We start from the raw sequence: 55,609 nt of genomic DNA, 5'->3' as shown, positions 1-55,609 counted from the left end.
GGGCTGGGGAGTATTGTACCATTGAGACCCTCCGCCAGACCCCCCAGCGACCATATCTGTGAACCCTGCGGCCTCTCCGGGCCAGGGTTCCCCGATGTGGTCGTTCCATTTTCTCCGCCGCTTGTCGGCAGGAAAGGGGAGGCGCTCATGGTCTCGTCTCACGCATCTATCCCCTGGTACAACCTTCCGCCGCGCGCGTTCCCGGCCAAAGCCTGGCTGGAAAACCGCTATCCGTTTCGGGTCTCGCCCGCGTTCTTCATCCAGCCCAGGGGGCGCGCCACGCCTGCTGCCGCGTCAGGGCGGCGCGCGTTTCCCGCCAAAGTCTGGTCAGCGGGCCGTCAGCCGCAGCCCCACTGGTAGCGCCGCCTGGGGGCAGAGAGTCCGCGCAGGCGGACTGGCGACGTAGCTTCCAGGCGCGGGCGCGCGAGCGAGCGCAGCGAGCGAGAGTGCCGAGGCCCAGCCGAGGCAAGCGCCCGCCGCCGCAGGCGCGGCCTTCAGCCGCCAGAGCGGGGCGCAGGCGCGGCTGTAACAGCCCGCGCCCCGCTGGCCCGCAATATGCAAAGAGAAATATAGACGAGGCTGTGAGGAACAGAAGGGAGGTTGTTATGGCTCATGTATCAACCCATCACCCCAAACTGGCGCTGGTTGTTGATGATGAAGTAGAGTTGCTTGAAGTCCTCAAAGCAATCCTCGTAGAAGAAGCCGACTTTCGCGTCATCACCGCAGCACAGCCCGAACTGGTTGAGCCGCTCATAGAAACAGCGCCCCCGGAAGTCTTGCTGCTTGATCTGCGCCTGCCGGGGCAAAGCGGATGGGACATCCTGGCCTCGCTGCGCGCTAACCCACGCTTTCGCACGCTGCCGGTCCTCATCGTCAGCGCCGCTCACGATCTCGCCGCTCGCGCGGCAAAACTGAACGACCCCTGGGTTGATTTCCTTTCCAAGCCTGTTGATCTCGATGTGCTGCTGGATCGCGTCAACGCGCTCGTCAAGCGCCATGCCCAGCAGGCCAGCAGCCCATAGAGTATCATCCGGCGCAGCCTCGTTTAGCGAATCCCGGTATCCAACTCGATCTTCACCGATAGAGTCTGCCCGGCGGCAATTGTCACCTCTACAGGTTCTCGCTGCGCAGGGTACCCGCCGGGAACAGGCGCAACTTTCACCAGATACCTCCCTGGCGAAAGCAGAACCCTGAAATGCCCATTCTTATCAGTCGTCGTCGTGGCCGCCACCTTCCCACCAGGAGTCACAATCATTACCTGGCGGTCAGGCACTGGCCTGGGTGGGCATGGCTGTTCCGCTGTGGCTACCGGACACGTAGGGCCAGCCACCACATCACCATTCAGTGTCCCCTGATCCGCATCCTCGTGCCCAGGCGTAGGCGTTGCCGTGGCGCTCGCCGTAGTCTGAGGCTCATTCCCACCTGCCGTACTCTGGCCCGCGCTCCTGCCACCAGGCGCGCAGGCCACCAGACCCAACAAAACCCCAGCGGCCAGAAGCAAACCCGGCGTTAGCCACAAAGAACGACGAAAGAAGAATCTGTGCTGCATAACACCCTCCTGTATTATGTCAAGGGCTTGCCCCTGAGCAAAACCCTCACACAAGAGACGCCAGAGCGCAGCCAGAAGTTCCCCTTATCGTGCGCTTGCTCCCTGCCCCTCGAACTGCTCTCGACGCGCTTGCCGCGCCTCACGAATCGTCGCTATTGACAAGTCTGCTGGCGGCTCGCCACGCGCAGGCATCACACGCGCATATTTGCCCTGGCGCACATGCACCGTCGTAAGCGATTCCCCCATCCGAGACTTCATCGCGCTGAGCAAGGTCGGCTTATCGTCAATCATCACATAATGCTCAGCAGGAAAAAGCGCCCGTATCTCATCAACATGCTCTTCCTTGTGCAGATAGAGCGCCACCCGCCCCTGAACCGCTGCCGATATACCGCTTCGCACAATCTTCAAGCCTTGAAACGACGCATCGCCATCCGAGGTAATGGCCGTCGTCCCCAGCGTTCGCAGATACGCCAGCGTCTCCAGAGCCTCTGGATAGAGATACGCGCGAAACGGAAACGACAGATAATAGTTGGAAAGCTGGAACAGCCTCTCACCAGAAAACTGCCCCGCAAACTCACGCGCAAAGCGCGCCAGCGTCAGCGGATAATCAACCACATCCGCTTCCCGGCGCACCTCCTCGTATAATTCCCAAAAACGGGAGGCCGCTGCCTCACCCAGCAGATCGCGCAAATACGCCGCCTGATCGTCCTTCGCCTTATCGTTATCGAGCAACGTATTATCCACATCAATCAAAAACGCCAGAGAAGGGATCGGCATACAGCCTCCTGTTCCAGGGTCAGAGACGCCCCAGGCGTCCTATCTTGTTTGCGGCTAAGGCGTATTACCAACCGTTTGCACCGCTTGAATCAACGCGGGCAACAGTTGATCTGCAATCGGCGTACCCCAACCCGTCACCAGATCGTAGCCAGTCACCGCCGCATAGCCCGCGACGCGCTGAAAATTGTTATTGCCCTTTGTAATATCATGGAAAGCCTGGCCCTTCAAGCTGTACAGCCCTGGCTGGATATACCCAAGAGGCCCGCCGCCCGCCTGAGCACTCATCTGATCCGCAATCGCAATCAACCCCGCCCAGCATGGTGAACTCGCGCTCGTACCACCAATCAGGTTCCAGTGCGGCCACTTGGATACATCAATGGTTCCAAAATCAGACGTTTCATAGAGCAGGTAATTCACATCTGCCGGGAAGGCCAGATCAGGAAGACCCCGTTTCCCCTGGAACATCCCTTGATCTGGCACATTCTTCTGATACGCTGGCTCGCCATACAGCGCGCTCAATCCACCACCTGTCGAGCCGCCATTATTATTCCAGGTGGTCTCGCTCCCATACACCCCGTTCTCATCTTGAATAGTCAGCGATGTGCCACCAATCGCCAGCACATAGGGATCAGAAGCCGGCCAGGAGACGTTCGGCTTGTCCCAAAACAGATTATGATTCACGTAATCATTTGGGTTCGTCGCCCCATTGTCTCCAGACGACGCCATCACCGTAACCCCCATGCTCGCCGCTCGCTTGAAAATCTCGTGCGCCGCGTCGTACTCCTTCTGCTCGTTCGTCTTGTCAACCGCCGTATCGGTACGAGTACCCAACTCGCTGCCGCCATAACTGATGGAAATAATATTCCCCAGCTTCTTATCCAGCGCATAAGCAACAGGGTCTTCCAGATCATACAGGCCGCATGACGGCGCATTCTTGGGTACCGGGAAATACTTCAGTTCTTTGTTTGGCCCAACCACCACCACAATACTCGCGCCAGGAGCCATAGCATGGCTCCATTCCACATCCAGCGCAGTTTCAATCTGCAAGCCATCCAAGTCATTAAAATCAGAGCACTTGTATGGGGTAGGCGGCCCAAACGGTTGAACAATCTTAAAGCTAGGCGGATCAGGCAAGCCCCAGGCTTTGTCAAACGCCTGCAAGTCCTTTTCGACATGATCCGTATTCCCCGCCGCAATAATCACAATCGTCTGGCCCTTGCCATCATAGCCTTGCGCATAAAGCGCATTCAAGCTAAAGGCTTGCTGCATCTCTTGTGGGCTATAGCAGGGAATCACCACGACGGTATTACACTGCCTGGTCGTTGGAGCGGTACCGTCTGGCTTGAATGCCGACCCTGATGAGGATGGTGTCCCCGTCGGCGCAGGTGTGGTCCCTCCTGGTGTCGCCGTAGCCTGGGGAGTTCTGGTCGTTGGGGCAGGCGCGCGTGACAGCGCATACAGCACCAGCGGAACCAGAATGACCAGCAAAGCCAGCCCACCAAGCGCCATAATCAAAAAGGGTGAAGTCTTGCTGGGTGGCGGCGGGTTGGGAACAAAGCCTGGCGTCTGCCCTGGCGCGCCTGGATAGCTGCCCTGCCCAGGGGGCGGCATAGTTCCTGGCTGCCAATATCCTGGCCCGCCGCCTGGCCCCACTGGAGGCTGCGTTGGGTAGCCAGCCGGTGGCGGCTGTGGTGAAGGCCACCCCCCTGCGCCGCCAAACTCACGAAACGTATCGGGTGAGGGGGGAGGATACTCGTTATCTGCCATATGGAAGTTCTTCCTTCTTTGTCATACTCTACGCCAGAATGCTCGTGGTTTCTATCATACAGCACATGGGCCTTCCGCGCTAGAGGCAGACCATTTTCCCGCGCCGCAGCCTTGACAGGTCGCCCTCCAGAGCGTACTCTGGCAGGGAAACGTCTCACCTTTTGAGGAAAGTCATATGGGTTTGAGCCATTATCATACCTCTTTCGGCGTTCGCAGCTATGAAACTGGGCGTCTCGGCATCATCTCAACTGGAACCTTGCTCCGCTATCTTGAACATGTCGCCACCGAAGCCTCCGCCGCCGCAGGCTTTCCACGCTCCTGGTATGACGAACAGGACTCCGCCTGGGTAGTCCGCCAGATGACACTCGAAGTGGACCAGCCTATCGTGCTGACCGACGAACTCAACTTCGATACCTGGCCTTCTCAATACGCCCGTATCCAGGCATACCGTGAATATCTCGTCACCAGCCAGAACAGCGATCATCTTCTCGCCCGCGCTCGCGCCCATTGGGTCTATGTCGGGCGGCAGCGCGGCTTGCCCATCCGGCTCCCGGCAGAGATACCCGAACAGGCTATCCCCGACCCACAAACGGTTACGTTTTCCGCCTTACCCATCATTACGCCGCCAGGAGACACCCTGCCCACCTTTCATCAGAGCCTGATAGCTCGCAGCTACGAAGCTGACATCGTTGGACACATCAATAACACCATCTATATTGATTGGCTGGAAGAAGCCATACACAGCGCCTTTGCTCAGCTTCCAGTTGACCTCATCGGCCAGCACGCAGAACAGCGTCACAACCTGCGCGCCTTCTTGCAGCGCGGCGTCATAGACTATATGAAGCCCGCCCTCCCAGGCGACACCCTTGAGATCATCACCACCTGCACCGGCAGCTACCCTCATGGCCTGGCCTGGTCCCAGGTCATCCAGAGAAAGGACTCTGAAGAACCCATCATTCACGCAGATACCTGCTGGTCCTGGCTCCCCTAGCCCTTCTAGCGCAAAACTGGTAAAAACCCACCCATTGCTGCTACAATGGCTGTGTCCTTGACACACATGTACTGCTTGATACGTCTAGCATGGTGAAGAAGTATAGAACAAGTGCATCTCTTGCTTATCCTCATGCTTTCATGAGAGAATAACCTGCGCAAAGGAGGTTGGCGCTCGCTTCCGGCTGGCCGTCGGGGTATCAGCGCCGTCCATTCTGATGAATCTATCATCCTGGCGCCGACTATCCCAACTGGCCGCCTTTGGCCTGGCGCTTCTCTTAGGTCTGAGCGCCTGTCTGGACCTGGGTACGACACCAGGCGCCCAGGCGACTATTAGCATCAACAACAGCTCTAACAGCCTTACACCAACACCCACTGCGCCACCCTATAAGGTCGGCGCCTATGTGAGCAACAGCACCCTCACCAACTCAAGCGGAAATATTATCGTCTACGTCATCTTCCATCATGGGCAACTCCCGCAGAAAGGTGGAAAGGTGAGCCTTTACTTCCACTTTGAGAATGGTGGGGGCATTACATCACTCAACAATCAGGCTGGAACGAGAACCACCGGCTCGGACGGATTTGCCAGCTTCCCCATCAGCTTCAGGGGTCTTCCAGCCAACATGCCGATCAGCATTGATGTTACCGTCCGCTTCTCCGGCATCTCAACCATTGTGGCAAAGGATGCCGCCTCTTTTAGCATTGTCAACATTGGTCCCAGCGCCACCCCCTCTCCAGGCGCTGGTGGATAAACGAAACGTCACTGCCAGCGTAAGATCGCGCAACTACCAGACTGGAGCACTCACGCGATCTTGCGCTGGCAGCAGCGAATGTGAGCAGCACGCGATTTCTTTCCTTAACACGCGGGAATGCTTCTATGAGAATACTTCTATGAGCAGGAACACGATCCACTATCAGGTCCAATGGGGTGATACGGATGCTGCTGGCATTGTCTTCTACCCCAACTTCTTCCGCTGGTTCGATCACGCGGCGCTGGAGTTTCTGCGCTCGTTAGGGGCGCCGCTGGAGATGCTGAAAACGCACTACCATGTCCTGGCGCCTGTTATCGAAGTCGGCTGCCGTTTTCAGAAGCCGCTGCGCTATCATGATCTGCTGACCATTGAAACGACCGCTACCGAGGTACGCACGCGCTCATTCCGTCTGGAGCATCGTGTACTGCGAGACAATGAAGTTGCTGGCATCGGCTATGAAGTGCGCGGGCTGGCGCGCATCCCAACCGACGACCAGAGCAAACTTGAACTTATCCCTATTCCCGATCATATCCGCGCGCTCCTGCGTTAGAAGCGCGTCTTGTTCCAGCGATCCACAGACGAGACCTCCTCTTTTCTGCTGACAAATTCAGAAAAATATGGTATGCTTCGTTTGTGAGGCATTCGGGCAAAAAGCAAGCCGCGTCGGCGCTTCTTTGTCCTGGCGGCATGAATCTGCTCAACGATTTATAACGGTCTTCAGTGCCAGCCGCTCTGCCAAGCACCTGCAACAGAATCAGGGAGACAAGGGAGTCTCATCCTTCTGAGGCTATGCCCGACCGAATGGCGCCGAAGCTAACACGGTCCGGTTGACGAGAGAAAGGAAGACCCCATGCAGGAAATCGGACACCTTAGCATCAGCCTGACTGATCTCCCCGACCTGGACGATCATCCCTTTGTAAAGCGTCTGCCCGATACCCGGCATAATGTCTTGCTGCATCATCGAGTCGTGTCAGGCGCGGATGCCTGGCATGTCATTACGCGACGGCTTCTGGATATTGCTTTGCCCGAAGCGGACAATGCCTGGAGCTACGAGACGGCCATCTTTCCAGAGCATTTGCCCAATCAGCCTGATCTGGCACGTGGACGTTACACACGCTACGCTATGCAGCGGGCTGCAATATCAGGACACGGCCACAGTATCCAGCGGCTTCTCCAACGGCAAGCGACAGCGTAGCAGGTATTCCACAATAGCTCGGTAGCAGAAGCAGGAGAGACTCGCCAGTCTTTGCGCGAGTCTCTCCTGCTTTTCTTTGTGGCAGAGGGGCCGTTTTAGGTATATACTTGGAATTGTCATATACGACAATTCCAAAAGGTGATCCTTGAAGCCTGACGGAAAGGCGCTGGAGAAAGCAAGGTAGAGCATGAAACCAGAGCAGAAACAAAGCGACCCCGGAGAAGCGCTCCACTCTCAAGGAGAGCTTTCCGGTGAGCAGCGGCCAGGCAGCGCAGGTGATGCGCCTTCCAGCAAGCAAGAAATCATTAGCCCAAAGGAAATGCGGCGATGGGGGGAGGCGATTCGCCAGCGTCGGCGCGATCTGGACTTGACATTGAAGCAGTTGGCCGAGGTCACAGGCGTTTCTTTTGGCTATCTGGCAAAGCTGGAACGTGGCGATCCTGATGCGAAGAATCCAACACGCCTGGTGATTGATGCCCTGCGCGCAGCTCTTAATGTTTCCGCGCCTGGGGGCGTGCAATTATCGAGAACGGCGCTGGCATCCTGGCGTAGCGGGCTGACCCAGCAGGCGATCACAGCGACTCATGACCACCGAGAAGGAGAGGCTGCATCAATACCTGAAACGCATACAGCCCAGCAGCGTTGGCAGGTTGCAGAAGCGCTCCTGCTGATCTGTGGACGATTAAGTGCTGCACAGCTTGCTGCCGGTTTAGATTGCGCATTATTTGAGGTTGAAGAAACCATCCAGGCGCTACGTGGGCATCTTATGGGGCATGGGGTAGTCATTCAGGAGATGAACGGGGAGTATCAACTTGCTTCGGACGCAGCTTTCGCTCCTGCGCTGCGACTTGCGCTGACAGCCATTGGCCTGGCGCCTCGCAGGCAAACACAGCTTACCCAGGCCCAACGGGAGGTGCTGGCATTAGTGATCATGCACCAACCGATCACCCGCGCAGCGATTGAACGCTATCGCGGCGTGGACAGCGAAAAGCCGCTGCATGCGCTCATCGAAGCGGAGTTGGTAACGTTCCTTTCGACGACCACGCCTCATGGCGCTCGCCAATATATCTCTACGCTCAGGGTACTGGAGGAATCGGGGTACAGTTCTTTAGATGCTCTCCACCAGGCCATAGGCAAAGATATGTCCCTGCCGATGATTCAATCAGGAGGGCAGGAGAGCGAAACCACTCAATCTGGCTGATCTTTTGTTCCAGTGAAACAAAGAGCGATTGATCTCTGGCAAAAACGCTCCATTTTCTCTTGTGCTTTCAATCAGCGTGTGCTACCATAACTTCAGGTTGAGGCGGTCTTACATAAGACCACCTGAGTATGTTGAGAGCAAAGTGGTCTTACGTAAGACCACTTGAGCGTCAAACGGGTGCTCTATCCGCCGTCGCCAGGAGACGCTCTTGCTTCGTTGAGGCGTGCTACCTGGCTTTCAGAGGCTTGACGAACATCTCGCCGCCTGATAGATGCGCGACATGCTGGCGGAGCCATTCCGTCATAGAGAGGGTTCATGCCCTATGTCCACCACAGAAGCGAACGGTGTAGTTTATGCCATCGCCAATCAGAAGGGTGGGGTTGGCAAAACCACCACCACCTTAAATCTAGGAGCAGCCTTACATGAACGCGGGCGGCGTGTCTTGCTCGTTGATTGGGATCCCCAAGCCAGCCTTACGATAGCGATGGGCGTCAACCCTGAAGATCTAGAGCAGACTATCTACGACGCGCTTATGGCTTCCACACGCGATGAGCAAGTGCCACGTCTGGAGGATGTGATTCTTCACACCGCGATTGGCCCCAATCTTGCGCCAGCAAACATTGGGCTTTGCCAGGCCGAGCTTGACCTGTATCACGCCCAGCTTGGTGAATTGATCCTAACGGATCTGCTGGAACCAGCGCGGCACAGCTATGATTATATCTTGATTGATTGCCTCCCATCGCTGGGCATTTTAACTGTGAACGCGCTGGCCGCCGCCAATACCGTCATTATCCCCATGCAGACGGAATATCTGGCGATGAAGGGCGTGGGGCTGCTTCTCAAAACAATCCAGACCGTCAAGCGTATTAACAAGGGCTTGAAGGTCGGCGGCGTCTTGCTGACGATGGCCGATACACGGACCGTCCACAGCCGCGATGTAATCTCCTCTACCCGCGAATCATTGCTCGGCCAGGTGCCAATTTATAACTCGGTCATCAAAAGCAATGTGCGCTTGAAAGAAGCGCCTATTGTCGCTCAAAGTGTGCTCGCTTACGATACCACCGCCAATGTTTCTGTCGCCTATCGACAGCTTGCAGAAGAAGTTGAGCGTGAATGCGGGAGGCTTCCTGCTATCTCAGCCGTTAAAGCAGTCGGCCATCAGAAGGGATAACGACACATGCCGCAACAGAGAGCGCGTCTCAGTACCGATATAGCAAAGCATCAGTTGGGCTTGAATGTTGGTTCTCCTATTTTGGCAGAAATTGCCAAGGGGTCTGGACCCGCAACTGAAGAAAGAACGCTTGAGAAGGTAGCCATCGATCTGATTAAGTCGAACCCTTTTCAGCCCCGGCGTGATTTTGATGAGATAGGGCTGGGGGAGTTGGCCGAAGTGATGAAATCCATGGGCTTCTTTGGCGCGCTGCTTGGACGTCGGCAACATCGCCATATTGAACTTGCTTACGGCGAACGTCGGGTGCGCGCAGCCAGGATGGCTGGGCTTGAAGAGATTCCGATGGAAATTCGGGATCTCTCCGACGAGGATATGTTCAATATCGCTCTGGTGGAGAACGAGCAACGCCGCGACCTGACCCAACTGGAAGTGGGCGAGGCAATTCTGCGCGCCAAAGAACAGTTCAACCTCAGCGAGCGTGACATTGCCGCGCGGCTGGGCAAAAGCAAAGGCTATGTGCGCAACCGCATCGAGACGGCCATGCTCCCTGATGACTTGAAAGAGAAATTGCGTACCACCTCTGAGGACACCTTCTCAGCCAGCCACGCCCGCGAACTGGATCGGATCAAAGACCCTTTCATGCGAGCGGTGACGACGAGCAAAGTTATTCATGAAGGCCTGAATTACCAGGAAACGAAAGCTGCTGTTGATCGCACGCTGGGCTTGACTGGGGAAAGTGCTCATGTGGATGATTCGACGTTGGATGAATCGGGTTTTGATGATGAGGACGAGGTGATTGGGACAAACGATGCCCCACTCCGCCAGCAGCGGGAGCCAGTTCGAGGAATAGACCGCCTCCGCCAGCAGACCGAGCGCATCCTCCGCACCATCGAGTTGCTTGCCAACGATACACGAATTGATCGACAAGAACTGCGGGGAGCTTTAGAGCAGTTGTATTCAAGTGTTTTCGACTGGGCAAGCGATCTCAGTTAACTGCTCTCCGGCATCTGGCTTTCCAGGGGGTTTCGCGGGTAGCACTAAAGGGAAAAGCGCCTGCGAAACCCCCTTTCGCGGGTAGCACTAAAGATTTTCGCGGGTAGCACTAAAGATTTTCCTCATTATATGCTCATTTGCGCTGATTTTCCTGCGCTTTCGCGGGTAGCACTAAATAGCCGATTGGTTTTTCTTTTGCTTTCGCGGGTAGGACTAAAGATTTTCGCGGGTAGGGCTAAAGAAGACGCCGTTCCTTTCGCGGGTAGGACTAAAGATTTTCGCGGGTAGCACTAAAGGGAAAAGCCTTCTTTTCGCGGGTAGCACTAAAGAAAGTGGCTCTTTTTTCGTGGGTAGGACTAAATTTCTTTCGCGGGTAGGACTAAATTTGATAGAACGCGCGGTGTCAGGCTACAATTGGTTTCACGCCCACCCTCGCGCCCTCTGTATAGTAATATATTTTGTATAGTAATTACTTGTATAATAAATCTCTTGTATACAAAAGGCTGGAGGAAAAGAGAGAAAGAAGAAAAAATATAGAAGCCTCATGACCTTCTCCGGGCAGCATGAGCCAAAGTACAAAAGTAATAGCTCATTGCTTTCTCTTTTTCTACATGGTATACTTGTAATCGCATCTTCCAATGCGCAGCGTTGTTTCTCTTAGCTCTTGCAATGTGGGAACTTTGGCTGAGAGTGAGTTCTTCGATGCCCGCAGGTACATACCTGACGTAACTAAATCGTTCTGAACCATTCCCTGCCTTTATCGCTACCCACGAAAAACTTTACGCCATGCAAAAACGAAGTAGTGATTTCAGACGCCCCGGATGATCAAAGTGATCTCCGGGGCGTCTTCTTTAGCCCTACCCGCGAAAATCTTTAGCCCTACCCGCGAAAGGGGGATCGTATGGAGCAGCGTGCAAGGTCCGACACAAAAGGAACGCAAAGCGATCACGAGCAGTTGGCAGCAAGCAAAGCCTGGCGAGTGAAGTCGGCGCCGACTTCACGGCGACGCAAACGCCAGGGTGCTCGTGAGGCTGCGCCGCTTTCCCTCTTTTCTGAAACTGCGCCGAGAGAGGGCGCAGCAGCGCCTGTTGATCGAGGGGGGGCCGTTGGAGGAAAGCCTGTTCCTATAGTCGAAAGAGGGCAGAATCTCGAACAAACAGTAGCTGATGTTGAGCAACTGGTCGAAGATACCGACCCATTGCTGGATGCACCCTCACTCTGGGATCTCCCGTTTCCCCCCTGGCCCCCTAGCCCGGAGCTATCAGAGTTGCCCAATCAACTACCACCTTCCATGCCCGTTCTTGCCTTGCCTGTCTCTACGATGGAGGCGCATGCTGATGGCGCAGGACGAGACCTGCTTGAGTTTTATGGTGTGGTGCCTCGTACTCGTGCCGATGACCCTGAGGAGGAGCGTCGTTTTCGCGCGCGCATTCTGATGGAAGCTCGCAGGGGAGTGATTGCCGTTGATGGCCTGTATACGCGCAAAGCCGATTTGCATCTTGGCCCTATGCCTAAAGGAGAAATCATTGGTCGTCAGCGATGGGTAGCGCGTAAGGGCGATATGCGCCTGGAGATCGCTCTAGATCGCATTCAAGATGAGATCGAATCGGCTGCTCAGCGTGAGGGCGTGGCCGTTGCCGATCTTTCTACGCAGGCCCTGCTGGTGACTGCGGTTGATGTGGCTTTGATGATGGTTGGGGAATGGGCAGCCAAGATTATGCTGGGGTTATATGAAGCCGCAAATGATTGTTGGCGGTCCCCACTCTTCAATCTCGATGTCAATGCCTTTCTGACCAAATTGGGGCGCAAACCAGAGGTCAAAGTGGATGCGGATGGCGCAGCCCGCGAGTATCATCGGAGCGAGGCGCGCGCGGATTTCTGGAATACGATGCGGGCGCTTTCAGCGGTCTCGCTGGAAATTGTGCGTACTATTCGCCACCCCGACGGAACGATTGCCGATGATACGATTGAGCGCCCCCTGGTCTTCCTCTTCGGCGGCACGTATCCCCACAGGGATAACCCGGAGGGCCGCAGGCGCGCGCCTTCGCATGTGAAGGTAGCGCTTGGCTGGTATACGGGAGTGCGGCAGCTTGATGGCCGCCCTGGTACAGATTATGTGCCAGCCGAGCGGCTTCAGCCTGGCCGCGGACATGCTCAGCATCATGCGACCCGCGAGCGGTTGCGCCGACGGCTCCTGTTGTATGCGCACTATCGCTTGCAAGAGATGCGCGCGAGTAACCAGACTGTGCCACCGCCAGAAGGGTATGTGCTGGTGCGCCTGCGCCGCAAAACGGCGCTGGAGCGGGCTGGCATCACGACGGCTAATGTGACCTTACAGCGTAATTCGCTCATGAAAGCTCTGGAGAAATTACGCGTGGCAGGTGTCATCTATGGTCATGGGGAGATTCCTCGTAAGCCTGATGATAGCTTTGAAATTCAGGTGAACTGCAAACTGCTGATGGATGAGCGCGGCCATTTGCGCGATCTTATTGATCTTCAAGATGATCTGGGGGTTGAATTGGGTACAGTCGTTCTCAGCGGCGCTGTTGGCCGCGAGAGCGAGGTAACTTCGGCGCTGGAGCGGGATGGAGAGGTTGACATCGAGGCAGAGTCTGGTGGTGATTTGTTTACCGAGCTGGTTGATGATCCTGAATGGACGGGACAGCTCAGCCGTTTTGTGCCTGATGCGGAAGGCACGCGTGATGGCCGCCAGAACCGCGATGTGCAAATGCTCTGGGGATTTGTGCGCGATGCGCTGCGGCCTGGCCTGAATACAGCCCGCCGCCAGCATCTCGATTCTCTGGTGCCAGCCTGGAACCCGACGAACCCCCGTGAACTGGCGCTGCTTGGGAGTTCTAGCTACACCGTTCGCTTCACCAGTATGGCGCTGGCGCGTGACATCAATGAATTGATCAGCAAACTCTTGAGTCGCTTCTTTGATCACGCCCGATTTGTTTTCGTACCTCAAGAGGTGATTGAACAGGTTCAGGCTGCGGCCAATGAGGCGCACTGAGTCAGGAACTAATGACCGGCTGGTCTTACATAAGACCACCAGGAAGTATCGGAGCTGCATCGCCTCTTTGCTTGACAAAGCGCCAGGTCGTGTCCGATGCTGTGCTGTGGTAATAGCGCAGAGAAATCTTATGATGTGAAAATATGTATGTTTTGGTAGAGAGCGTTCTATATGTCGGTTCGCCGTAATCCCACTGGATATTGGCTCCCAATATTAGTTGGTGTGATAGGGTTGTTGGCGCTTGTCTTTGGCAGCGCGCCTGCTCGCGCTGCTGGATACGATGCAGGCCCCGTCGTTACCCTCCAATTTCAGACGCACTTGCGTTCTCGCCCTTTCTGGCTGGACTATCATGCTCCGAAGTCGCGGTACTTCGCCACGTTGGATGCCTGCGTAGACCCTCTGTTTGTGACGATCTCTTCAAGGGCGCGCGATTTTGGGAACTGCTTTGTGCTGCAAGCTGCCATGCCGGACTATACGCCGATCAGCGTGCCTGAAGACGACGAGTATCTTCGCTTCAATGAGATTACTTATTGGACCAGGCCGGTGCAGGTCATTATGCCTGATCAGTTTGCGCATACTATGGAGTTCACTACCCAGTATGTGTTTCATGACCGCGAGCAATCTGCTCCAGGGGGCGGGCCACTGGTCCTGAGCCATAGTGTGGTGCTGTCGAGCCTGTTGACTATCAGTGCTTCGGATGGCGAGGTGGATGTACTCATGGACGGCAATATTCCCCATGCGCAAAGTGTTCATTTCGTTTTCCATCCGATCGGGACATATGATCAGAACATGACCTTTTGGGGTTGTCTGCGCCGCCCAGCGCAAGGGGTGCTATCTGCCTATTGCGCGCAATTGGGGGAGCTTCCTGATGGGACATTTCAGATTGATGCAAAACTTCCAGCAGTCTACCAACCGGCAAGCCTCTTTGGCCCGGATGTGGACCCGCTGCTGGAAGGCACAAATATCCAGATGACGATTGTTGCGGCCCCTGCCGGGTCAGTATTTCCAGATGCCCAGCCGGCGCCACCCCTGTTTAGCGGGCATCCAGAAGATCAGATTGTGACTCCTGCTGGCGCCGCTCGTGATTGCGCAATGGCGTCGGCGCTGGTGTATGCCCACCAGACGCTTGAGTGCAGCGCGTCAATTAAACGTGATGCGCTGGGCCAACCCTATCTCTTTTCTACTAAAGTGAATGCCTATATTGGCTCTCCCCCTTCTTTTGCTCAGAAGTTGTGCTTGTTCTGTACCAGTACACAGCCCTGGCCGTATGCCGGGCCAGTCTTGCTGGCGTTGCTGCTGCTGCTGCTGGGCGCGGGCGGCATTACAACCCTGATGTATCTAGGACGTGTGCCTCTGCCCATAGGTTCCAGGCGACCATTGGCCCACCAGCCCATGTTTGTTTCTAGCTCGCTGCTGGCTGTCGTCTCCCTGGTGTTTCTGGTGAGCCTGGCTGTTCAGTTTCGCACCGGTTCTCAACCGGCTGTGCCTGGCGAGATTATTCTTGAGATGACCCCCGGCGCGTCTCCGGTAGCCAATGATGTGCCGCCAACGCCTACCCCAACGCCGAGTCCGACACCAACCCCTAGCCCAACTCCCAGCCCGACTGTTCCATCTGGCCCAACTCCCACTCCTACGCCATAGGAAGAGGGAGAAAGGCCAAATTGGATGGTTAAATACCCACCTATTGGATGTTGACTTTTCCTATTGGATGGATACAATAAGGGAAGAGTCGCTGCTTTATGCTAAAAGGGGATAGGAGTTGATGAATCACTCCCTGCCGATTGAACTTGATCGCGGGCCGCATGCCGCGCCGCTCTATATCCAGATTCGTGAGCGTTTAGCCCTGTTGATCCGGCGCGGCGATTTGAGCGCTGGCACGCGGCTTCCGCCTGAGCGCGAACTGGCAGATCGGTTGCATGTCAACCGAACGACGGTGGTTCGTGCGTATGGTGATCTCGCTGCGGCTGGTCTGGTACACGCGCATGTAGGGCGCGGAACGATTGTGCAGGCTGCCAGCGAACCAGTCAGAAGCCCTACGAAAGCCAGTTTTGCTGGCGGGAACAGCGCCAGCTTCCCCGGTGCTTTTTCCTGGGCCGCGTATCTGCGGGAGACGAGCATCAGCGCATCAACAGAAATGGGCCTGGGGAGCGCGCTGCAATCTTCGCCTCTGGTCAATCGGCCTGAAATCAGTCAGGGCGATACATTGCTGGCCGACGTAGTTGCGCTGGCTTCGCGCGCTGATGTGATCTCGCTAGCGGCTGGCACGCCCGATCCCGCGTTCTATCCAGTAGATGAGTTTTGTACGGCGCTGACTTCGGAGCTTCGCGCCAGCGGCGGCCAGTTGCTTCAGCATTGCCCGATTGAGGGGTTGGAAGCGTTGCGCGCCTCGCTGGCCTCCTGGCTCAACCGGCGCTGGCGGGAATTACGCCAGGCGAGCGGATTGGCTGCCGGACAGGGGATGCCGCTTGAGCCGGAGCATTTGATGGTGCTTTCGGGTTCGCAACAGGGTCTCTGGCTGGTAGCGCGAGGGCTGCTGGCGCCAGGGGATACGGTGCTGGTGGAGACGCCAACCTACCTAGGCGCGCTGCGTGTCTTTGCGGCGGCAGGGCTGCGTACTGTGGGGGTTGCCTGCGATCAGGAAGGTATGGAGCCAGAAGCCCTGCGTGGGGCGCTGGAACGCTACCGCCCGCGCTTGATTTACTGCCTGCCGACGTTCCAGAATCCGAGCGGTACGACGATGGGTTTGAGACGCCGCCTCGCGCTGCTGGAGTTGGCGCAGCACTATCAAACGCCGATTTTGGAAGATGATCCCTATGGGGAGCTGTTTTACTCGGAAGCGCCCCCGCCCTCATTGTCGGCGCTGGATCAGAGCGGCTCGACGTTGTATCTAGGTACCTGCTCGAAGATATTATTTCCTGGGGCGCGTCTGGGCTGGATTGCCGCGCCGCGCCCGGTGATTGCACAGTTGAGTCTCTTGCGTCAATATATCGATCTGCATGCCAATACTCCGGCGCAGGTAGCATTGGATGGCTTTCTGCGCGAGGGGGTGCTGGATACGCATCTGGCGCGTGTGCGCGGGCGCTATCGTGAGAAGCGCGATCTGCTGGCGGGGGCGTTGGAAACGGCGGGGCGCGGGCTGCTGCGCTGGCAGACGCCAGAGGGCGGCTATTATCTCTGGTGTGCCCTAGAGGGCGGGCTACTGGCGCGCGATGCACAGGACGAAGCCGCGCGCCTGGGCGTGGCGTTTGTGCCTGGGGATGCATTTTATGCCAGCGGGGGCGGAGAGCGTCATTTGCGCTTGAACTTTACCGGCCCTGATGCGGCTTCGCTGGAGGAAGGGGCCAGGCGCATAGGCATCGCGCTGGAGCGACTGACTCGTCGGGCGCGTCGAGAGGAGCGCCCTCCGGCGCTGGTGGCGCGGCGACCACTGGTATAACGGATATTTTTGCTCATCAGTAGTTTTGAGGAGGGAATACGTAAATGGCACAGAATCATGCTCAGCAGAATGGAAAACAGGTTGGCACAGAGAAAGTCAAGCGGGCTTTCCCTGAAATGCTCAAGGGCGGCGTCATTATGGATGTGGTGACGCCCGACCAGGCGAAGATTGCTGAGGAGGCGGGCGCGTCGGCAGTGATGGCGCTGGAGCGTGTGCCTGCCGACATTCGCGCGCAGGGCGGCGTGGCGCGCATGAGCGATCCTGAGTTAGTATCGGGAATCAAGCAAGCGGTGACTATTCCGGTGATGGCGAAGTGCCGCATCGGACATTTTGTCGAGGCGGAGATTCTTCAGGCGCTTGGCATTGATTGTATTGATGAGTCCGAGGTGCTGACGCCAGCCGATGAAGCATTTCATGTGAACAAGCGCGCTTTTACGATCCCCTTTGTGTGCGGGGCGCGCGATCTGGGCGAGGCGCTGCGCCGGATTGGCGAGGGCGCGGCGATGATTCGCAGCAAGGGCGAGGCCGGAACCGGCAATATCGTTGAGGCAGTGCGCCACTTGCGGGCCATTACCGATGGCATCCGCAAGATTCAGGGGCTGCCTGAAGAAGAGTTGATGGCGGAGGCGAAGAACCTGGGTGCGCCCTATGAATTGGTGCGCGAGGTGCGCGAGTTGGGGCGGCTGCCGGTAGTGATGTTCTGCGCGGGCGGCGTGGCGACTCCGGCGGATGCGGCGCTGGTGATGCGGCTGGGGGCCGATGGTGTGTTTGTCGGCTCTGGCATCTTCAAGTCGGAAGACCCGCTGCGCCGGGGCAAGGCGATTGTGAAGGCGACGACGCATTTCCGCGATGCGCAGATTCTGGCGGAGGTGTCGCGTGGGTTGGGCGAGCCGATGCGCGGCCTGGATGTGAAGACGCTGCCCCCAACCGAATTGATGGCTGCGCGCGGCTGGTAGTGCGCAGCAGAGGCGCTGAAGGTATGCTCAGGATCGTTCGGGCGCAATCCGAGCAGGAGATAGGGCGGGTCCGCGAACTCTTTCTGGAATACGCGGCTTCGCTGGGGGTCGATCTGTGCTTTCAGGACTTTGAGCGGGAGCTTGCGGAACTACCAGGGAAATACGCGCCGCCGGAGGGAAGGCTTCTTATAGCCGAAGAGGGCGGGGAGGCGGTAGGGTGTGTGGCGCTGCGAAGGCTCAATGCTGACGTGGGGGAGATGAAGCGGCTCTACCTGCGGCCAACGTTTCGCGGCAGGGGTGTTGGCAGAGGGCTGGCGCTGGCGATTATCGCCGAGGCGCGGGTGATTGGCTATAGTCGTTTGCGCCTGGATACGCTGCCTTTGATGCAGGAGGCACGGGAGCTATATCGCTCGCTGGGCTTCAAGGAGATCGAGCCGTATGTCTATAACCCGATTGAGGGGACGCTGTATCTCGAATTGGCCTTAGATTCTTAAAACCTTGTTGAGATAGGGGTACTTGATGGGACTCGTTGCAGCTGTTCAATCGCCGCCAGTTTATTGTGATGCACTGGCGACGGCCAGGCGCGCCGCTGAGCATATCGCGGAGGCGGCTGAGGCCGGGGCATGGCTGGCAGTGTTCTCGGAGTCGTATATTCCGGGGTATCCCGATTGGGCCTGGCGTGTCGCTGCCCGAACGTCCAGCCCCAGCGCCGAGCCGTTTGCGACGTTTCAGCGGCGTTTTCTGGAGCAGGCGATTACTGTGCCGGGGCCAGAAACCGATCTGATTGCTGAGGCGTGCCGCAAGCATCACATGATGGCGGCTATCGGCGTTACTGAGCGCCCGGCGCGGTCTGGAACGCTCTATAATACGCTGCTGTATTTTGGGGCGGATGGGTCCATTCTTGGGCGGCACCGCAAAATGGTTCCGACGTTTGCTGAGCGGGTCGTGTGGGGCGTGGGGGACGGGACGACGCTGCGCACGATTGAGACTGAGCATGGCATTCTGGGCGGCCTCATCTGCTGGGAGAATTATATGCCGCTGGCCCGCGCGACACTGTACGCGCAAGGCGAGCAGATTCACGTTGCCCCCAATCAGGATGATGGGGAACGCTGGCTGGCGTCTGTGCGCCACATTGCCACTGAGGGCCGTATGTGGGTGGTGAGTGTGGGTATCCTGCTGCGCGAGACTGATCTACCGCGCGATCTGGCGGCGCTGGGCGTGTACGCGCCAGGGGAGGTTATCAATCCGGGCGACAGCGTGATTGTTGATCCGCTGGGGAATATTGTGGCTGGTCCGGCGCATGGGACAGAGACAATCTTGCTGGCTGATGCCGCGCCTGCCCAGGCGCTGCTGGCGCGGCGTGGCTTTGATGCGGTAGGGCATTATGGGCGCGCCGATGTGTTTGATCTGGCGGTTGAGGGAGTAAGCATCCCGCTTCAGATTGGGGATGGCTCGCCGATAAAACAGATGCCGGATGTGATCTGGCAGGTTGCCGACGCGCGGCAAGCGTCTACGTATCAGGAGGATGAATAGCTGAAGTCTGTCGAGCCGATTTGATGATATAGCGCGCGATGGGCGCGTGTTGTCCTCAAAAAAGGGAGTTTGTATGATTGACCCGGTTGCGTTCAGCGTCGAACACAAGCACGAACAGGTCGTAAGTTATTTCGATGATGAAACGGGCTTACGCGCTTTTATTGCTCTGCATAACACCAGGCGAGGGCCAGCGGTGGGCGGCTCGCGGCTGTGGCATTACGACAGCCCACAGGATGCTTTGCTGGATGTGCTGCGCCTTTCGGAAGGGATGACGTATAAAGCGGCGCTGGCCGGTCTGCCGCTGGGCGGTGGCAAAACGGTGATTCTGGCCGATGGCAACGAGCAGGATGCGTCGCTGCGCGCGGCGCGGTTCCGGGTACTGGGCCGCTATATCGAGGCATTGGGTGGCCGCTATATTACGGCTGAGGATGTTGGCACAACGCCGGAAGATATGGCGCAGGCGCGGCGTTCGACTCGTTTTGTGATGGGTACGCCCATTGAGGAGGGCGGCAGCGGTGATCCTTCGCCGATGACGGCGTTTGGGGTGTTGTGCGGGATGAGGGCGTTGGTTGAGGATGTGCTTGGGCGCGATACGCTTGCGGGGGTGCGCGTCGCCATCCAGGGGTTGGGCAAGGTGGGTATGGGCCTGGCGGAACTGCTGGCGCGCGAGGGCGCGGCGGTGATTGGTTCGGATGTGCGTCCCCAGGTGGTTGAGGAGGCCAGAAACCGGCTGAAGATTGAGGTGGTAGAGCCGCAGGCGATCTATGATGTACCCTGTGAGATTTTTGCTCCCTGCGCGATGGGCGCGGTGATGAATGATCGGACTATTCCGCGCCTGGCATGCCGGATTGTGGCCGGCAGCGCGAATAATCAGCTTGAAGAGGAGCGCCACGCCGAGGCGCTGCACGCGCGCGCTATTGTCTACGCGGTGGACTACGTGATCAATTCAGGCGGCTTGATCAATGTGGCGAGCGAGCTAGATGGCTACGATGAGAACAAGGCCCGCGCGCAAACGGCCCAGATTTATTACACGATCAAGCGGATGCTGGAGATTGCCAGAGCAGAGGGTATCTCGACGCAGCGCGCTGCTCATCGCGTGGCGCTTAACATCTTAGGGAACGCTGCAAAGTGAGTCGTCAGGGACGGCGGCGCAGGCGATAATGGTTCGATAATAGAAGGGGTCAACGAGTTATGTACATCCCGCCAGCGTTTCGTGAAGATGATCTTGCCGCGCTGCACGCGCTGATGCGCGAGTATAGTTTTGCGGTTGTGGTGACGCAGCAGGCCAGCGTTCCTATAGCCACACATCTGCCGCTGCTGCTGGAGAGCGAGCGCGGCCCCTATGGGACGCTGCTGGGCCATATGGCGCGGGCGAATGCTCAGTGGAGCGGCTTTACTGGCGAGCAGGAGGCGCTGGTTATTTTTCAGGGGCCACACGCGTATATTACGCCGTCCTGGTATGAGCCGGGGCTGCATGTGCCGACCTGGAATTACGCGACGGTGCATGCGTATGGCAAGCCGCGTGTGATGAAAGATCAGGCGGCTCTCATCAGGCTGCTGCATGCGAGCGTGCAGACGTATGAGGCTGGCTTTGCGCAGCCCTGGAAGCTGGAACTGCCTACCGATTTCTTCCTGAGCAAGCTCAAGGGGATTGTTGGCTTTGAGATGGAGATTACGCGCCTGGAGGGGAAGTTCAAGCTGAGCCAGAATCGCTCTGAAACTGAGCGGGAGCGTGTCGCCGCTGAACTGAAGGAGAGCCAGGACTCGGTGAGCGCGGGCGTGGGTGAAATGATGGGCAAACGGGGCAGCGGTTCTCGCCTGTAGCGTCACCGTCCCTAGCGGCGAAACGGTAGGCTGTCGGAACGTTGGGCTGAAGGGGGGCGTTTGCGCTGGCGAGCGGTTGGCCGCCGAGACGGCGGCGGTACGAAAAGCCGCCGAGACGGCGGTACACGCGCCGAAGTCCTGCCGTCGTTGAATAATGATTGATGAGGCGCTTCATGTATCATGATCTGCTGATGATGGCCGCCGAGCGCGGCATCCGGTACCGCGAAAGGCTTGGGGAGCAGCGGGTGGCTCCGCTGCCGGAGGCGATAGAGCGGTTGGCCGAATTGGGCGGGTCGCTGCCGAATGGGCCGACGAACGCGGCGGCTGTGCTGAAGTTGCTGGATGAGGTTGGTTCTCCGGCCACGGCGACAAGCGCCGGGGGACGCTATTTTGGGTTCGTGAATGGGGGTTCTTTGCCGGTGACGCTGGCGGCGAACTGGCTGGCGGGGGCGTGGGATCAGAATGCGGCGTTTGTGGTGTCGTCTCCGGTGAGCGCGGCGCTGGAGGAGATCGCGCTGTGCTGGCTGCTGGACCTGCTGGGGCTGCCGACGGATTCGGGCGGGGCGTTTGTGACAGGGGCGACGATGGCGAATTTCACGGCCCTGGCGGCGGCCCGGCATGCCCTGTTGGAGCGGGCGGGCTGGGATGTGGAGTCTGATGGGTTGTATGGCGCGCCGCCGCTGACGGTGGTGGTTGGGGAGGAGGCGCATGCTTCGCTGCTGAAGGCGCTGGGGCTGCTGGGGCTGGGTCGGCGGCGAGTGGTAACAGTTCCGGTGGATGGGCAGGGTCGGATGCGAGCGGATGTGTTCCCAAGGCTGGCTGGTCCGGCGATTGTGTGCATTCAGGCTGGGAATGTGAATACCGGCGCGTTCGATCCGGCAGGCGAGATTTGCGCGCTGGCGCACGAGGCGGGGGCGTGGGTGCATGTGGATGGAGCGTTTGGCCTGTGGGCTGCCGCCGCGCCTGAGCGGGCGCATCTGGCGGCGGGCGTGGCGAATGCTGATTCGTGGGCGACAGACGCGCATAAATGGCTGAATGTTCCCTATGACAGCGGGCTGGCTTTTGTACGGCGCGCTGAGCATTTGCGTGGCGCGATGGCGCTGAGCGCGGCCTATCTGATCCAGGGGGAGGCACGTGAGCCGTTACAATATACGCCGGAGGCATCGCGGCGAGCGCGAGGTGTGGAAGTCTGGGCGGCGCTGCGGGCGCTTGGCCGAGAGGGTGTGGCCGATCTGGTGGAGCGGACGTGTCGGCACGCGGCGCGCTTTGCGGAGGGCCTGCGGGCGGCGGGCTATCGTGTGCTGAACGATGTGGTGATCAATCAGGCGCTGGTGTCGTTTGGGGATGATGATCTGACGCGCCGGGTGATCGCTCGGCTTCAGGCTGATGGGACGTGCTGGTGCGGCGGGACGGTCTGGCAGGGGCAGGCGGCGATGCGGATCAGTGTGTCTTCCTGGGCGACGACGGAGGCGGATGTGGATCGCTGTTTGGCGGCTATGCTGCGCATCGCTGGGGAGGAGCGCGAGCGATAAGCTCGCCAGTTTTCTTCAGCAGTTGTAGATAGCCTGGGTGCTTTTTCTTGGAACTGCAAGGAAAGGGGCAGGTGAACACCGATGATTAGGTTTCGGGGATTGCTGCAAGGACTCACCTTTATCGGAGCGGGTGCGCTATTTATCCCCTTCTTTCCAGCCTGCTCCAGTCCGCCGCCTGTGGATTGGGTGGTGCCGCAGCCTACTCAGAGCGAGGTCTATAATTATGTTGCTATTCTGGGGCCAGCGAACGCAACCCTGGTTAAGGGAAGTAATTATTACCTCCTTCAACCAGGAGTTCAGATTGAGATCATTCGACAGCCGGTGGCTTATGGGGTGGGCGAACGCGCTGTTATTTTCTTTGCTGAAAAATTGATTGGTCCATTCCCATCTCTTGAGGCAGCTCAGCCAGTACCCTCGGACCAGTTTGAGAGCGCCAGTCCGGTTGTAGCTTCGACCTTACCCTATCACATTGAAAATTGGATCAAGGTCACTCGTATCAGTACGCTTCAGCTACCCTTGCACCATGAGGAGGGATATTACTGGCTTTTGGAAAAGGTATGTCATCAGGGAGAGACTAACAACTTTTGCGCCGAAGGAGGAACTATTCTCAGCATTTCTTAGTATCTTCTCACCCGGCATTTCAACAATACATGCCAAAGCCTGGAGAACGATATTATTCGAGGGCGAGGATGCGCTGGAGGGAAGCGATGTTTTCGCTGTCGGGGCGGTGTTCGGTGTGGAGCGCACCGCAGTGGGCGGCGAGCGTTTGCCCCCAGTGATGGCTGCGCCCGGCAGCGAGGCCAGCGAGGATGGCGGCGGTATAGGCGTCTCCGGCTCCGGCGGTGCTGATCGGCTGGCTGGGGACGGCGGGTTGTTCGATGGTTGAGCCGTCGGCCTCGAAGCGGATGGAGCCAGCGGGGCCGCGCTTGAGATAGACGCAGCGCGCGCCGAGGGCGAGCGCAGCTTGTGCGGCTGCTTTGCTGTCGCTGAGGTTGAAGAGGCGCTGCCATTCTTCTTCGTTGCCCAGGGCGATGTGGGCCAGCCCGATGAGACGCAAGAGGAGTGCTGGCTCCATTTGATGGACGAGCGGCGCGAGGTCAAAGACCATCTGTGCGCCTGCTGCTACGAGAGCCGTGCAGGGGTCTGCGATGTGGCGCTGGGCGTCGGGCGAGAGCAGGGTATAGGCAGAGAGGTAGAAGAGGGATGATCTGGCGGGTAGGGGGCGCGGCGGCAGGTCGGGCGGGACGAAGCTGATCATGGCTTTTTCGCCATCGGGCAGGGTGAGGATGAAGACTTCGCTGATCTGTGGGACGAGCGGGCAGGCGGTGGTGTCGCAGTGGGCGAGGGCCTGCGCTGCTCTGGCGTCGAGGATGGACCAGAGGCGAGTGGTTGGCGGGGCGTCGGGATAGAGGCTTGCCTGGGCGAGTAGATGCAGCCAGCGGGCGACGTGGCTGACTGTGCCACCGAGCAGGCGCTGGCGGTTGGTGGCTCGCGCTTCGCGGCTGGGCATGGGGAGATGTGGGACGGCCAGATGGGTGTCCCAGACGACATCGCCAATGAGGTCAATGGCGGCGGGAAGTTTGGTTGTGTTGGATGGGTCTGGCATAGGCTGATAGATTCTCCACGAGACGACGGCGGTATGGGCATCTGCGCACGAGCTGTGCCTTTCGTTTAAACGTTAGTGTAGCATGCCGGGCTATCAAGAGTAGGTTTCAGGATTTGCCCCGGATGATGGCGTTTGCCGGGACGGTTCCGGGGAGATACCAGTCGGTGCTGGTGACGCCATCAGGGTAGGCGACGGTGGCGCGAATGAGGCCATGCGGCAAGATGAAGTTGTTGATGGGGTGGCCCTGTTCAGCGGCAAGCATAGCGTCGTGCCAGATGGGGGCTGCGCCATCAACGCCGCTGACGGCTCTCATCGGAGAGCCGTTATTGTTGCCGGCCCAGACGCCCAGGACAAAATCGGTGGTATAGCCAACCGTCCAGTTGTCCCTGAAATCTTGAGTGGTGCCGGTTTTGACGGCTGCGGGGCGCACAATGCCGGTGTCGCCGCGCTGGCAGCGCGGGCTGTATGGCGTGCCGTTATAAAGCATGAGCGGGCTGCATACGCCGAACTCGTACTGGCGCGCTCTGTCGTCTGAGAGGACGTTGGTCATCAGTCCGGCTATCTGGGGGCTGATGATTTGCAGACGGTGTGGCTGGGGATGCTGATAGAGGATTTTGCCGAATTGGTCGGTGATGGTTTGGATGGCAAAGGGTGGGACGCGCACGCCGCCGTTAGCGAAGACGCCATAGGCGGAGGTTTCGTCTAAGAGTTTGACGCCGAGGCCGCCCAGGACCATAGAGGGGCCAGGGGAGCCTTCATAGGTGGTAATGCCCATGCTTTCGGCGGTGGTGAGTGAATTGGGGATGCCTGCAAAGAGGAGGGTCTTCACAGCAGGGACGTTGAAGGAGTTTTGGAGGGCATAGCGGAGCGTGACGTTGCCGTGAAATTTGCCGTCGTAGTTCTGTGGCGAGTAGGGCGGCTGGCCGCTGTCCGGCGGAGCGGGTAGGCTGAAGGGGGTGTCGCTGATGGGGGTGCCAGGCGACCATCCTTTCTCGAAGGCGGTGGCATAGACGAAGGGCTTGAATGATGAGCCAGACTGACGCAGCCCCTGAGTGGCGACATCGAACTGGCCCATGATGTTCGGGTCGTTGTAGTCAATGCTGCCGAGCAGGGTGAGGATGGCTCCGGTATGATAGTCAATGAGGACGACGGCGGAGTTGCTCATGTTATGGGCGGCAGCCATGGCTTTGATGTGGCTGCGGGCAATCTGGAGGATTTGCTCCTGGAGGGAGATGTTGAGGGTGGTGTAGATGCGCAGGCCGGAGCGGCTGAGGTCGCCTGCCGAGATGACGTGCTGGTTAATGAGGGTCTGGACCTGTTGCAGGACGTAGGTGGAGAATTGAGGCGCGAGGTTCGGCGGCAGGCTGCCCGGTTTGAGGAAGCCTGGCGCGCCTGCTTCTTTTTGCGCTTGCGCGGCTTGCGCGGGGGTAATATACCCTTGTACGACCATTTGATGCAGGACGGCTTTTTGGCGCTCCAATGCGCCTGGGAGATTGATAAATGGGTTGAGGATGCTGGGCGAGCGCGGCAAGCCAGCGAGCAGGGATGCTTGGGCGAGATTGAGCTGCGCGGCGGCAGGGCGGCCCGGTTGATCGTTGAGGCCGAAATAAGTGTGGGCAGCGGCGTCTATGCCATAGGATTGGGAGCCGTAGAAGATGGTGTTAAGATACAGGGTGAGAATCTCCTGTTTGGAGATTTCACGGGTGAGGCCGAGGGCGAGAATCATTTCGCGCAGTTTGCGGTCCAGGGTGACTTCGGGGCCGACCAGGGCATTCTTGATGAGTTGTTGGGTGATGGTGCTGGCGCCAGAGACGATCTCACTGGAGTGGATGTTTTCCAGGGTGGCGCGGACGACGGCCTGGAAGTCAACGCCTTGATTGGTCCAGAAGTCTTTGTCTTCGATAGCAATCGTGGCGTTTTGCAAGACTTTGGGCGTCTGGCTTAATGAGACGGTTGTTTGTGCGCCTTGATCGGCGAGTTCATAGATTTCTTTGCCCTGGGCGTCGAAGATTTTGAGGCTGTCTCCAGACAGGTCACTGCCGATATGGGCGAGGGCGTTTTGTTCTGATTGGTAGTAGAGCAGGCTGCCGCCAATGAGGGCTGTGATGATCATCGCCAGCGAGGCGACGGGCAGAACGACGCCGAGCGTGAACGAGTGGATTAGTGTGTGTCTGCGCTGGGCTGCCTGGCAATTGCTGCGGCGCAACGCTTTGCGCTTGCGGCGCCCGCGTATGACGATGCGCAGGTGGGAAGGGTGTTTTCTGGTGTGACGGACACGCGGGAAGGCGGTTGGCCGGGGCCGCCAACCTGGCGACTGCATTTCTGACCGAGTGCTGTCTGGTTGAAAAGGATGCTGCGAGGCGTGTTCCAGGCTCATTTGCATAGCGTTTTCTAGTTATTGGAGCATAGACTAACAGAGGGAAAAGCGGTAGGGATTGTTGCAAAGGCTATGCCAGTAGGCTGAGCATTGCAGGAGAAAACGAGGGCAGAAGGCAGGGCGCATGCGTATTCAACGGCTTGCGAAAGAGAATCAGTCTATGCAGGGACTGGGGAAGCGGGCGTGGTATCAGCGGCACAGCCCCGGCCATCTGGAGGCGATTGAGGCGCTGGTGATGGCGGCGCTGGAGACGCAGCCCCAGCCGATAGGGCGTGTGGCAATCCTGGGGGCGGGGGCGTGTACGGAGTTGCCACTGGAAGAAATGGCGCGGCGCGTTGAGGAGGTGGCGCTGGTTGATCTGGATGAGTTTGCGCTGCAACAGGCGCGCCGACGCCTGAATACGGCGCTTCAGGGGCGGGTGCGGCTGGTGATTGCGGATGTGACGGGTGGGGTGAGTGTGTCGCTGGAGCGGGCGCTGATGGGGCAGCGTTGGCAGGCGCTCAAGGCGCAGGGGGCTGACGCGGTGCTGTCTGCGGTGGCGGGCTGCCTGGATCGCTGCGAGGTTCCGCAGCCGCCGGAACTGGGTGAACTGCGGGCGGGGCGATGCGGGGTGGTGATTAGTTCGCTGGTGGTGACACAGCTCTGGAGCTATCCGCTGCTGGATGTGACCGATCTGTTGAATACGCTGGATCCGGCGCTGGCAGGCCAGCAGCACGAACACGCGGCGCTGGGTCCGGCGATTGAACGCTTTAAGCTGCGCGTGGCGCGGGGGCATGTGCTGCTGCTGGCGCGGCTGCTGCGTCCGTCAGGGAGGGCCGCGCGAGCGACCAACGGGAGCGAGAATGCCGAGGCTCAGCCGAGGCAAGCGGCCCTCCCCGGAGGGGTAGCGGTGTTGATTGCGGAGGACGAGGGACGGCTGACGCCGCAGCAGGGACAGGAGGCGCTGGGGTTGGATGCGCCCGCGCCGCTGGCGCTGCTGCCTGATGGGTTTGACGGGCTGGTTGAGGAGTTGTTTACGCGGGCGGAACCGGCGCGCGGGTGGGAGTGGATTTCTGATTGGCCGTCTGCGGTGCGGGCGGGACGGACGTATCATGTACGGGGGTACGTGCTGAAGCCCAGGCAGGCGGGCGGGTGAAGCCAAGCCCTGGCGGTTGAAACCGCGTCTAGGGGCTGCGCCACCAAGTCTGTCTGCACAGGCTCCCGCCCCAGGAGGCGCGGCGGGCGCTCGGAAGGGCGGCGTGGGTGATGGCGCGGCGGTTGGCCGCCTGGAAGGCGGCGCTACAAGTGGTTGCGCTATGGGCGAGAGTCGTCGGCTTCTTTTGCTTCGATGGCTTGCTGGCGCTGCAAGATGGTCTGGGCCATGCGGATGTTGGCGGCGTCAATCATTTTGCCGCTGACGCTGATGGCTCCGCGCCCCGCGGCGCTGGCCTGTTCGTAGGCGTCTACGACGGTGTGCGCGCAGGTCAATTCGTCGGGCGTGGGGGCGAAGATGCGATTGGCGGTAGGGAGTTGGGCGGGATGGATGCACTGCTTGCCGTCGAAGCCCATAGCGAGGGCGACTTTGCAGGCGCGCTCGAAGCCAGCTTCATCCTTGAAATCGGCGTAGGGGCCGTCCATGCAGCGCAGATTGTTGGCGCGCGCGGATGCGACGATGGCGTGCATGATGGCGTGCCAGCGGTGGCCCGGATAGATGGCGTCGTGGAGGTCCGGCTCGCCGATGTTTGCGAGGGGCATGCGCATGGAAGCGGCGTAATCACCGGGGCCGAAGATGAGCGCCTCCAGGCGAGGGGCGCTCTGAGCAATTTCGCGGAGCCAGACGAAGCCGCTGGCGGTTTCGATCTGTGCTTCGATGCCGATGTGCTGCGAGAGATGCTGGCGCATTTCGATCTGCGAGAGGAGAGTATCGAGAAAGCGCACGTCGCTGGCATCGCGGGTCTTGGGCAGCATGATGAGGTCTAGCTGCGCTCCGGCAGCTTCGACGATTTCGATGATGTCACGATAGGCGAAAGGGGTGTCGAGGGCGTTGATGCGCAGCATGCGCGTGCGCCTGCCAAAGTCGAGGTGTTGCAGCGCCTGAATGACGTTGGCGCGGCTGGCTTCTTTCTGGTCGAGCGCAACAGCGTCTTCGAGGTCGAGGCAGATGGCATCTGCGGCGCTGCGCGCGGCTTTCTGTATCATGTCGGGGCGCGAGGCCGGGACGAAGAGCATGCTGCGCGTGAGCCGCGCTGTTGAGTCAGTCATGTAGCCCTCCTGGGAGGATGATCCTGCAAAATTGCTGCCGAACGTGATTTTCAGGCGATCAGGCTTTTCAATTGGTCGGCGTGTTCTTCATAATGCTCGCTGAGTATTTCGAGCCATCCAACAAAGCCGCTTTGGGCGGCCAGGTCTTCTGGTTGGACGGCGGCGATGGCTTCTTCCAGGCCGCGATGCACGCTGCGCAGTTCTTTGATGGCTTGGTGGTATGAGAAATGTTGACGGGCTGCGACGGAGCGGGCGTTAAATGCGTTGATTTCGCTGCTGGTGTAGGGGGTATCTTCGGTTGGGCCTGCGAGGAAGCGCCAGAAGCGTTCGGTGGCTTCGTGGTCCCAGCCAGTGAGGTGAGCGACGAGATCTCGCAGGGACCATTGGCCGTCAATGGTCCCTTGTTCGTGTAATCCAGGGTGGAGGTGATTGCAGACTTCTAAAAAGCTGGCATAAGCGGCGGCGAGCCGTTCTTGTAGGGCTGTCCAGTCTTCGCTCACGGGCGATCTCCTTGTTGGCCTTCTATCATATGTGGTTGAAGAGCGGCGTTGGACTTATGAGGCTGCCCTCTGTACTGACCCAGCGGTTGGCTGCCAGAGGCGGCGGTACAGGTGCTATGCAGCCAGTTTTGGTCTTATGTAGGACCATCCTTGTATTAAAAAAGTAATCTGGCGCAGTAGGCATTCGCATTTCATATAGCCTTAATGGAGGCCAGTCTCTTAGCGGGCGCATTATACAACACGCGAGGACTGATACCATGTCCTGCTGGATGCTTGCGAGTACCGCTGGCAGATTGCCTGGAAGGTGGCTAACTGCCTAGCCGTCTGGAAGGCGGCGTTACAAGTGGCTGGCGCGGCGTTATACATCATCGCTCGCTTCTGCTTCTTCGTCTGGTCTGTTCGCGCCTTTGTCGGCTCCGGCGATGACGATGATGTATTCGCCTCTAGGCTGCGATTGTGATTGGGTGGTGGATGCGAGCAGCGCGGAGAGGGGAGCACGCTGGATAGCCTCGAAGAGTTTGGTGAGGTCGTTGGCGAGGGCGGCCTGTCTGTCGCCGTAGACGGCCAGGGCGTCTTTGAGGAAGGGGGCGAGGCGGTAAGGGCTTTCGTAGAAGACGAGGGTGTGGGGCGAGTGTTTGTCGAGTTCGAGAAAGCGGCGGCGCGGGCCAGGCTTGCGGGGAGGGAAGCCGCGAAAGGTGAAGCTGTGGACGGGGAGGCCGGAAAGGACGACGGCCATGATGAGGGCGGTGGGGCCGGGGATCATGGTGAGAGGGATGTTGGCTTCGATGGCGCGGCGCACGAGGGTGAAGCCAGGGTCGGAGATGCCAGGGGTACCGGCGTTGGTGACGAGAGCGACGGATTTTCCCTGCTGGAGCAGGCCGATGATGCGCGCTCCGGCCTGCTGTTCGTTATGTTCGTGGAAGGCGATCTGAGGCTTTTTGAGGTCGAAGTGCTTGAGGAGGATGCCGGTTTTTCGGGTGTCCTCGCTGGCGATGAGATCAACTGTGCGGAGGGTTTCCAGAGCGCGCAGGGTGATGTCACCAAGATTGCCGATGGGTGTTGCGACGAGATAGAGCATGGCGCTCCTTAGAAAGAGATTTTTTTATCCCCTCCACCAGATATGGGGCTGGGGGATATTGTACCATTGAGACCCCCAGCGACCATATCTGCGAGGCTTCCGGCCTTTCGAGGCCAGGGGTCAGCGATGTGGTCGTTCCATTTTCTGCGCAGTCCACTGCGAGAAAGGGGAGTCTCTGATGGTTTGGTTTTCATCTGCTTCTCTTCCCTGGTATGCAGCGCAGCGGTTAGCCGCCTTCCAGGCGGCGCTACAAGTGGCCGCCGAGACGGTGGCGGTACAGGCGGCATGTGCTTTGCGAGTTACCAGCGGGTGTTTGGAGGGGGCGGCCAGCGGGGGTAGGTGCTGCGCCGTTGGGGAGGGTTCTGGAAAGGCCGGAGGAGCAGAGCGATGAGGAGGCCAGCGACAAAGCCGCCAATGTGGGCGAAGTAGGCGACGCCACCTGCCGCTTGCTGAGTCTGGCTGGAGAGCGAGGCGACGCCATCGAAGAATTGCAAGGCGAACCAGAGGCCGATCAAGATGAGGGCTGAGATTCTGGTGATGGTGACGAAGATGCCCAGGAAGATGAGGGTGGTGACGCGCGCGCCTGGGAAGAAGACGGCATAGGCGGCGAGGACTCCGGCGATGGCTCCGCTGGCGCCGAGGCTGGGGATGGTGGAGTTGGGGTCTACGAAGGTTTGAGCCAGGGCGGCGACGATGCCACAGAGGAGATAGAAGAGGAGATAGCCGAGATGGCCCATGCGGTCTTCGACGTTATCGCCGAAGATATAGAGAAAGAGCATGTTGCCGCCGATATGCAGCCAGCCAGCATGCATGAACATGGAGGTGAAGAGGGTGAGCCAGACGGGAGAGGGTGTGCTGTAAGGGAAAGGCTGAGGAAGCTGGCTGGCGAACAGGATGGTTTGCGGGATGTTGTGGGTGAGCGCCGCCGGAACGAGGCTGTAGGCGAAGATGAATGCCTGGATCTGCGGTCCCTGGTTCAGTTCCAGCAGGAAGACGACGATGTTGATGGCAATGAGGGTGTAGGTGATGAATGGGAAGCGTCGTCGTTGGCCCGTATCGTCTTTGAGTGGAATCACGGATGGGTTCCCCTTCGGGTCGCTGGTCAGGGCTACAAAATAAGCCCTGGCTGGAATGAGATCAGGGTTTCTGGAAGATGGAGACGCAATAGTTGTGCCGTTTGGGGAGATTGTATGGCACGCTCGCGGTTTTGGCAAATGTGACAAAGATGGCAGGATGGCTTACGCTTGCGCTTGGGATTCTTTCCCTGTATAGTACGGCTTAACGTAGGCCGAGAGGCAGGATGGTTCTTGTCCTGGTTCCCTCCCGCCGGGCCACGTGAAATTAGTGTGTAGGAAAGAGGATTTTTGTATGGCGGCACAGCGCGAACCATCAATTATTCAGCGTTCGTTGGCTGAGGTGGTGGGAACGTTCTTATTAGTTTTTATCGGCGCAGGCGCGGGGACTTCGCTGACAGCGGCTTTTCAGGAAGGTGGCCCTGGCGGGCTGGTACTGGTGGCGCTGGCGCATGGTCTGGCGCTGCTGGTGGCGGTGTATGCGATTGGGAAGATTTCGGGGGCGCATGTGAACCCGGCGGTGAGCATTGCGCTGGCGAGTGTGGGGAAGCTGGCGTGGGGGGATGCGATTTATTATTTTGTTTCGCAGGCGATTGGGGCGACGCTGGGGGCGCTGGGTGTGCTGGTGGTTTTTGGGCGCGATGCGGCGCTGGCGGCAGGCGTCGGGGCGACGACGTTTAACGCGGTATGGACGCATCCGCTTCAGGCGGCGGGGATCGAGGCGCTGGGTACGTTTATTCTGGTGCTGGCGATTGTGAGTACGGCGGCTGATAAGCGTTCGCCCGCTGGCTGGGCCGGGCTGGTGATCGGCTTTGCGCTGGCGGCGGCGATTATGGTGGCGGGTCCGGCTACGGGGGCGTCGGTGAATCCGGCGCGGACGTTTGGGCCAGATATTGTACTGACGCTTTTTGGTAAGGATGGGCATTGGAACCAGTACTGGGTGTATGCGGCGGGGCCGATTGTGGGGGGTGTGGTGGCTGCCTGGCTGTATCGTTTGATTGCCCGGCCAGATGAGGCTGAGCGGGTGGAGCGCCCAGCAGCTTCTAAGCCTGCGGTGAAGCCTGCCGGACAGACGGCAGGAGCAAAGGTGGGGGTGAAGCGGCGCTAGTGGAGCTTGCTTTCTTCTAGGAGCCGACGGCCCAGGATAACGGTGTCGCGGGCGACTTGCTGCGGGTTGGTGATGGTGTAACCGTGTGTGGCCTTGATGCGCTCGCGGATGAGTTTGAAGCCAAGGTCGAAGGTTTCCTGGGAGATGACGCCGAGGTGGCGAAGCTGCTCCAGGCGGGGGCCAAATTGCTGCGGGATATGGCGGGCGCGCTGGTTCAAGAGCGCGCCCGCTACGTTTTCGAGGGCGGGGAAAAGCAGGCTGAGGCCATCTTCGTATTTTTCAGCGCCGAAGTGGACCAGGGCGGTTTGGATGGTGTCGCGTTTTTCGCGGGCGGCTTCGTTTTGCATGGCGAGCCGGGCGAGATCGCGGTATTCGTCTTCGTCGGTGCGCGCGGCGTCGGCAGGGAGGTCACGCAGGAAGGCGGCGAAGCCTTCGCCAAAGGGGAGGTAATGCTGGCTCTCGTCGGCCAGGCGGAGAAGAGCGTGCTGCTGGGCGAGGGTTTTGAGCAAGGTGGTTTGTTCATCACCCACCAATTGAGCTGCGATGGGCTGCTCTTTATCCAGCAGGGCGGCCAACAGGGTTTGACGCTGCGGGGTGGTGAGATTTTCCCAAAGTTCGCTGTAGAGGGGGCCTGCTGCGGCGGTGTAGCGATGAATGGTGTCGGAAAGGGCGGCGCGCGAGGCCATGCGGCGGGCAAAGCGGGCCTGGTAGAAGTGCCAGCCGATGAGTTGCAGGAAGGCGGGATGCGGCCCAGCCAGGTTGACGAGGGCGGCGCGCTCTTCGGGGGTGATGGCGCGGCCACTGCGCCGAAAGGTTTCTTCCAGCAGTTCTTCGGCTTCCTGATCGCTCAGCAGGCCCAGCGTGATGTGACGCAGCGAGCTAAAAAAGGGCGCTTGCGCGATGTCGGGGTTCTCCAAGAGATCAAGCAGGGGACGCTCGCTGGCAAGCACCCAGGCGGCGTTATAGGATTGGGCGCAGGAGCGAAGCTGAGTAAAGAACTCTTCGTTGAAAGCTCTAGGGTTCCGGGCGACGGCGGTGAAGTCATCGAGCAGGAAATGGAAGCGGTAGCCAGCGCCGCTGGCAGTGTCGAGCAGTTCACGAAAACGCTCCAGGGGGCCAGTAAGGTCTCCAGAGCCGGGTTTGGGGAGGGCAAGCGCCGAGAGTTGTTTGCGCATTTCGGGGAGCAGGCGCTGGTAGAAGCGGTCAACGTGCGCGTTGGCAAGGTCGCTCATAGGGAGCAAGATTTCGATGGTACGCGCCAGGCGTTCGGCTTGCGCTGTTGAGAGGTCGGTCGGGGCAGATGTGGGCGCGTAGCGGCAGGCAAGCAGATGATAGAGCAGGGAGGTTTTGCCGATGTGGGCGGGGCCAACGATGACCAGGCTCTGAGGCTGTTCGCTGTCGAGCAGGTAGGAGGAGAGCAGGCGCAGTTCGCGCTGACGGCCTCGGAAGGCTGCCAGGTCGTAAGTGGGTTTGTTGGGTGAAAAAAGGTTGTGTTTCGCTGGGTTTTGCACTAGGTTCTCCGATGCTGCTGGCGCTCGCGCTCTTCGCGCGCTACGCGGTCAAGGCGTTTCTGGTCGCGCATCCATTGGCGGAAGAGGTCAACCTGAAAGGCGATGTGTTCGCCGCCGCCGCCATCTTTCATGAGGTCGCGCAGGGTAAGCTGGCGAATGGCCTGCTCAAATTCGGTTTCGCCGGAGACCAGTTTTTTGTCGCGGAGCAGGGCAAAGAGAGCTTTGCGGTGGCAGGAGCCACCGAGCGTGGTGATGAGTTCAGCGGCTCCTGCCAGGGCATAACGCTCCAGGGAGCTGACATCGTTGGCAAAGAGGATGGAAGCGAACTGGGTGCTGCCTTCTTCGAGGACGACGGGCAAGACGCGCTCTATGTCGGCGCGGGTGGCGCGCTGTTTCTGGCGATCATTGAGGTAGTTGAAGAGGACGCTGCACAGCAGTTGGACGTAATAGGGGTAGCTGGAACTGAGGGCGATGATGAGGTCAACGGCGTCGTCATCGTAGTTTACGTTCTGGTCGCGGACGGGTTCGCGGATGAGGCGGCGGGCGTTCTGGTCGTCGAGGGAGCGCAGGATATGGGTGGGTCCGATGCCAAAGAGTGCGGCTTCGTGCTGGCGAACGATGTCTTCGAGGCGCATGGTGCCAGCGAGGATAAAGTCTATGTGGCGGGCTTCTTGAATGTCGGCGCGCAGCACCCAGTAGACATCTTTGTCGAGGACGCCAGCGGCGCGGCGCTCTTCGATGATCTGGAACTCGTCGAACATGAGGACGAGGCCAGCGCCTTTGGCGGCGGGCGCTTGCGAGAACCGGGTTCCCGCGCTCTCGCTCCCGTTGGTCGCTCGCGCGCCCGCGCCGCCAATGGCTTCCTGGGCGGCTTCGAGGTAGTTATGCCAGGTCTGAGCAAAATCGGCCTGGAAGTCGGCCAGGCGCGGCTGGGCAAGGGGGTAGTCGTGATGGTGCAAGGTTTTGTAGATGCTGTAGCTCATTTTATAGAAGAGTGTGGCACTGGTGAAGGGGATGTAGCTGTCTATGGGCAGGTAGATGGGGATGCGGGGGGCGAGGATGGATGGGATTGATTTTTTGCCTTCGAGATGGCGCAGCAGGGAGGTTTTGCCGGTGCGGCGGTGGCCTTCAAGGATGACGACGCGGCCCTGTTCTTCGTCGGCGCTGTGGCTGAGGTTGGAGCGGAGATATTCGAGGTCGCGCTCGCGGCCATAGAACATTTTGAGGGTGGTGATGGGCTGGCCGGGGATGTATGGGTTGGCCCAGAAGACCTGGCGCAGTTCGCGGCCACGCGGGGCGCGCACGTCGGCCTGACGCGCACCGACGAGACGCAGGGTTTCAATACGCGCGCGGATGGCTTCCACCGGGACAGCGAGACGCCGGGCAAGGTCTTCGTCGGGCTGAGAGAGATAGTGATCTATGAGGTAGGCGTCAGCTTCAGGTGTCCAGCCATCAGGGGTTTCTGGCGGCTGTGGCAGATGGTCGCTGTCAGGCGCGGTGTTGGTTTGTGGAGGCTGAAGGGTTTCCGATGGCTTCACGGGTGGCGCGGCAAGCGCGGAGATGAGCGCGACGGTGGCGCTGGAGGCGACGGTGGGGTCGTCGCAAAGCTGCCCGACGGCTGCGCAGCAGCGATCCAGCGATTGGAGGTCGGTGTCGCTCAGTGGGGAGTGGAGGGCGAGGCGTTCAGCCATGTAGAGAAGCTTGTTGATATGTTCGCTGATTTTGCTGGTGTCGTAGGAACGAACGAGCGCGTAGTAGTGTTCGCGTGCGATGCTGAGGCGCTTGATGGCCTGGTCGCGGCGTTCTTGTTGACGCTGGGCGGCATACTGGAGCATCTCTCTGAGTTCGCCGCTAAGCTGCCTTAAGATGCGCTGGGCAAGGTGGTAGTGTTCTGCGAGTATGTGGGCGCTGGCCTCTTCGCGCAGGCGCGCGATGCGCTGGGCGTCGTCGGGGCTGAGGGGCATGGGTGATTTGTCAAGAGCTTGCTGGCTGCGCTCCTGGCGGTCCTGGCACTGGATGAGCCACGCGCTGCGCTGGCTTTCGACGTAGCGGTCAAGGTCGGGGCTGGTACAGGAGATGGCGAGGCGGCGAGCGAGGGCGATGTCGCCTTCTTTGGCGAGACGGCGCGCCCACGCGGCGCGGTCCAGGCCACTTGCCAGGTCGTCGGTGAGATATTTCAGATAGTCGGTATAGGTGAGGTCGTGCGCCTGGACCTGCTGGGCGGCATGCGGCGCGGCAAGCAGGTCTTCGCTCTCCAGGAGGAGGGCACGCGGGACCAGATGGGCAGGGGTGGTTCGTTCGGTCATCGCAGAGCCTCCAATCAATTTACATCCAGCGAAATGTCTGGCAGCGCCTGTTGCAGCAGGTCGCGGGAGTGGGGCGCTTCGGCCAGCAGCCGACGTAACTCTGATTGCATGGATTCGTAGCTCTCCCAGGAGTGGTTTTCGATAGGGTGGTCGTCAGGCTGGTGGGACGAGGGATGATCGGTGCTGTTGGCTGACTGGGCGAGCAGGGCTGAAGGGTCAATGCCGAGGGCGGCGAGTTGGGCGCGTTTGCTGGCTGCTTCGATGAGATGTTTTAGCAGGTTTTCGAGGTCTTTGCGCAGTTTTTTGAGGTCGTCGCCCACGATGGGGTCGCGTCCTTCCTGTCGGCGGGTTTTTTCAGATTCCTGAATCAGTGTTCTGGCGAGGTCGAGCGGGTTGGCTGCGTGGAGGTTAACGCCGAGATCGCCGGTTGGTTCCAGACCTTGCTGGAGGGCGGCCAGGATGGAACGAAGCTGGACATCAATCTGATTGCGCATTTGTTTGGTGGGGGCAAAGCGATATTTGGAGACCTGGATGCGCCGGTTGGCTTCGGCCAGGGCGGCGTTGAACTCGGCCTGGATTCTCCGCTGTTTGTTAAGCGTTTTGGTGTCACGGGCTGGTTCGCCGGATGGTTTGGGAAGGCGGGCGCGCAGGGCGTCGCTGATGGCGAGATAGTGATGATTGTCGTGGAGCATGTCGAGGAAGAAGCCGCTCCATTCTTCACCGCGCGGATGCCGGGCGCGGGCCAGGGAGAGCGCGCCAAGGGAAAGCGCGAGGGCGACGCCAGGGACATAGGAACTGGCTTCTTGAAGGCTGCTGTCGGCGCAGAGGGCGGCGAGCGGCCCACTGGCGGTGTGAGTATCGAGGGTGAAATGCCAGATGAGGGTGAACAGGGCTTTGAGGCCGGTTGAGTCGGAATAGAGGTTTGGTTGTTCGAGGGCCAGGGCGCGCCAGACGCAGTAGGCGTTGAGATGCTGGCGCTGGTCAATGAGGCTGTGGAGAAGAAGGCGGCCAGCCTGGGCGCGCTCTTCGGTGGAGTCGCTGGCGGCGAGCAAAGCGGCGCTGAGTTGCAGGCGCAGCGGCTCTGGGAAGTTGATCTGGGCGGCTCTGGAGAGCAGTTCGAGCGCGGCCTGGCGCACCGCAGGCGTGGCGGATGCGAAGCAATCAGCCGGAAGCGCGGGAAAGGCGTGTGTGGCGCAGTTGTAGCTGAGGATGTCCAGCACGCGCTCGTGCTTGAAGACGGTTTCTATGTCGGCGTCGGTGTAGAAGAGGTATTCTTTTTCGGCAAAGGCGAGGCCGAGTGGAAAGTCGCCGCTGCGCAGGGAGACGGCAATGGCGGTGGCGACGGCGGCGAAGCCGAAGCGTTCGTAAAATTGTTCGGCGGCGGTGTTGTCGAGGGCGGCGAGAAGGGTTGCGCCGACGCGCCAGATTAAGCCGGAGTAGCCGGTGAGCAAGGAGGCCGCGCCGACCAGGGCGGCTCCGACTTTCTGAAGGTATTGAGGTGTGAGTTCCGCTGGTTCGGCCTCTGGCCCGAAGTGCTGGACGGCGCTTTGCTCGAAGTCCTGGAGGAAAGCAAGGGCGATCTGTGGGTTATAGGTGGCGAGCGCCTGGCGGAGGTGTTCACTATGCTTGATGAGGTTCTGGCGGCATGTCAGTATCTGAGATGGGGGGAAGGGCAGAGGGACGGGGGCATCAGGGATGAGTGGTGTGGCAAGGATGGCGCGAGCGTGCTGAAGCGATTGTTGCAGGTTGGTGATCTCAGGGAGGTCTGTAGAGAGATGGAGCGATTGGTTGAGCAGGCTTTCGGAGTCCTGGCAGGCGCGTAAGAGATGTGTGTGCCAATCTTGTAGGAGGCCGCTGCGTAGGGCAGATGCTTGCTCGCGCGCCTTGTCGGCTATTTGGAGAAGGCGCTCGATGTGTTTGGCTCTGGCATGTTCAGGGACACTGGTTTTGAGGCTTGCAAGCCTGGCTCTGAGCGGGCCACTTTCGCCTTCCAGGGCGTCAATTTCGCGCAGGAATATCTCGATGGCGGCAGGCGCTGCTTTGAGGGCAGCAAGACGCTGCTCATTGAGAGTGAGGGCTGAGGTGAGGCGTTCGCTGGTCTGTTGGAATGTCTGAAGGCGGGCGGCGGCTTCGCTGATGGCGGTGGGTGGTTTGTCGGCTGGGAGGTTGGCGGAAAGGCCCTCAACCTGGCCGATGGCTTCGGCCTGCTGGGTTTCGGCGCGCAAGGCGTTGAGTAAGGCGCTGTCAAGCGTGGCTAAGCGAGCAAAGCCTTCAATGCGCTTTTGATGCGCGGCGTTGAGCTTTTCGAGAATGCGCGAGAGGGCGTGCGGGTCGTCTGAGGTCTGGCGTCCGGTGAGCTGGGCGGCGCAGGTTTCGATGGTCTGCTGGATGGTCTGGAGCGATTGGAGTTCAGTTTCCAGGGCGGTGAAGAGTTCGCTGGTTGTTTTGGGCGCGGGTGGGGCCGCCGGTGGATGGGGGAGGCCGCCAGAAGGGCGGGGGAGCGTGGCTACTGCTGCGCTGGTCCCTGCGCGGCGCGTGGCTGAGTCTGTGGCGGTCGCTTGCGCCTGAGTGGCTGCCGCGCCGCACAGCGGTGGTTCGCCGGATTCGCGCGCGGGTGGGGCAGGCGGTGGCGCGGTGGGTTCGAGGGGAATGTCGCCGCGCTCGATGCCGAGTCTGAGGGCTGAGAGCGTTTCGCCGAAGCTTTCGAAACGGGGGTCGGTATGCAAGGCGGAAAGGGTGTCTCTGCCGCCGTATTGTTCCAGAAGGGGGGCAAGCGCTTCCAGGGTGATGGGCGGTTCGATCTGTTCGATGGCTTTGCAGAGAGTTTGTTTTTCTTGCCGCCAGTGTTTGATGAGTTCTTGCAGGCTTTGCTGGTAGTGGGCAGCGCGTTGAGCGAGGTGGGTTGCGAGGCGCTGCGGGTAGTTTGGGGGAAGCCGCTTGCTGAAGCCTGCGAGCGCGCGCTGCTGAAGGTAAGGATGGTCGTGGACAAATTGCTCAATGGCTGGGCGAGCCAGCGATTGTATCAAGAGCGCAATGTCGGCTGTTGACCAGCCAATGACATCCTGGTCCATAGGTCTTCTTCTATTTATGTATTCGGATGAGGCCGAGCGAGGCGGCCTTGCGAGACAGCCAGAGTTGGTAATAGTAGTGTAATCGCCTGCTGCTGTGTTGTCAAGCGGGCGGGCGGTTAAATGTGCCTGGGGCTGCGATTGCACGTCGGTGGGCCGCCTGGGGGGACGCGCGAGCGACCAACGGGAGCGAGAGTGCCGAGGCCCAGCCGAGGCAAGCAGCCTAGGCCGCAGGCCCAGTTCCCGCAAGGGCCGCTCCCCGTAGGGGGGCGGCGCTCCAAGTAATACGCTTCGCTTGCCAATACCTCATATTTGGTGGAACCGCTATTGGCTGAGAGAGGGCTATGTGCCAGTTTCGTCGTCGCGCTTGCGTTGGCCGAGGAGATAGGCTTGCTTGACCATTTCGTAGCTTTCGGCGTCCAGGCCCTTTTGATGAAGGAGTTCGCTATAGCGATAGTAGGCGTGGGAGAGCTGTTCGCTGGCGTTTTGTTTTTTGAGGAGGGCGATGGCCTGCTGAAAACAGCGTTCGGCTTCGTCGAGGCGGTTCATCGCTCTGTTGGTGTCTGCAAGGGTGACGAGGATACGGCCATAGAGGGTTTCATCCTGGATGTCGTCCTGGTCGTTGGGGCGAGCGAGGACGTGGGCGGCGAGGGCGAGGTTTTCGGCTTCCTGTGGCTCTTGGCGCTCCAGCAGGAGGTCGGCCAGGGCGACGCGCGCGAGGATGCCCTGGCGCGGTGTGCCAAGGCGTTCGCAAAGGTGGATGGTTTGGCGTAGCTGTTGTTCGGCGGCTGTGGGGTCGCCCAGTTCCTGAAAGGTCAGGCCAAGGTTGGAGGCGGCCTGGGTGAATCGCTGGCGAGCCTCGGCGAGTTCAATGAGGACACGGCTGCGGGCGGCGTACCAATCGGACATGGTTGAGTGGAGGCTTTCCAGGTGTTTCTGGCTGAGATGGGCTGAGATTTCGGCCAGCCGCGCTGGCTCAAGAATGGGATCGAGGTGAAGCAGAGCCTGTTGGTAGCAAGCAATGGCATCATTGGGGCGCTCTCGTCGGTGGTGATATTCGGCAAAGGCGGAAAAGACTTCGATGAGGAAGAGGGGATCGCTGATGGCTCCGTTTTCGATGGCCTGAACGCAGGTGGTGAAGGTGTCGAAGGCGAGGACGAATTTTTCCTGGGCATCGTAGGCACAGGCGAGCAGGAAGCGGCAGCGTTCGATGATTTCGGTGTGGCTGCTGTATTCGTCTTGCTGGAAGATTGGCTCCAGGGTGGCCTCGGCGTCGGCAGGGCGGCCCAAAGCGAGAGCGACACGGCCCAGCAGGTAGAGGCGCAGCAGGCGCTGTTCGGTGCTGATGGTAGTAGGAGAGAGCAGGTTGAGGATTTCGCTGGCGCTGTGGGGGTTGTGTTGGTCGAGGCTGATACTGGCCCAGATGAGCGCGGGTGGGCTGAGATAGGTGGAGCGGCTGCGGCTGAGGAGGGTGGTGAGTGAAGGAGGCGGAGCCGCTGTGTCTTGCGGGGTCTGCCTGGTTTCCAGGTCGAAGTCATGGGGAGGTTCGGCAAGGAGTTCGGGGGAGGTGAGGCCGAGGCGGCGGGCAAGGATTTCGAGGGCTTTGAGGGAGGGGCGGATGCGGCCACGTTCGATGGCACTGATGTAGGAGATGGAGAATTCGGGGGCGGCAAGCTGCTTCTGTGTGATGCGCAATTTGCGACGGATGCGAAAGATGTTTGCGCCTACAGGCCCCATGTCCGGGGACAACTCCTCATAGTTTGGCATGCAGAAAACCGTCTCCTTCTGGTTATGATGGGATCATCCCATCATTGCTGGCAGCCGGTTGCTTGAGGCGGCCAGCGATGCCCTCTGCTACGTCAATGGACAACAAGGATAGAGCGTTTGTTGCGCGCCGTGGAAGTGTGTTGACAATCTGAATATTAGCGCCTGTTCGATCATGTGAGGGACGGGTGATCTCGACTGGCCGGATATGTGAAAAGGGACAGGGGTTATTAGTCTTTCCAATTATATCATAAATATTCTCATTACGATATGGTTCAGTACGACAAAAACTCGTGATTGACGATGTAAAGAAATGCCGGGAATAGGATGGCGTTTCTACTCTAAATTAAACATGATGTACACAAGGTCGCGTGTGCCTTGTGCAACGGTTGAGATGTTGTCAGAAGTGGATATAATGGCTCTGGTGAGCGGGAGGACGCTGAATTGATGGCGTCAGCCAGGCATTCCAGTCCTTCTTCTTTTTAAGGTACAATGACGAGATAGGATACTGTAAAGGACGATTGGCTGCTGTTCTTTCCGCAAAGGAGTTTGTGACGATGACCAGTACTGCGCAGCGCGGCGCAACAAGCGCGGTCCCAGCATTTCAGAATTGTACGTTGACTGATTTTTCGATTGAGGCGAATCAACAGGCGCAAAAAGCGGCCTTGAAGAAGGTAGAGGGGGAGCTTGGCCGGACGTATCCGCTGATTATTGGCGGTGAGCGGGTGGAGACTGCTGAGCGGTTTACGTCGGTGAATCCGGCGCGGCCTAAGCAGGTGGTGGGTGTGCTGGCGAAGGCGACGGTGGAGCAGGCGAATCAGGCGGTAGAGGTGGCGGCGCGGGCTTTCGAGACGTGGAAGTTTACGCCAGCCTCGGAGCGGGCGGGCTATCTGTTCAAGGCGGCGGAGGTGATGCGTCAGCGGCGTTTTGAGTTGAACGCCTGGATGATTTACGAAACATCAAAAAACTGGGTGGAGGCTGATGCTGATACGGCGGAGGCGATTGACTTTCTGGAGTTTTATGGACGCGAGATGCTGCGGCTGGCGGACCAGCAGCCGCTGACGCGCATCCCAGAGGAGGCAAGCGATCTTGTCTATGTTCCGCTGGGCGTGGGTGTAGCTATTCCCCCCTGGAACTTTCCGTGCGCGATCATGGCTGGGCTGACTTCTTCGGCGGTAGTGGCGGGCAATACGGTGATTCTGAAGCCTGCGAGTACGGCCCCGGTGATCGCGGCACAGTTTGTGAATATTTTGCTGGAAGTTGGCTTGCCAGCGGGGGTGGTGAATTATTTGCCTGGCTCCGGCGGCGAGATTGGGGATGCGCTCATACAGCATCCGAAGGTGCGCTTCATTTCGTTTACAGGGTCGCGGGATGTGGGGCTGCAGATCAATGAACTGGCGGCGAAACATCAGCCGGGGCAAATCTGGATTAAGCGAACGGTTCTGGAGATGGGCGGGAAGGATGCGGTGGTGGTGGATGAGACGGCTGATCTGGATGCGGCGGCGACGGGGATTGTGACATCGGCGTTTGGGTTTCAGGGGCAGAAGTGTTCGGCTGGGTCACGGGCGATTATTGTGGAGCAGGTGTATGATGAGGTGGTGCGGAAGGTGGTGGAAAGGGCGCGGGCGCTGACCATTGGCGATCCGACAGACCCGAAGATATATATGGGGGCAGTGATTGATCAGACAGCTTTCCAGAAAATCCAGAGTTATATAGAAATTGGGAAACAGGAAGGCAGATTGGCGCTGGGTGGTGGGGCGAAGGGTGAGGGGTATTTTATTGAGCCGACCATTATTGTGGATGTTGCGCCAACGGCGCGCATTGCACAGGAGGAGATTTTTGGACCAGTGCTGGCGGTGATGAAGGCGCGCGATTTTGATGAGGCGCTGAAGATTGCTAATGGGACGGAGTATGGGCTGACGGGTTCGTTGTATTCGCGTGACCGGGAGCGCGTTGAGCGGGCAAAGCGGGAGTTCCATGTGGGCAATCTGTACTTCAATCGCAAGTGTACAGGGGCGCTGGTGGGGGTGCATCCATTCGGTGGTTTCAATATGTCGGGGACGGATTCTAAGGCTGGGGGCCGCGATTATCTGCTGTTGTTTACGCAGGCGAAGGCGACTTCAGAGAAGCTCTAGGCGATTATCAACGGGCAGGGTTGTTCGTTGTATTACGCAGGTGGAGATGAGCGGGCGTCTTCGCCTGTGTGATTGTCTTCAGTTCAAGGTAGAGTAGCATGCCAGAGATGCTCAATGGGAATACGGCGAGCGCAGATACTGTTGAGTGGCGTCCGGCCCGGCAAGAGGATGGGCCGGTGTGGGTGGCGCTGACACGCGAGGGCCGGACGCCGCTGGTGCCACGCGAAGCGTTGGTGGAGCCTGACCAGCGGTTGGTGCGCGATCTACAGGAGCAGCAGGATGAACTGGAGCGCTTTCTCGCGGGTCCGGCGAAACAGCGCGAGACGCGCTTTTTGCTCTGGCGAGCCAGCCGACCTCTAGGGCGGCTATGTTTCCAGGTGCAAGGCGCGCGGGCGCAGCTTGAGGGGATTGCGCTGCTGCCTTCGGCTGGGCGCGAGGTGATTGAGGAGGTGGCGCGGGGAGCGGTTGTGCGCGCTGAGGAGGCGGGGGCGCGTTCGATTCGGGCAGCATATGAGGCGCGGCACGCGGCGGCATTTGAGACGGCGGGTTTTCGGGAACTGCGGCGCTATACGCCGATGGTGGCGGCAACACGGCGACCAGAAGAAGACGATGAGGGAACAGGGGCAGGGGTGGTGAGTATGCTGTATCGTGTGCGGCCAATCGAGTACGAGGATTCGGGGCTGCTGGGGGCGCTGTTTCGGGATACGTCTGTGGAGGAGGAGGATACGCGGGAACGTTCGCCGACGGATTGGCTGGCGGAGATGGCGCAGCTTCTGGCGGAGTCGGATAATGCGGCTTTGCCGGAATGTTCGTTTGTGGCTGCGCTGCGCCAGAAGCGTAAGCTGGCGGGGGTTGTGCTGGTGAGCCGCTGGCAAGGGGCGGCGCTGATTGATGATCTGGCGGTGCTGCCGCGCTATCGGCGCCGGGGGATTGGGACGGCGCTGCTGCGGCGGGCGATGCAGTGTCTGCATCAGCGCGGCTATGTGTCGGTGATGCTGGTGGCGCCGGAGGGGACACCGTTGCAGGAGTTTTATCGGCAGGTGGGCTTCCGCGAGGTGCAGCCGAGCTATGTTGAGGCTGAGCGGGCGCTGACATGAGGGTTCTCCGTGTTGTTCAGATAGTCACCTTTGTGCAGTGGATTTCTTGAGGATGATGTATGAGCGGCGCTCCTTTTAGAGAGCAAGCTGTGATTATTACGGGGGCGTCACGGGGAATTGGGCGGGAGCTTGCCTTTCGGCTTGCGGGGCAGGGCGCGTGGCTGGTTCTGGCAGCGCGGAGTCTGGAGGCGTTGGAGGCGGTGGCGGCGGGGTGCCGCGAGCGCGGGGGGAAGGCACTGGTGGCGCAGACGGATGTGACGGATGAGGAGGCGTGCAAGCGGTTGATTGAGCAGACGGTTGAAACCTACGGGCGTATTGATATGCTGATTAACAACGCGGGGTATGGGCGGCCCAGGCGTTTTGCAGCTATGCAGCATCTGGCCGATCTCAAGGAGGAGATGGAGTTAAATTACTATGGGGTGGTTCATTGTACCTATTACGCGCTGCCATATCTGAAGCAGAGCAGGGGGCGGCTGGTGGGGGTGTGCAGCTTTGGCGGGCAGGTGGGCATCCCTGGTACGATTGGCTACAACAGTTCTAAGCACGCCATGCGCGGCTTCTTGAATACGCTGCGGGCGGAACTGCGGGGCAGCGGGGTGAGTGTGACGGTTCTGTATCTAGGGGCGATTCGGACAGAGCGGCTGGTGGAGGCGATGGGGGCGAATGTAGATCGGGTGCCAACGATGTCGCCGGAGCGTTGCGCGGCGCTGATTCTTCGCGCGTCGGCCAGGCGCAGGCGGCAGTTGGTGATGACCCTGCCAGGGAAGCTGCTGGTGTGGCTGAATCTACTGGCTCCGGCGCTGCTGGATTGGATACTGGTGAGCTTTCCCGGTATTGCGTATGAGGAGTGATGGCTGTTTTGGCGCATTGAGGGTCTGTTCTGTAACTTGACGTTTGCAGTGGCGCAGCGGTTAGCCGTCTGGAAGGCGGCGTTACACGTGGCGGCGCTCCAGGTGAGGGGAGTCTGAGATGCTCAAGCCAGCAGTGGTGATTGTTGTGGCGTATGTGGTGGCCGGGGCAGTGGCGCTTGGCGTTGGGTATGGGTTTCGCGCGCAGCACCCTCTGGTGATTCTGGCGGCGGCAGATACGGCGGCGACGGCTGTGATTTTTGTGTTCAGTGTGGCTGCGAAAAACTCAAGCTGCTATGATCCGTACTGGAGCGTTGCGCCTGTGCCGATTGCGCTGTTCTGGCTGCTGCAACAGGGTTCGAGCGGGTTTGGGTCGCTCCGGCATGTGGTGGTCTTTACGCTGATTTGTTTGTGGGCGATCCGGCTGACGTACAATTGGGCGAGCCAGTGGAAAGGTTTGAGCCATGAAGATTGGCGCTACCGCGATATGCAGGCGCAAACTGGCAGATTCTATTGGCCGGTGAGTTTCCTGGGGATTCATTTCTTTCCTACGGTTCTGGTGTTTTTAGGGTGCCTGGCGTTGTGGCCCGCGCTTTCAGGAGCGAAGCAAGGCTTCAACTGGCTGGATGTGGTGGCGCTGGTTGTGACGGGCGGGGCGATTGCGATTGAGGCGACAGCGGATGTGCAGATGCGGCGCTTTCGGCGTTCGGTCAAGATGTCAGTTGAGACGGAGGCCGGGGGGCTGTGGAGGTATTCGCGGCATCCGAATTATTTTGGCGAGGTGTTGTTCTGGTGGGGGCTGTTTCTTTTTGGGCTGGCGGCTGATGCGTCGTTCTGGTGGGTGATTATCGGGCCGCTGGGTATGCTGGGGTTATTTCTCTTTATCAGCATTCCGATGATGGAAAAACATCTGCTGCCACGCAGGCCGGGCTACGCGGCGTACCAGCAGCAGGTTTCGGCGTTTGTCCCCTGGTTGAGAAAAGGGGGAGCCTCCGGTTGATTGTGTGAGAAGCGACTAGAGGCAGCCGAGAATGGCGGGGACGTAGTTGCGGGTCTGACCGGGCATTTTGGCGAGCCAGTCCCAGGCATTGGGGGGCCAGATTTGTGATCCCTGGCTGAAAAAGGCGCGGGACCAGGCGCGTTCGACAGCGCCAGGGCCGGCGTTATAGGCGGCAAGGACGAGGCCATAGGCGTAGTGGGCGGAGTCGCCTCCATAATGGGCGGCGAGGCTGGAGGCGCGGTGGGAGTATTGGTTGAGGTGTTGTCGGTCTAATCGCGCGGCTGCGTCGAGGGCCTGCTGGGGGTCAGTTGGGTCAATGCCGAGGCTGGCAGCAGTTTCCGGGAGAAACTGGGCGATGCCGATGGCGTTTGCGGTGCTGCGGGCGGCGGGGTCGAACTTTGATTCTTGCCAGATTTGCCACTCGAAGGCGAGGGTGTCAATCTGGTATTTTTTGGCGTCGTCGCGGGCGACGGAGAGCCAGGGTGATGTGGTGGGTGGCGCGAGATGACGGCAGGACGCCTGGCCGCTCAGGCCGAAAATGGGTGGGGTGGTGGGCGCGGGGGGCAGGGGTTGCTCGGTGGATGTGGGCTGAAAAACTGTGGAGAGATGGTTGAGGAGCAGCCCACCCAGGAGGCTGACGATGACGCAGGAGAGGAGCAGGAAGCAGACGGCAAGCGCCCAAAAGGAAAGGCACGAGCTTCCCCGCTTGCCGGTTTCGGGCAGCGATGCAGGCTGCGGCTGCTGATTCATGGCGTCTCCTCAATGCTGTTCGGCGGCTCTTTGCTGCCGAGGGGCTTCCAAGAAGCAGAGTATATCCCACTATCTGCTTTGTGGCAAGGAAGAGCATCTCACGGTTCCACCAATTATCGGGGGTCACTTGTAGCGCCGCCATCTTGGCGGCCAACGCTGCGCCCTGGCGAGCGTGCGCCCTCCAGGCTAGCGGACCAGCAGGCCAACGCTGGCCGCCAAGAAGGGACGCGCGAGCGACCAACGGGAGCGAGAGGACGGGGCAACAGCCGAGGCAAGCGGCCCTCTCCGAAGGGAGGCGGCGCTCCCAGTAACACGCCTCGCTTGCCAACACCTCAGATTTGGGAGAACCCATCTCACAGGCCCGCCAGACTCAACTTTTGGTATGCCGTTTGCTAGAGGGTCGGCGGTAATGTTTTCTCTGGAGGGCTGTGACGAGTGTTTCGAGTCGGCTGCTGAGGAGAGCGCGAGGATGATACTTCTTCCGTTGGAGCGTTTGCTGAGGATTGCTACTTGCCAGGCGCGGCCAGGTGTGGTGGTTGGCGCGCCAGCGATGAATGGCGCTGGTCTGCTGCCGGGCGTTACTTCATCTGGCCTGGTGGATACATGCCTGGCGGCGCAGATGGTGGCGAACAATCTGCGCGCGACGCTGCGTGATGAGAGGTGGAAGCGCCGCCACCTGGGGGCGCGGGGGCAGGTTGGCGAGGCAGAGGGGCTGCGTCTGATGGTCTGGATAGATAGCCGTGACGATCAGCCAGGGATGGTGGCGATGTGGGATATGAGGCGGGAGGCGTCGGTGGGGCAGACGGAATATGGGGCAGTGCTTCCCCGGCCTGTGCTGGTGATTGGGCGCAATGTGCGTTCAGGCGAGCATTTTGTGATGCGCTACGCGCCAGGAGAGTGGCTGGAACGTTTGCAACAGATTGGGTATGCGGCGCATCGATTCTAGTTCTGTTCCCTAGCTGGACTCGGCGGGACAGGATGCAATGGCCGGGGTCTGGACATCGGAAACACCTGGCAGGGCGCGTAATCTGGCGAACCAATCCGGGCCGATAAGATGGTGGTGGTGATGACGAGCGTATGCGATTCTGTGAAGAAGTCTCGCTGGCCCATAGGATACCAGGTGGGGTGAGCGCCGTCGTTTACAGCGCCTTCGTAGCAAAGGCTTTCCAGGCGCAGGCCAAGGTCGGTGATCTCTGCCAGGGCGGTTTCGTAGGAGATGGTGGTTGCAAATGTGACGACGGCATCTGACGGAGCGAGCGGTTGAGTTGCTGGTAGCTGTGTCCCGATGGCGCATCCTGCCAGCCAGATTACGAGGGCGGGAAGACACGCCAGCACGATGAGCCACTGGCGCGCGTGGCGAGGAAGCGAAGCAAGCATCTGAGCTCTCTCTTTCTTAACGACCCTTTGGTAAACCCCCTGGTAAACTCTCTTGATCAGGAATGTGTTGGAAGGTTCTGGCGAGCCTTATGTTTAAGGACGTTCCAACAGCGCCTCCTGTTTCCAGTGATGTTAATCCGCAGTTATCGCTGCAAGGCCGGGCCGCGCTGGTACGCAAGCAGCGCGCTTTTGTAAGGGCAGCATTTGAGATATCGCAGCGGCGCCCTCGCCAGGGACGGCGGCGGTACACGCGGCTGGCGCTACGGTTGGTCGCCAGGGAGGGTGATGTGTGCGCTTGTGCTTTGAGGCGGGGTGTGTGAAAATGAAGTTGGATGGTGGGGAGGATGGGGAGTAGCCACGCGAAGAGAAGAGTTTCTGCATGCGGTGTCTGAACCCTGGCTGTCGGTATGGCGAAAACCCTGCGGGCGCGGCGGTGTGTCGCTGTGGGCTGCTGCTGCCTTCGGCGAGACTGGCGGGGCGCTATCAGGTGGAGCAATTGATTGGCCGGGGGGATGTGAGTGTGGTGTATCAGGCGCGCGATCTGCGGCTGAAGCGCGCGGTGGCGCTGAAGGCACTGCGGGCGTTTTCCAACGAGCAGGCGCGGGCGCGGTTTATCAATGAAGCGGAACTGGCGGCGGCGCTGGACCACGCGAATATTCTGGCGGTGCTGGATTTTGGGCAGGATGGGCCGATTACGTATCTGGTGATGCCGCTGATGACGGGGGGGACGCTGGAGGATGTGATGGGGCAGTATCAGGGTCCGCTGCCCGCGCCGACGGCTGCGGCTTATTTTCGTCAGCTTGCTTCGGCGCTGGATTACGCGCACAGCCACCCACGCAAGATTTTGCATCGGGATGTGAAGCCTTCTAATGTGCTGATTCATCCGGGCGATGGGCGGCTGCTGCTGACCGATTTCAGTATTGCGCGGGCGCTGGAAGCGGAGCGGCGCTTGACGGCGGCTGGGCTGGCGCTGGGAACACCGAACTATGCAGCGCCGGAGCAGATGCGTGGGCATCCGGTTCAGGCGAGCGATCAGTACGCGGCGGTGGTGGTGCTGTATGAGATGCTGACGGGGCGGCTGCCTTTTACGGCGACGACGGTGATGGAGCAGACGCGGCAGCATCTTTATGAGCCGCCGCCGCCGCCAAGCAGCGTGAATGCGGCGCTGCCAGCAGAGGTGGATGGGATTGTGCTGCACGCGCTGGCGAAAGACCCAACGAAACGGTTTCGGACGGTGACGGCATGCGCGGATGCGCTGGAGGCGGCGCTGGCGCTGACGCCGAAGCCAAAGGCTGCGGCTGCGCCGGTGAGCGCGCCCGCGCCTTTGCCGGTGTCGGCTCCAGGGGAGGCGCGCCCGCCGCTGGCTGCGGGGCGGCGCTTGCGGGGCGGGCGTATGGAGATTGTGCGGTTCCTGCGAGCAGAGGCGAGCGGCGATTTATATCTGGTGAATGAGCAGGGACATTCGGCGAGGCCGCGCGCGCTGCTGCGGCTGGCTGATGAGTCTGCGGGGCCACGCGCGGCGCAGCGGGTGCGCGAGTTTGTGCAGGTGGCGCAGGCGCTGATGGCACTGGGGGAGCATCCGGCGATTCCACGATTCTATGAGTCTTTTCGGGAGCAGGGAGAGACGTTTTTTCTACTTGAGTATATTCAGGGGGAGTCGCTGGCGACGCGGCTGGCGCAGGCTGGGAAGGCGCTGCGGGAAGAGGAGGCGCTGATCGCGGCGTCACAGACGCTGGAGGCGCTGGTGACGCTGGCGCAGGTGACGCTGCCGATAGTCCATCGGAATGTGAAACCGTCGAATCTGCTGAGGGGCGCTGCTGCTGGCCGGACGTATCTGGTGGGCTTTGATATGGCGATTGTGGCGGCTGCGCCAGCGGCTGGGGAGAAGCCAAAGATTGAGCCGCGCGGGACGCGGGGCTATTCGCCGCCAGAGCAGGCGGCCCGTGATCGTGTGCCCGATCCGCGCTGGGATTTGTACGCGCTGGGGGCGACACTGCATCATGTGCTGACGAATCGTGATCCGCAAAAAGAGACGCCGTTTGATTTTCCTCCGGCGCGTGGGCTGAACGCCGCGCTGTCGGGGCAGGTGGAGGAACTGCTGGCGCGGGCGTTGGCGCGGGATGCGAACAGTCGTTATCATACAGCTGTGGAGATGAAACGGGATGTTGATCGGCTGCTGGGGCTGACATGTCCACGCTGCGGCGCGCCAGTGCGTCGGCAGGCGCGATATTGCGGGCGCTGCGGCGCTCGGCTGATGCCGAAGAGCGCAGGGTGACGGTTCGTGGCTCCGGGCCGTTTTATGCTATGAGTCTTATGCTATAGTATGTATAAGGGGATAGTGGGTGGGTGAGGGTGTGTTCTCATGGAGCCTTTTCTTCTATGGAAGTTAGCAAACAAACATCTGGCCCTTTACGAGGGTCTGCCCCTGATTCTGCCTCGCTGAATGGCGCGTCTCGCTCTGGCTGGCTGGCCCGCCTGCGCCGCTTGTGGTCGAACCACGCTGCCCAGGTGGCTCCTTTGGCGGCCAACGCTATCCCTGCGTCGCTCACTTCGCCCGATCTGACGGCGTTTGTGCTGTTGGGTGGGGGCGCGCGCGGCGCTGCTCAGGCGGGGGCCATCGCGGCGACGCTGGAGCGTGGTGTGCGGCCCGATGTGATCATTGGTGTTTCGGCTGGGGCGTGGAATGGGGCGTACCTGGCGGTGGACCCGACGCCGGAACGGGCGAGGGCGCTGTGCGCGATCTGGGCGGGGCTGAAAAACAGCGATTTGCTGGGCGGCGGTTGGTGGCACGCGGCGGTGAGCGCGGTTTCTGGCAGGCCGTCGCTGTATGGCGCGGAGGGGCCGCTGGGGGTGGCCCGCCGCTATATGGAAAAGCATTTCTTCGAGGAACTGCGAACGCCGCTGCATATTCTGGCGACGAATTTGACGACGGGGCAGCCGATGCTCTTTTCTGCTGGCCGGTTGCTGCCAGCAGTGCTGGCTTCTTCTGCGGTGCCGGGGATTTTTCCGCCGATGGTGTTGAGTGGGCAGGTGTATGTGGATGGTGGGCTGCTGGAGTGGGATGCCTGCGCGCAGGCGCTGAGGCTTGGGGCGCAGAAGATTTACCTCTTTGGCTGCGGATCGATTGGCGAACTGTCACCTCGACTGGCTCATCTGCGTGTATCTATTGAGGGTGTCAGGCGCAGAGGGTCTAATGGAAAGGCACCCCAGCCTGCTGCTCTGGATGGTCTGGAATGGGGGCCGACGGTTGGCGCGAATCTGCTGGAGGTGCTGGAGCGTTCGTGGGATGTGGTGAGCCAATATCAATTCCGGCGGGCGGTGGAAGAATTGCGCGCGGGTGGGGCAGATGTTGTTTCGATTGAGCCGGTGCTGCCTGCGCTTTCGCGGCCATTGGATTTTAGTCGAAGCGAGGCACTGATTGCTGCGGGACGCGCGGCTGCGGAGGCGGGGCTAGGCTCGATGCGGCCTGTGCGGTCTGGTGATGATGAGGCGACGAGCGGGCATCCCGCGCCTTCCAGTGCTAGTTTAGCTGGCTAGGCGCTCCCCTGCTTCAGAATAAGACCCTTGATTTTCTCCACGAGTTGCTGTAATGTTGCGTGAAAATCGAGGAGTGGTGTTCTTTTGCGCAGAAAGGCCCTTTTCCAAGGAGGAAGCCCTATGTCACCTGCTTTGCTTTTAGCCCCTTCTGCCGTCGCTACGCCGTCTCCTGAAACGCTCTTTTTGTGGGAGGCGCTGCTTGATCTGGCGGGCGTTATCGCCGCTATCTGGACGTTGTGGGCTTTTGTATGGCTACCGTTGAAAGGGATAGCGATGAGCGCCTTTCGGCTGATTGCGGTGGGAGGGCTGATCTTCGCGCTTTTGCATGTGCTGGATACGCTGTTTCAGGTGGGGAGGGTGCTGCCCAGGGGTCTGCCCACCCTGGTTCACTTTGGGCTGGTGCTGGTTGCTATGGTGTATTTTCTGCTTGGGTTGGCGCGGCTGGCAGATGCGTTGGAGGAGTGGAAGTATCCTGAGCAGAGGATTGTGCAGCAGCACTGGTGGCCGCTGGTTGTTGGGCTAGCTCTGGTGTTGGGGGCGACGAGCTTTATTATCTATGGATTCAGCTTGCTGGCTGTGGTCTGGGCCTCTTTTGCGATGGATGCAGGCATTATTTTGCTGTCGGTAGCTTGTGGTATCCAGGTGCGACGGGCGCATTTAGGGGGCGCTGTGGGGGGGGCGCTGTGGCTGGCGCTGGCGGGCTTGCTGATCTTCAGTCTGGCACATCCTGTGCAGACGTGGGGTTCAGTTACTGATATTGTGGCGGGGCCGCTGCTGCCGCTGGTTCATCGCCTGGTAGTGATACCAGCCTTCCTGCTCTTTAGCGCGAGTATTACGCGGCTTTCGCGGGCACTGGCGCCGCAGATAGAGCAGCGGGCAAGCATGGCATCGGGGGGAGCAGCGCGACAGGCGAGTTATCCACCCAGGATATAAATGTCTGCGCGCCTGCTGGCCTCGATAGCTCGAAAACTGGCTGTTCTTCACAAGTGGTGAAATAATGCGCTACGTTGGAACTTATGAAACAATGTGAGCCCTGATCTTCTCTAACCATGCACAACCTCGCCCACCAGCTCATGCGTTTTGATGGATGCTATGGAAACCGAGCCGAGAACAGGATTGGGTGTGCGTTGCCTCATTATCGCTTCTCCGCAGCCAGGCGGAGGCCGCTGTACGGAGAAAGAACAGGGGAAGGGGACCGCTCTCATGATCGAGACAAGCAGTGAACACGATATTTACTCCTATGAGGCGTTTACCCGGCATGATTTCTATGCCGCTGTGAACCACGCGCTGGTTGAGCGGGCGGTGGTGCATCTTGATAGGCGACGGGTGGGAGAGAAGCTTGAGGTGGTTGATTTAGGCTCTGGCACAGGGGCGATTACGCAGATGATTGTGGAGGCGCTGAAGCAGCGCGGGCGGGATGCGCGCGTGATCGGCGTGGAGCCATCGGCGGATGCGATCAGGGTGGCAGAGCATCGGCTGAAGGGCGCAGGGATGGATGTGAGCTTTGTGCAGGGAGATGCGGATGATCTGGCGCGGCTGGCTATACAAGCCGATGGGTTGTTCTTCTGCAATGCGATTCATCTGGTCCCTGATAAAAATGAGGTGGTTGAAAAGATCGCTGCGACACTGGCGCCGGGCGGTCTTTTTGCGTGTAACAGCGCCTTCTTCACCGGCACGTATGCGGATGGGACTGAGCGTTTTTATCGGCTATGGACGATGCAGGCGATGCGCTGGCTGCGGCGCGAGCATCCAGAGGTGAAGATTGCGCGGGATGCGCACGCGCTGGCGATGCAGTGGTTGTCGCAGGATGAGTATGCGGGGCTGCTGGGTAAGCATGGTTTCGGCATTCTGCATAATGAGTTGGATGAGGCGCTGATGCCGTTGCAGGCGTGGAAGGATATTGGCCGCTATTGGCTGTTTATTGAGGGGGCGCTGCCAGGGGCGCCGATTCCGTTGGGGGCCGCTGCGCTGGAGGCTGCGGCGGCGCAGGTGTTTGAGGAACTGGGGCTGAGTGTGGTGCCGCGCAACTGGCTGCAACTGGTGGCGCAGAAAGAGTAAGCGCAGGCTGGGCAGGGTTGATTGGTCCCATCGTCTCGATGGCGGGACCAATCAACCCTGCCCTTTATTTAGTCTGCGGCGAGGATGAAGTTGCGCAGTTCATAACTCTGGCCGATCTCCATCAAGCCGATGGTGGGTTTGGTTTCGATGCGCAGGCCCGGAATGGTCAGGAGCCGTTGCAATAATATATCCGTCTCTTGAATGGCGAGGTAGGCTCCTGGGCAGCGGTGATGTCCGTCGCCAAAGCTCATGAGCATGGAGGGGATGTTGTCTCCGTTGATGGCGCGCCCAGGGCAGAGTTCCAGGGGATGGTCGCCGACGACGCTTTCTTCGGCATTGGCTGCGTAGATGTGGACGTTGATGAAGTCTCCCTGGGGAATAGTTACGGGCGCGCCGCTGCTTTGGATGGCGACATCGGCGGTGGCGCGACGCATGAGGTGGCCGATGACGGGTTCCAGGCGCAGGGTTTCGTGCAGCATTTCGTAACGGTCCTCTTCGGGGGCGGCCAGATAACGCTCACACAGTTCGGGGTGTTCGAGGAAGTGCCAGGCAGCTACGCTGATGAATTCACGTGTTGTGACCATACCGGCGGCTGCGTAGGTGAGGCATTCGTTGAGGATTTCCTGATCGGTATAGTCCTGGGAGATCAGGTGGGAGATCACGTCTTCCTGGGGCTTGCGTCTGCGGGCGTTGATGGCGGGTTTGACATCCAGGAAGAAGAAGCTGATTACGCGGCGCTGCCGCCACATAAAACGGATGGTTGCCAGGGGCTTGCTGCCAGGCTGCATGATTCCCGCGCCCTTGAAAAAGCCTTCGAGCCGCTTATCCATCCCCGGCAAGCGGCTGTTAGTGAGGCCAACCACTTGAGCGGCGACCTGAAGGGCAAGCGCAAAGCTGATCTGGCTGAGATCGGCGCGCTTTTTCCGCCGAAGGCCAGCGACGAGTTTGTCTGAGAGGCGTTCCATGAGTGGGCGATAGTTTGCGCTGACGGCTTTGGGTGTGAAGAAGCGCGCGGTTTTCCGGCGCTGTTCGTGGTGCGGCTGCCCTTCCATGTAGAGGATACCCTGATTCTTTGAGGTGGTGAACATCTCGAAGAACTGTGCGCCGAAGCCAGCCTGTTTGGTATCTCCGCTGCGCAATACGGCTCTGGCTTCTTCGAAGGTATAGACGTGCCAGACTCCGGCGGTATCGCGCTCGATGCGCTTGTCAGTCGGCTCGACATCACGCGCCGTTTTCTGCTGTGACCACGCGCTGTGGTCAACGGGACCATCGGTGGGGGTTTGGGTTGGTTCGGGGGTTGATGAGTCGCCTTGTGCCGTTTGCATGCGAGATACTCCGTTCTGCTGGTTAGCTTCATTGCCCGCTTCCTGGGATCATGGCCTGCCCGCTGCTCTTATGATAGCAGGTTGCTCTTACGATGCACAATAGCGCATTCCAAAGCTGGCGGGGTGTGGCGCGCGCCACACCCCGCCAGCTTTGGAATGCG

At 59.7% G+C, this 55,609-nt stretch carries 46 protein-coding genes; 30 read left to right on the top strand and 16 right to left on the bottom strand.

What is annotated here, in order from left to right; translation table 11 throughout:
• The coding region (locus VH599_00415; protein HEY7346747.1) for a hypothetical protein at positions 1 to 360 on the top strand (360 nt) is incomplete at its 5' end.
• A gap of 245 nt (positions 361 to 605) precedes the next feature.
• Positions 606 to 1,022: a response regulator gene (locus tag VH599_00410; protein HEY7346746.1), complete on the top strand. Its 417-nt coding sequence runs from the start codon at positions 606 to 608 to the stop codon at positions 1,020 to 1,022.
• Positions 1,023 to 1,045: 23 nt separating this feature from the next.
• On the opposite strand, the gene VH599_00405 is transcribed toward VH599_00410, so the two are convergent.
• The 3 genes from VH599_00405 to VH599_00395 all read right to left on the bottom strand — a co-directional run bounded on the left by VH599_00405 (position 1,046) and on the right by VH599_00395 (position 4,093).
• A complete protein-coding gene (locus VH599_00405; protein HEY7346745.1) occupies positions 1,046 to 1,549 on the bottom strand; it encodes a carboxypeptidase-like regulatory domain-containing protein in 504 nt (167 codons plus the stop codon).
• Positions 1,550 to 1,633: 84 nt separating this feature from the next.
• Positions 1,634 to 2,326 carry an HAD family hydrolase gene (locus VH599_00400; GenBank protein ID HEY7346744.1) on the bottom strand — a complete coding sequence of 231 codons (693 nt, stop codon included), beginning with the start codon at positions 2,324 to 2,326 and terminating at the stop codon, positions 1,634 to 1,636.
• A 54-nt stretch (positions 2,327 to 2,380) separates the two neighbouring features.
• Complete coding sequence (locus VH599_00395) at positions 2,381 to 4,093, bottom strand: S53 family peptidase (protein HEY7346743.1); 1,713 nt, start codon at positions 4,091 to 4,093, stop codon at positions 2,381 to 2,383.
• A gap of 175 nt (positions 4,094 to 4,268) precedes the next feature.
• Here VH599_00395 and VH599_00390 point away from each other — a divergent pair, with 175 nt between their 5' ends.
• The 17 genes from VH599_00390 to VH599_00310 all read left to right on the top strand — a co-directional run bounded on the left by VH599_00390 (position 4,269) and on the right by VH599_00310 (position 23,310).
• Positions 4,269 to 5,084 (top strand): acyl-ACP thioesterase domain-containing protein, encoded by an 816-nt coding sequence (locus VH599_00390; GenBank protein HEY7346742.1) that lies wholly within the window; start codon positions 4,269 to 4,271, stop codon positions 5,082 to 5,084.
• Positions 5,085 to 5,301: 217 nt separating this feature from the next.
• The gene (locus VH599_00385) at positions 5,302 to 5,835 is read left to right on the top strand and encodes a hypothetical protein (protein ID HEY7346741.1); all 534 of its coding nucleotides are present in this window, start codon (positions 5,302 to 5,304) and stop codon (positions 5,833 to 5,835) included.
• A 139-nt stretch (positions 5,836 to 5,974) separates the two neighbouring features.
• Complete coding sequence (locus VH599_00380; protein HEY7346740.1) at positions 5,975 to 6,385, top strand: acyl-CoA thioesterase; 411 nt, start codon at positions 5,975 to 5,977, stop codon at positions 6,383 to 6,385.
• Between the two features lie 300 nt (positions 6,386 to 6,685).
• Complete coding sequence (locus VH599_00375; protein HEY7346739.1) at positions 6,686 to 7,030, top strand: hypothetical protein; 345 nt, start codon at positions 6,686 to 6,688, stop codon at positions 7,028 to 7,030.
• Between the two features lie 187 nt (positions 7,031 to 7,217).
• A complete protein-coding gene (locus tag VH599_00370) occupies positions 7,218 to 8,231 on the top strand; it encodes an SMC-Scp complex subunit ScpB (GenBank protein HEY7346738.1) in 1,014 nt (337 codons plus the stop codon).
• Positions 8,232 to 8,553: 322 nt separating this feature from the next.
• Positions 8,554 to 9,402 (top strand): AAA family ATPase, encoded by an 849-nt coding sequence (locus VH599_00365; protein HEY7346737.1) that lies wholly within the window; start codon positions 8,554 to 8,556, stop codon positions 9,400 to 9,402.
• Positions 9,403 to 9,456: 54 nt separating this feature from the next.
• Positions 9,457 to 10,395, top strand: a complete 939-nt coding sequence (locus VH599_00360) for a ParB/RepB/Spo0J family partition protein (GenBank protein ID HEY7346736.1) — start codon at positions 9,457 to 9,459, stop codon at positions 10,393 to 10,395.
• 901 nt (positions 10,396 to 11,296) lie between these two features.
• Positions 11,297 to 13,408, top strand: coding sequence for a hypothetical protein (locus tag VH599_00355; protein HEY7346735.1), 2,112 nt, complete (start codon positions 11,297 to 11,299; stop codon positions 13,406 to 13,408).
• Between the two features lie 171 nt (positions 13,409 to 13,579).
• Positions 13,580 to 15,049 (top strand): hypothetical protein, encoded by a 1,470-nt coding sequence (locus VH599_00350; GenBank protein HEY7346734.1) that lies wholly within the window; start codon positions 13,580 to 13,582, stop codon positions 15,047 to 15,049.
• Between the two features lie 121 nt (positions 15,050 to 15,170).
• Positions 15,171 to 16,844, top strand: coding sequence for a PLP-dependent aminotransferase family protein (locus VH599_00345; GenBank protein HEY7346733.1), 1,674 nt, complete (start codon positions 15,171 to 15,173; stop codon positions 16,842 to 16,844).
• 44 nt (positions 16,845 to 16,888) lie between these two features.
• On the top strand, positions 16,889 to 17,800 hold the full coding sequence (gene pdxS, locus VH599_00340; GenBank protein HEY7346732.1) for a pyridoxal 5'-phosphate synthase lyase subunit PdxS: 912 nt from the start codon (positions 16,889 to 16,891) through the stop codon (positions 17,798 to 17,800).
• A 23-nt stretch (positions 17,801 to 17,823) separates the two neighbouring features.
• Positions 17,824 to 18,294 (top strand): GNAT family N-acetyltransferase, encoded by a 471-nt coding sequence (locus VH599_00335; GenBank protein HEY7346731.1) that lies wholly within the window; start codon positions 17,824 to 17,826, stop codon positions 18,292 to 18,294.
• Between the two features lie 25 nt (positions 18,295 to 18,319).
• Entirely contained in the window at positions 18,320 to 19,333 is a 1,014-nt protein-coding gene (locus VH599_00330) for a carbon-nitrogen hydrolase family protein (GenBank protein ID HEY7346730.1), read from the top strand.
• Positions 19,334 to 19,406: 73 nt separating this feature from the next.
• Entirely contained in the window at positions 19,407 to 20,465 is a 1,059-nt protein-coding gene (locus VH599_00325; GenBank protein ID HEY7346729.1) for a Glu/Leu/Phe/Val dehydrogenase dimerization domain-containing protein, read from the top strand.
• Positions 20,466 to 20,524: 59 nt separating this feature from the next.
• On the top strand, positions 20,525 to 21,157 hold the full coding sequence (locus VH599_00320; protein HEY7346728.1) for an FMN-binding negative transcriptional regulator: 633 nt from the start codon (positions 20,525 to 20,527) through the stop codon (positions 21,155 to 21,157).
• A 173-nt stretch (positions 21,158 to 21,330) separates the two neighbouring features.
• Positions 21,331 to 22,689 (top strand): aminotransferase class V-fold PLP-dependent enzyme, encoded by a 1,359-nt coding sequence (locus VH599_00315; protein ID HEY7346727.1) that lies wholly within the window; start codon positions 21,331 to 21,333, stop codon positions 22,687 to 22,689.
• A gap of 81 nt (positions 22,690 to 22,770) precedes the next feature.
• A complete protein-coding gene (locus VH599_00310; protein ID HEY7346726.1) occupies positions 22,771 to 23,310 on the top strand; it encodes a hypothetical protein in 540 nt (179 codons plus the stop codon).
• Positions 23,311 to 23,362: 52 nt separating this feature from the next.
• Here the strand turns inward: VH599_00310 and VH599_00305 are convergent, their stop codons facing one another.
• Positions 23,363 to 24,295 (bottom strand): carbohydrate kinase family protein, encoded by a 933-nt coding sequence (locus tag VH599_00305; GenBank protein ID HEY7346725.1) that lies wholly within the window; start codon positions 24,293 to 24,295, stop codon positions 23,363 to 23,365.
• Positions 24,296 to 24,401: 106 nt separating this feature from the next.
• Positions 24,402 to 26,615, bottom strand: a complete 2,214-nt coding sequence (locus VH599_00300) for a transglycosylase domain-containing protein (GenBank protein HEY7346724.1) — start codon at positions 26,613 to 26,615, stop codon at positions 24,402 to 24,404.
• 181 nt (positions 26,616 to 26,796) lie between these two features.
• On the opposite strand from VH599_00300, the gene VH599_00295 reads away from it, so the two are divergent.
• Positions 26,797 to 27,807, top strand: coding sequence for a hypothetical protein (locus VH599_00295; protein HEY7346723.1), 1,011 nt, complete (start codon positions 26,797 to 26,799; stop codon positions 27,805 to 27,807).
• 158 nt (positions 27,808 to 27,965) lie between these two features.
• Here VH599_00295 and VH599_00290 read toward each other — a convergent pair whose 3' ends face one another.
• The 4 genes from VH599_00290 to VH599_00275 form a co-directional block, all read right to left on the bottom strand.
• The gene (locus tag VH599_00290) at positions 27,966 to 28,913 is read right to left on the bottom strand and encodes a CoA ester lyase (protein HEY7346722.1); all 948 of its coding nucleotides are present in this window, start codon (positions 28,911 to 28,913) and stop codon (positions 27,966 to 27,968) included.
• A 50-nt stretch (positions 28,914 to 28,963) separates the two neighbouring features.
• Positions 28,964 to 29,413, bottom strand: coding sequence for a maleylpyruvate isomerase N-terminal domain-containing protein (locus tag VH599_00285; GenBank protein ID HEY7346721.1), 450 nt, complete (start codon positions 29,411 to 29,413; stop codon positions 28,964 to 28,966).
• A gap of 358 nt (positions 29,414 to 29,771) precedes the next feature.
• Positions 29,772 to 30,491 (bottom strand): 16S rRNA (cytidine(1402)-2'-O)-methyltransferase, encoded by a 720-nt coding sequence (rsmI, locus tag VH599_00280; GenBank protein ID HEY7346720.1) that lies wholly within the window; start codon positions 30,489 to 30,491, stop codon positions 29,772 to 29,774.
• 299 nt (positions 30,492 to 30,790) lie between these two features.
• The gene (locus tag VH599_00275; GenBank protein HEY7346719.1) at positions 30,791 to 31,567 is read right to left on the bottom strand and encodes a rhomboid family intramembrane serine protease; all 777 of its coding nucleotides are present in this window, start codon (positions 31,565 to 31,567) and stop codon (positions 30,791 to 30,793) included.
• A gap of 292 nt (positions 31,568 to 31,859) precedes the next feature.
• On the opposite strand from VH599_00275, the gene VH599_00270 reads away from it, so the two are divergent.
• Positions 31,860 to 32,672, top strand: coding sequence for an MIP family channel protein (locus tag VH599_00270; GenBank protein ID HEY7346718.1), 813 nt, complete (start codon positions 31,860 to 31,862; stop codon positions 32,670 to 32,672).
• Here VH599_00270 and VH599_00265 read toward each other — a convergent pair.
• From VH599_00265 to VH599_00250, 4 genes are all read right to left on the bottom strand, one after another.
• Positions 32,669 to 34,183 carry a hypothetical protein gene (locus VH599_00265; GenBank protein HEY7346717.1) on the bottom strand — a complete coding sequence of 505 codons (1,515 nt, stop codon included), beginning with the start codon at positions 34,181 to 34,183 and terminating at the stop codon, positions 32,669 to 32,671. The genes VH599_00270 and VH599_00265 overlap by 4 nt on opposite strands.
• Positions 34,183 to 36,489, bottom strand: a complete 2,307-nt coding sequence (locus tag VH599_00260) for a hypothetical protein (GenBank protein ID HEY7346716.1) — start codon at positions 36,487 to 36,489, stop codon at positions 34,183 to 34,185. Before VH599_00260 ends, VH599_00265 begins: the two co-directional genes overlap by 1 nt.
• A gap of 14 nt (positions 36,490 to 36,503) precedes the next feature.
• A complete protein-coding gene (locus tag VH599_00255; protein HEY7346715.1) occupies positions 36,504 to 39,560 on the bottom strand; it encodes a hypothetical protein in 3,057 nt (1,018 codons plus the stop codon).
• A 339-nt stretch (positions 39,561 to 39,899) separates the two neighbouring features.
• Entirely contained in the window at positions 39,900 to 41,324 is a 1,425-nt protein-coding gene (locus VH599_00250; protein HEY7346714.1) for a tetratricopeptide repeat protein, read from the bottom strand.
• Positions 41,325 to 41,878: 554 nt separating this feature from the next.
• On the opposite strand from VH599_00250, the gene pruA reads away from it, so the two are divergent.
• The 4 genes from pruA (at position 41,879) to VH599_00230 (ending at position 46,401) form a co-directional block, all read left to right on the top strand.
• Positions 41,879 to 43,456 (top strand): L-glutamate gamma-semialdehyde dehydrogenase, encoded by a 1,578-nt coding sequence (gene pruA, locus VH599_00245; protein ID HEY7346713.1) that lies wholly within the window; start codon positions 41,879 to 41,881, stop codon positions 43,454 to 43,456.
• Between the two features lie 98 nt (positions 43,457 to 43,554).
• Positions 43,555 to 44,553, top strand: a complete 999-nt coding sequence (locus VH599_00240; GenBank protein HEY7346712.1) for a GNAT family N-acetyltransferase — start codon at positions 43,555 to 43,557, stop codon at positions 44,551 to 44,553.
• A gap of 59 nt (positions 44,554 to 44,612) precedes the next feature.
• Positions 44,613 to 45,404, top strand: a complete 792-nt coding sequence (locus VH599_00235; GenBank protein ID HEY7346711.1) for an SDR family oxidoreductase — start codon at positions 44,613 to 44,615, stop codon at positions 45,402 to 45,404.
• A 118-nt stretch (positions 45,405 to 45,522) separates the two neighbouring features.
• Positions 45,523 to 46,401, top strand: a complete 879-nt coding sequence (locus tag VH599_00230; protein ID HEY7346710.1) for a DUF1295 domain-containing protein — start codon at positions 45,523 to 45,525, stop codon at positions 46,399 to 46,401.
• Positions 46,402 to 46,416: 15 nt separating this feature from the next.
• Here VH599_00230 and VH599_00225 read toward each other — a convergent pair whose 3' ends face one another.
• Complete coding sequence (locus VH599_00225; protein HEY7346709.1) at positions 46,417 to 47,151, bottom strand: lytic transglycosylase domain-containing protein; 735 nt, start codon at positions 47,149 to 47,151, stop codon at positions 46,417 to 46,419.
• Positions 47,152 to 47,620: 469 nt separating this feature from the next.
• Between VH599_00225 and VH599_00220 the strand changes: the two genes are divergently transcribed.
• Complete coding sequence (locus tag VH599_00220) at positions 47,621 to 48,097, top strand: hypothetical protein (GenBank protein HEY7346708.1); 477 nt, start codon at positions 47,621 to 47,623, stop codon at positions 48,095 to 48,097.
• Here the strand turns inward: VH599_00220 and VH599_00215 are convergent.
• Positions 48,094 to 48,528, bottom strand: coding sequence for a hypothetical protein (locus VH599_00215; GenBank protein HEY7346707.1), 435 nt, complete (start codon positions 48,526 to 48,528; stop codon positions 48,094 to 48,096). The two genes, VH599_00220 and VH599_00215, sit on opposite strands and share 4 nt — an antisense overlap.
• Before the next feature lie 379 nt (positions 48,529 to 48,907).
• Between VH599_00215 and VH599_00210 the strand changes: the two genes are divergently transcribed.
• From VH599_00210 to VH599_00195, 4 genes are all read left to right on the top strand, one after another.
• On the top strand, positions 48,908 to 50,803 hold the full coding sequence (locus VH599_00210; protein ID HEY7346706.1) for a protein kinase: 1,896 nt from the start codon (positions 48,908 to 48,910) through the stop codon (positions 50,801 to 50,803).
• Between the two features lie 104 nt (positions 50,804 to 50,907).
• Entirely contained in the window at positions 50,908 to 52,065 is a 1,158-nt protein-coding gene (locus tag VH599_00205) for a patatin-like phospholipase family protein (protein ID HEY7346705.1), read from the top strand.
• A gap of 120 nt (positions 52,066 to 52,185) precedes the next feature.
• Positions 52,186 to 52,998: a hypothetical protein gene (locus VH599_00200; protein ID HEY7346704.1), complete on the top strand. Its 813-nt coding sequence runs from the start codon at positions 52,186 to 52,188 to the stop codon at positions 52,996 to 52,998.
• A 270-nt stretch (positions 52,999 to 53,268) separates the two neighbouring features.
• A complete protein-coding gene (locus VH599_00195; GenBank protein HEY7346703.1) occupies positions 53,269 to 54,123 on the top strand; it encodes a class I SAM-dependent methyltransferase in 855 nt (284 codons plus the stop codon).
• 68 nt (positions 54,124 to 54,191) lie between these two features.
• On the opposite strand, the gene VH599_00190 is transcribed toward VH599_00195, so the two are convergent.
• The gene (locus VH599_00190; protein HEY7346702.1) at positions 54,192 to 55,448 is read right to left on the bottom strand and encodes a cytochrome P450; all 1,257 of its coding nucleotides are present in this window, start codon (positions 55,446 to 55,448) and stop codon (positions 54,192 to 54,194) included.
• Positions 55,449 to 55,609 lie beyond the last annotated feature (161 nt).

The organism is Ktedonobacterales bacterium (genome assembly GCA_036557285.1).
In the GTDB taxonomy this organism is placed as follows: domain Bacteria; phylum Chloroflexota; class Ktedonobacteria; order Ktedonobacterales; family DATBGS01; genus DATBHW01.
This window is presented reverse-complemented; position numbering and strand designations above follow the sequence as displayed.

Coding starts and splice junctions, on each gene's coding strand:
- VH599_00410 (HEY7346746.1), top strand. CDS start 606: ATGGCTCATGTATCAACCCATCACCCCAAACTGGCGCTGGTTGTTGAT.
- VH599_00405 (HEY7346745.1), bottom strand. CDS start 1,549: ATGCAGCACAGATTCTTCTTTCGTCGTTCTTTGTGGCTAACGCCGGGT.
- VH599_00400 (HEY7346744.1), bottom strand. CDS start 2,326: ATGCCGATCCCTTCTCTGGCGTTTTTGATTGATGTGGATAATACGTTG.
- VH599_00395 (HEY7346743.1), bottom strand. CDS start 4,093: ATGGCAGATAACGAGTATCCTCCCCCCTCACCCGATACGTTTCGTGAG.
- VH599_00390 (HEY7346742.1), top strand. CDS start 4,269: ATGGGTTTGAGCCATTATCATACCTCTTTCGGCGTTCGCAGCTATGAA.
- VH599_00385 (HEY7346741.1), top strand. CDS start 5,302: ATGAATCTATCATCCTGGCGCCGACTATCCCAACTGGCCGCCTTTGGC.
- VH599_00380 (HEY7346740.1), top strand. CDS start 5,975: ATGAGCAGGAACACGATCCACTATCAGGTCCAATGGGGTGATACGGAT.
- VH599_00375 (HEY7346739.1), top strand. CDS start 6,686: ATGCAGGAAATCGGACACCTTAGCATCAGCCTGACTGATCTCCCCGAC.
- VH599_00370 (HEY7346738.1), top strand. CDS start 7,218: ATGAAACCAGAGCAGAAACAAAGCGACCCCGGAGAAGCGCTCCACTCT.
- VH599_00365 (HEY7346737.1), top strand. CDS start 8,554: ATGTCCACCACAGAAGCGAACGGTGTAGTTTATGCCATCGCCAATCAG.
- VH599_00355 (HEY7346735.1), top strand. CDS start 11,297: ATGGAGCAGCGTGCAAGGTCCGACACAAAAGGAACGCAAAGCGATCAC.
- VH599_00350 (HEY7346734.1), top strand. CDS start 13,580: ATGTCGGTTCGCCGTAATCCCACTGGATATTGGCTCCCAATATTAGTT.
- VH599_00345 (HEY7346733.1), top strand. CDS start 15,171: ATGAATCACTCCCTGCCGATTGAACTTGATCGCGGGCCGCATGCCGCG.
- pdxS (HEY7346732.1), top strand. CDS start 16,889: ATGGCACAGAATCATGCTCAGCAGAATGGAAAACAGGTTGGCACAGAG.
- VH599_00335 (HEY7346731.1), top strand. CDS start 17,824: ATGCTCAGGATCGTTCGGGCGCAATCCGAGCAGGAGATAGGGCGGGTC.
- VH599_00330 (HEY7346730.1), top strand. CDS start 18,320: ATGGGACTCGTTGCAGCTGTTCAATCGCCGCCAGTTTATTGTGATGCA.
- VH599_00325 (HEY7346729.1), top strand. CDS start 19,407: ATGATTGACCCGGTTGCGTTCAGCGTCGAACACAAGCACGAACAGGTC.
- VH599_00320 (HEY7346728.1), top strand. CDS start 20,525: ATGTACATCCCGCCAGCGTTTCGTGAAGATGATCTTGCCGCGCTGCAC.
- VH599_00315 (HEY7346727.1), top strand. CDS start 21,331: ATGTATCATGATCTGCTGATGATGGCCGCCGAGCGCGGCATCCGGTAC.
- VH599_00310 (HEY7346726.1), top strand. CDS start 22,771: ATGATTAGGTTTCGGGGATTGCTGCAAGGACTCACCTTTATCGGAGCG.
- VH599_00305 (HEY7346725.1), bottom strand. CDS start 24,295: ATGCCAGACCCATCCAACACAACCAAACTTCCCGCCGCCATTGACCTC.
- VH599_00300 (HEY7346724.1), bottom strand. CDS start 26,615: ATGCAGTCGCCAGGTTGGCGGCCCCGGCCAACCGCCTTCCCGCGTGTC.
- VH599_00295 (HEY7346723.1), top strand. CDS start 26,797: ATGCGTATTCAACGGCTTGCGAAAGAGAATCAGTCTATGCAGGGACTG.
- VH599_00290 (HEY7346722.1), bottom strand. CDS start 28,913: ATGACTGACTCAACAGCGCGGCTCACGCGCAGCATGCTCTTCGTCCCG.
- rsmI (HEY7346720.1), bottom strand. CDS start 30,491: ATGCTCTATCTCGTCGCAACACCCATCGGCAATCTTGGTGACATCACC.
- VH599_00270 (HEY7346718.1), top strand. CDS start 31,860: ATGGCGGCACAGCGCGAACCATCAATTATTCAGCGTTCGTTGGCTGAG.
- VH599_00260 (HEY7346716.1), bottom strand. CDS start 36,489: ATGACCGAACGAACCACCCCTGCCCATCTGGTCCCGCGTGCCCTCCTC.
- VH599_00255 (HEY7346715.1), bottom strand. CDS start 39,560: ATGGACCAGGATGTCATTGGCTGGTCAACAGCCGACATTGCGCTCTTG.
- VH599_00250 (HEY7346714.1), bottom strand. CDS start 41,324: ATGCCAAACTATGAGGAGTTGTCCCCGGACATGGGGCCTGTAGGCGCA.
- pruA (HEY7346713.1), top strand. CDS start 41,879: ATGACCAGTACTGCGCAGCGCGGCGCAACAAGCGCGGTCCCAGCATTT.
- VH599_00240 (HEY7346712.1), top strand. CDS start 43,555: ATGCCAGAGATGCTCAATGGGAATACGGCGAGCGCAGATACTGTTGAG.
- VH599_00235 (HEY7346711.1), top strand. CDS start 44,613: ATGAGCGGCGCTCCTTTTAGAGAGCAAGCTGTGATTATTACGGGGGCG.
- VH599_00230 (HEY7346710.1), top strand. CDS start 45,523: ATGCTCAAGCCAGCAGTGGTGATTGTTGTGGCGTATGTGGTGGCCGGG.
- VH599_00225 (HEY7346709.1), bottom strand. CDS start 47,151: ATGAATCAGCAGCCGCAGCCTGCATCGCTGCCCGAAACCGGCAAGCGG.
- VH599_00220 (HEY7346708.1), top strand. CDS start 47,621: ATGATACTTCTTCCGTTGGAGCGTTTGCTGAGGATTGCTACTTGCCAG.
- VH599_00215 (HEY7346707.1), bottom strand. CDS start 48,528: ATGCTTGCTTCGCTTCCTCGCCACGCGCGCCAGTGGCTCATCGTGCTG.
- VH599_00210 (HEY7346706.1), top strand. CDS start 48,908: ATGCGGTGTCTGAACCCTGGCTGTCGGTATGGCGAAAACCCTGCGGGC.
- VH599_00205 (HEY7346705.1), top strand. CDS start 50,908: ATGGAAGTTAGCAAACAAACATCTGGCCCTTTACGAGGGTCTGCCCCT.
- VH599_00200 (HEY7346704.1), top strand. CDS start 52,186: ATGTCACCTGCTTTGCTTTTAGCCCCTTCTGCCGTCGCTACGCCGTCT.
- VH599_00195 (HEY7346703.1), top strand. CDS start 53,269: ATGATCGAGACAAGCAGTGAACACGATATTTACTCCTATGAGGCGTTT.
- VH599_00190 (HEY7346702.1), bottom strand. CDS start 55,448: ATGCAAACGGCACAAGGCGACTCATCAACCCCCGAACCAACCCAAACC.